The organism is Catenulispora rubra (genome assembly GCF_015356825.1).
Taxonomy (GTDB): Bacteria; Actinomycetota; Actinomycetes; order Streptomycetales; family Catenulisporaceae; genus Catenulispora; species Catenulispora rubra.
The window spans coordinates 1-56,654 of the sequence record NZ_JAACYW010000002.1 but is presented as its reverse complement, the minus strand read 5'-3'; the positions used below and the strand labels follow the sequence as shown (position 1 = coordinate 56,654).

At 68.3% G+C, this 56,654-nt stretch carries 55 protein-coding genes and 3 pseudogenes; 30 read left to right on the top strand and 28 right to left on the bottom strand.

The window, feature by feature from the left end; genetic code table 11:
- The first annotated feature begins 511 nt into the window (after positions 1-511).
- Positions 512-1,558: a DUF475 domain-containing protein gene (locus GWK61_RS01565; RefSeq protein ID WP_194904110.1), complete on the top strand. Its 1,047-nt coding sequence runs from the start codon at positions 512-514 to the stop codon at positions 1,556-1,558.
- 82 nt (positions 1,559-1,640) lie between these two features.
- Here GWK61_RS01565 and GWK61_RS01560 read toward each other — a convergent pair whose 3' ends face one another.
- Positions 1,641-2,663, bottom strand: coding sequence for a cytochrome c oxidase assembly protein (locus tag GWK61_RS01560; RefSeq protein WP_194904108.1), 1,023 nt, complete (start codon positions 2,661-2,663; stop codon positions 1,641-1,643).
- 160 nt (positions 2,664-2,823) lie between these two features.
- Between GWK61_RS01560 and GWK61_RS01555 the strand changes: the two genes are divergently transcribed.
- A complete protein-coding gene (locus GWK61_RS01555) occupies positions 2,824-3,066 on the top strand; it encodes a hypothetical protein (RefSeq protein ID WP_194904106.1) in 243 nt (80 codons plus the stop codon).
- Between the two features lie 19 nt (positions 3,067-3,085).
- Here the strand turns inward: GWK61_RS01555 and GWK61_RS01550 are convergent, their stop codons facing one another.
- The 3 genes from GWK61_RS01550 to GWK61_RS01540 all read right to left on the bottom strand — a co-directional run bounded on the left by GWK61_RS01550 (position 3,086) and on the right by GWK61_RS01540 (position 4,648).
- Positions 3,086-3,466, bottom strand: coding sequence for a GNAT family N-acetyltransferase (locus tag GWK61_RS01550; RefSeq protein ID WP_194904104.1), 381 nt, complete (start codon positions 3,464-3,466; stop codon positions 3,086-3,088).
- A 97-nt stretch (positions 3,467-3,563) separates the two neighbouring features.
- Positions 3,564-4,121, bottom strand: a complete 558-nt coding sequence (locus GWK61_RS01545; protein WP_194904103.1) for a hypothetical protein — start codon at positions 4,119-4,121, stop codon at positions 3,564-3,566.
- Entirely contained in the window at positions 4,118-4,648 is a 531-nt protein-coding gene (locus GWK61_RS01540; RefSeq protein ID WP_194904100.1) for a MarR family winged helix-turn-helix transcriptional regulator, read from the bottom strand. The genes GWK61_RS01545 and GWK61_RS01540 overlap by 4 nt, the downstream gene beginning before the upstream one ends.
- 136 nt (positions 4,649-4,784) lie before the next feature.
- On the opposite strand from GWK61_RS01540, the gene GWK61_RS01535 reads away from it, so the two are divergent.
- The 3 genes from GWK61_RS01535 to GWK61_RS01525 all read left to right on the top strand — a co-directional run bounded on the left by GWK61_RS01535 (position 4,785) and on the right by GWK61_RS01525 (position 8,294).
- Positions 4,785-5,012: a hypothetical protein gene (locus tag GWK61_RS01535; protein ID WP_194904098.1), complete on the top strand. Its 228-nt coding sequence runs from the start codon at positions 4,785-4,787 to the stop codon at positions 5,010-5,012.
- Between the two features lie 131 nt (positions 5,013-5,143).
- Positions 5,144-6,913 carry a chloride channel protein gene (locus GWK61_RS01530; RefSeq protein ID WP_369125540.1) on the top strand — a complete coding sequence of 590 codons (1,770 nt, stop codon included), beginning with the start codon at positions 5,144-5,146 and terminating at the stop codon, positions 6,911-6,913.
- Between the two features lie 508 nt (positions 6,914-7,421).
- Positions 7,422-8,294 (top strand): hypothetical protein, encoded by an 873-nt coding sequence (locus GWK61_RS01525; protein ID WP_194904094.1) that lies wholly within the window; start codon positions 7,422-7,424, stop codon positions 8,292-8,294.
- Here the strand turns inward: GWK61_RS01525 and GWK61_RS01520 are convergent.
- From GWK61_RS01520 to GWK61_RS01505, 4 genes are all read right to left on the bottom strand, one after another.
- Positions 8,227-10,464, bottom strand: a complete 2,238-nt coding sequence (locus GWK61_RS01520) for a hypothetical protein (RefSeq protein ID WP_194904092.1) — start codon at positions 10,462-10,464, stop codon at positions 8,227-8,229. The genes GWK61_RS01525 and GWK61_RS01520 overlap by 68 nt on opposite strands.
- A 95-nt stretch (positions 10,465-10,559) precedes the next feature.
- Positions 10,560-10,787 carry a hypothetical protein gene (locus GWK61_RS01515; protein ID WP_194904090.1) on the bottom strand — a complete coding sequence of 76 codons (228 nt, stop codon included), beginning with the start codon at positions 10,785-10,787 and terminating at the stop codon, positions 10,560-10,562.
- Between the two features lie 77 nt (positions 10,788-10,864).
- Entirely contained in the window at positions 10,865-11,923 is a 1,059-nt protein-coding gene (locus tag GWK61_RS01510) for a twin-arginine translocation signal domain-containing protein (RefSeq protein WP_194904088.1), read from the bottom strand.
- A gap of 84 nt (positions 11,924-12,007) precedes the next feature.
- Entirely contained in the window at positions 12,008-13,474 is a 1,467-nt protein-coding gene (locus GWK61_RS01505) for an MFS transporter (RefSeq protein ID WP_194904086.1), read from the bottom strand.
- Positions 13,475-13,562: 88 nt separating this feature from the next.
- On the opposite strand from GWK61_RS01505, the gene GWK61_RS01500 reads away from it, so the two are divergent.
- Positions 13,563-14,075: a MarR family winged helix-turn-helix transcriptional regulator gene (locus GWK61_RS01500; protein ID WP_194904084.1), complete on the top strand. Its 513-nt coding sequence runs from the start codon at positions 13,563-13,565 to the stop codon at positions 14,073-14,075.
- A 695-nt stretch (positions 14,076-14,770) separates the two neighbouring features.
- On the opposite strand, the gene GWK61_RS01495 is transcribed toward GWK61_RS01500, so the two are convergent.
- The 6 genes from GWK61_RS01495 to GWK61_RS01470 all read right to left on the bottom strand — a co-directional run bounded on the left by GWK61_RS01495 (position 14,771) and on the right by GWK61_RS01470 (position 25,261).
- Positions 14,771-15,538: a hypothetical protein gene (locus GWK61_RS01495; RefSeq protein ID WP_194904082.1), complete on the bottom strand. Its 768-nt coding sequence runs from the start codon at positions 15,536-15,538 to the stop codon at positions 14,771-14,773.
- Positions 15,539-16,162: 624 nt separating this feature from the next.
- Positions 16,163-16,756: a hypothetical protein gene (locus GWK61_RS01490; RefSeq protein ID WP_194904081.1), complete on the bottom strand. Its 594-nt coding sequence runs from the start codon at positions 16,754-16,756 to the stop codon at positions 16,163-16,165.
- 322 nt (positions 16,757-17,078) lie between these two features.
- Positions 17,079-18,368: a Wadjet anti-phage system protein JetD domain-containing protein gene (locus GWK61_RS01485; RefSeq protein ID WP_499699121.1), complete on the bottom strand. Its 1,290-nt coding sequence runs from the start codon at positions 18,366-18,368 to the stop codon at positions 17,079-17,081.
- On the bottom strand, positions 18,365-22,540 hold the full coding sequence (locus GWK61_RS01480; protein ID WP_194904077.1) for a TIGR02680 family protein: 4,176 nt from the start codon (positions 22,538-22,540) through the stop codon (positions 18,365-18,367). The genes GWK61_RS01485 and GWK61_RS01480 overlap by 4 nt, the downstream gene beginning before the upstream one ends.
- On the bottom strand, positions 22,537-23,739 hold the full coding sequence (locus GWK61_RS01475; protein WP_194904072.1) for a TIGR02678 family protein: 1,203 nt from the start codon (positions 23,737-23,739) through the stop codon (positions 22,537-22,539). Before GWK61_RS01475 ends, GWK61_RS01480 begins: the two co-directional genes overlap by 4 nt.
- Positions 23,726-25,261, bottom strand: a complete 1,536-nt coding sequence (locus GWK61_RS01470) for a DUF2397 domain-containing protein (RefSeq protein ID WP_194904070.1) — start codon at positions 25,259-25,261, stop codon at positions 23,726-23,728. The genes GWK61_RS01475 and GWK61_RS01470 overlap by 14 nt, the downstream gene beginning before the upstream one ends.
- A gap of 519 nt (positions 25,262-25,780) precedes the next feature.
- Here GWK61_RS01470 and GWK61_RS01465 point away from each other — a divergent pair.
- The 3 genes and pseudogenes from GWK61_RS01465 (at position 25,781) to GWK61_RS60500 (ending at position 27,385) form a co-directional block, all read left to right on the top strand.
- Positions 25,781-26,083 carry a transposase gene (locus GWK61_RS01465; protein ID WP_194904068.1) on the top strand — a complete coding sequence of 101 codons (303 nt, stop codon included), beginning with the start codon at positions 25,781-25,783 and terminating at the stop codon, positions 26,081-26,083.
- Entirely contained in the window at positions 26,083-26,358 is a 276-nt protein-coding gene (locus GWK61_RS01460) for a hypothetical protein (RefSeq protein WP_194904066.1), read from the top strand. The genes GWK61_RS01465 and GWK61_RS01460 overlap by 1 nt, the downstream gene beginning before the upstream one ends.
- Before the next feature lie 36 nt (positions 26,359-26,394).
- Positions 26,395-27,385: pseudogene (locus GWK61_RS60500) on the top strand (helix-turn-helix domain-containing protein).
- A 7-nt stretch (positions 27,386-27,392) separates the two neighbouring features.
- Here GWK61_RS60500 and GWK61_RS01450 read toward each other — a convergent pair.
- From GWK61_RS01450 to GWK61_RS01415, 8 genes are all read right to left on the bottom strand, one after another.
- The gene (locus tag GWK61_RS01450) at positions 27,393-30,338 is read right to left on the bottom strand and encodes a tetratricopeptide repeat protein (RefSeq protein WP_194904063.1); all 2,946 of its coding nucleotides are present in this window, start codon (positions 30,336-30,338) and stop codon (positions 27,393-27,395) included.
- Positions 30,335-30,634: a trypco2 family protein gene (locus GWK61_RS01445; RefSeq protein ID WP_194904062.1), complete on the bottom strand. Its 300-nt coding sequence runs from the start codon at positions 30,632-30,634 to the stop codon at positions 30,335-30,337. Before GWK61_RS01445 ends, GWK61_RS01450 begins: the two co-directional genes overlap by 4 nt.
- Before the next feature lie 302 nt (positions 30,635-30,936).
- Positions 30,937-31,197, bottom strand: coding sequence for a tyrosine-type recombinase/integrase (locus tag GWK61_RS60495; RefSeq protein ID WP_194904060.1), 261 nt, complete (start codon positions 31,195-31,197; stop codon positions 30,937-30,939).
- 162 nt (positions 31,198-31,359) lie between these two features.
- Positions 31,360-31,728 (bottom strand): ArsR/SmtB family transcription factor, encoded by a 369-nt coding sequence (locus tag GWK61_RS01435; RefSeq protein WP_194904058.1) that lies wholly within the window; start codon positions 31,726-31,728, stop codon positions 31,360-31,362.
- A gap of 211 nt (positions 31,729-31,939) precedes the next feature.
- Positions 31,940-32,149 carry a hypothetical protein gene (locus tag GWK61_RS01430; RefSeq protein ID WP_194904056.1) on the bottom strand — a complete coding sequence of 70 codons (210 nt, stop codon included), beginning with the start codon at positions 32,147-32,149 and terminating at the stop codon, positions 31,940-31,942.
- 175 nt (positions 32,150-32,324) lie between these two features.
- Complete coding sequence (locus GWK61_RS01425) at positions 32,325-32,744, bottom strand: cytochrome c oxidase subunit 4 (RefSeq protein ID WP_194904054.1); 420 nt, start codon at positions 32,742-32,744, stop codon at positions 32,325-32,327.
- A gap of 159 nt (positions 32,745-32,903) precedes the next feature.
- On the bottom strand, positions 32,904-33,248 hold the full coding sequence (locus GWK61_RS01420) for an RNA polymerase-binding protein RbpA (RefSeq protein WP_194904258.1): 345 nt from the start codon (positions 33,246-33,248) through the stop codon (positions 32,904-32,906).
- 261 nt (positions 33,249-33,509) lie between these two features.
- Positions 33,510-33,707: a DUF2795 domain-containing protein gene (locus GWK61_RS01415; RefSeq protein ID WP_194904052.1), complete on the bottom strand. Its 198-nt coding sequence runs from the start codon at positions 33,705-33,707 to the stop codon at positions 33,510-33,512.
- Positions 33,708-34,040: 333 nt separating this feature from the next.
- On the opposite strand from GWK61_RS01415, the gene GWK61_RS01410 reads away from it, so the two are divergent.
- The 9 genes from GWK61_RS01410 to GWK61_RS01370 all read left to right on the top strand — a co-directional run bounded on the left by GWK61_RS01410 (position 34,041) and on the right by GWK61_RS01370 (position 42,279).
- Positions 34,041-34,223, top strand: a complete 183-nt coding sequence (locus GWK61_RS01410; protein WP_194904050.1) for a DUF3073 domain-containing protein — start codon at positions 34,041-34,043, stop codon at positions 34,221-34,223.
- A 256-nt stretch (positions 34,224-34,479) separates the two neighbouring features.
- Complete coding sequence (locus tag GWK61_RS01405; RefSeq protein WP_194904048.1) at positions 34,480-34,689, top strand: hypothetical protein; 210 nt, start codon at positions 34,480-34,482, stop codon at positions 34,687-34,689.
- Between the two features lie 9 nt (positions 34,690-34,698).
- Complete coding sequence (locus tag GWK61_RS01400; protein ID WP_194904045.1) at positions 34,699-35,037, top strand: ArsR/SmtB family transcription factor; 339 nt, start codon at positions 34,699-34,701, stop codon at positions 35,035-35,037.
- Positions 35,038-35,192: 155 nt separating this feature from the next.
- A complete protein-coding gene (locus GWK61_RS01395; protein WP_228561575.1) occupies positions 35,193-35,633 on the top strand; it encodes an NADH-quinone oxidoreductase subunit B family protein in 441 nt (146 codons plus the stop codon).
- Entirely contained in the window at positions 35,630-37,645 is a 2,016-nt protein-coding gene (locus tag GWK61_RS01390) for a proton-conducting transporter transmembrane domain-containing protein (RefSeq protein ID WP_194904041.1), read from the top strand. The genes GWK61_RS01395 and GWK61_RS01390 overlap by 4 nt, the downstream gene beginning before the upstream one ends.
- The gene (locus GWK61_RS01385) at positions 37,642-38,613 is read left to right on the top strand and encodes a respiratory chain complex I subunit 1 family protein (protein ID WP_194904039.1); all 972 of its coding nucleotides are present in this window, start codon (positions 37,642-37,644) and stop codon (positions 38,611-38,613) included. The genes GWK61_RS01390 and GWK61_RS01385 overlap by 4 nt, the downstream gene beginning before the upstream one ends.
- A 20-nt stretch (positions 38,614-38,633) precedes the next feature.
- Positions 38,634-39,293 carry a hypothetical protein gene (locus GWK61_RS01380; protein ID WP_194904037.1) on the top strand — a complete coding sequence of 220 codons (660 nt, stop codon included), beginning with the start codon at positions 38,634-38,636 and terminating at the stop codon, positions 39,291-39,293.
- Complete coding sequence (locus tag GWK61_RS01375; RefSeq protein ID WP_194904035.1) at positions 39,293-40,780, top strand: proton-conducting transporter transmembrane domain-containing protein; 1,488 nt, start codon at positions 39,293-39,295, stop codon at positions 40,778-40,780. Before GWK61_RS01380 ends, GWK61_RS01375 begins: the two co-directional genes overlap by 1 nt.
- On the top strand, positions 40,777-42,279 hold the full coding sequence (locus tag GWK61_RS01370) for a hydrogenase large subunit (RefSeq protein ID WP_194904033.1): 1,503 nt from the start codon (positions 40,777-40,779) through the stop codon (positions 42,277-42,279). Before GWK61_RS01375 ends, GWK61_RS01370 begins: the two co-directional genes overlap by 4 nt.
- Before the next feature lie 34 nt (positions 42,280-42,313).
- Here the strand turns inward: GWK61_RS01370 and GWK61_RS01365 are convergent, their stop codons facing one another.
- The 3 genes from GWK61_RS01365 to GWK61_RS01355 all read right to left on the bottom strand — a co-directional run bounded on the left by GWK61_RS01365 (position 42,314) and on the right by GWK61_RS01355 (position 45,229).
- Positions 42,314-42,625 carry an NIPSNAP family protein gene (locus GWK61_RS01365; protein WP_194904030.1) on the bottom strand — a complete coding sequence of 104 codons (312 nt, stop codon included), beginning with the start codon at positions 42,623-42,625 and terminating at the stop codon, positions 42,314-42,316.
- A gap of 158 nt (positions 42,626-42,783) precedes the next feature.
- Positions 42,784-44,898 (bottom strand): acetate--CoA ligase, encoded by a 2,115-nt coding sequence (gene acs, locus GWK61_RS01360; protein ID WP_194904029.1) that lies wholly within the window; start codon positions 44,896-44,898, stop codon positions 42,784-42,786.
- Between the two features lie 34 nt (positions 44,899-44,932).
- Positions 44,933-45,229 carry a hypothetical protein gene (locus tag GWK61_RS01355; protein ID WP_194904027.1) on the bottom strand — a complete coding sequence of 99 codons (297 nt, stop codon included), beginning with the start codon at positions 45,227-45,229 and terminating at the stop codon, positions 44,933-44,935.
- 131 nt (positions 45,230-45,360) lie between these two features.
- Between GWK61_RS01355 and GWK61_RS01350 the strand changes: the two genes are divergently transcribed.
- Entirely contained in the window at positions 45,361-45,951 is a 591-nt protein-coding gene (locus GWK61_RS01350; RefSeq protein WP_194904025.1) for a GNAT family N-acetyltransferase, read from the top strand.
- A 68-nt stretch (positions 45,952-46,019) separates the two neighbouring features.
- Here the strand turns inward: GWK61_RS01350 and GWK61_RS60490 are convergent.
- Positions 46,020-46,296 (bottom strand): annotated as a pseudogene (locus GWK61_RS60490) (alkylphosphonate utilization protein).
- Between the two features lie 188 nt (positions 46,297-46,484).
- On the opposite strand from GWK61_RS60490, the gene GWK61_RS01340 reads away from it, so the two are divergent.
- From GWK61_RS01340 to GWK61_RS59215, 7 genes are all read left to right on the top strand, one after another.
- Positions 46,485-46,709, top strand: coding sequence for a hypothetical protein (locus GWK61_RS01340; RefSeq protein ID WP_194904023.1), 225 nt, complete (start codon positions 46,485-46,487; stop codon positions 46,707-46,709).
- A 5-nt stretch (positions 46,710-46,714) separates the two neighbouring features.
- On the top strand, positions 46,715-47,065 hold the full coding sequence (locus GWK61_RS01335) for an ArsR/SmtB family transcription factor (protein WP_194904021.1): 351 nt from the start codon (positions 46,715-46,717) through the stop codon (positions 47,063-47,065).
- Complete coding sequence (locus GWK61_RS01330) at positions 47,062-48,789, top strand: SulP family inorganic anion transporter (protein ID WP_194904019.1); 1,728 nt, start codon at positions 47,062-47,064, stop codon at positions 48,787-48,789. Before GWK61_RS01335 ends, GWK61_RS01330 begins: the two co-directional genes overlap by 4 nt.
- Positions 48,789-49,235 (top strand): hypothetical protein, encoded by a 447-nt coding sequence (locus tag GWK61_RS01325; protein WP_194904017.1) that lies wholly within the window; start codon positions 48,789-48,791, stop codon positions 49,233-49,235. Before GWK61_RS01330 ends, GWK61_RS01325 begins: the two co-directional genes overlap by 1 nt.
- Before the next feature lie 26 nt (positions 49,236-49,261).
- Positions 49,262-49,438, top strand: coding sequence for a DUF3073 family protein (locus tag GWK61_RS01320; protein ID WP_194904014.1), 177 nt, complete (start codon positions 49,262-49,264; stop codon positions 49,436-49,438).
- A 70-nt stretch (positions 49,439-49,508) separates the two neighbouring features.
- The gene (locus tag GWK61_RS01315; protein ID WP_194904012.1) at positions 49,509-49,916 is read left to right on the top strand and encodes an anti-sigma factor antagonist; all 408 of its coding nucleotides are present in this window, start codon (positions 49,509-49,511) and stop codon (positions 49,914-49,916) included.
- Positions 49,917-49,997: 81 nt separating this feature from the next.
- A complete protein-coding gene (locus GWK61_RS59215) occupies positions 49,998-50,822 on the top strand; it encodes a sigma 54 modulation/S30EA ribosomal C-terminal domain-containing protein (protein ID WP_194904010.1) in 825 nt (274 codons plus the stop codon).
- A gap of 194 nt (positions 50,823-51,016) precedes the next feature.
- Here the strand turns inward: GWK61_RS59215 and GWK61_RS01305 are convergent, their stop codons facing one another.
- The gene (locus GWK61_RS01305; RefSeq protein ID WP_194904008.1) at positions 51,017-51,295 is read right to left on the bottom strand and encodes a hypothetical protein; all 279 of its coding nucleotides are present in this window, start codon (positions 51,293-51,295) and stop codon (positions 51,017-51,019) included.
- A 257-nt stretch (positions 51,296-51,552) separates the two neighbouring features.
- On the opposite strand from GWK61_RS01305, the gene GWK61_RS01300 reads away from it, so the two are divergent.
- The 3 genes and pseudogenes from GWK61_RS01300 to GWK61_RS60485 form a co-directional block, all read left to right on the top strand.
- A complete protein-coding gene (locus GWK61_RS01300; protein WP_194904007.1) occupies positions 51,553-51,891 on the top strand; it encodes an RNA polymerase-binding protein RbpA in 339 nt (112 codons plus the stop codon).
- A 442-nt stretch (positions 51,892-52,333) separates the two neighbouring features.
- Positions 52,334-52,687 carry a YidB family protein gene (locus tag GWK61_RS01295; protein ID WP_194904005.1) on the top strand — a complete coding sequence of 118 codons (354 nt, stop codon included), beginning with the start codon at positions 52,334-52,336 and terminating at the stop codon, positions 52,685-52,687.
- Positions 52,688-52,780: 93 nt separating this feature from the next.
- Positions 52,781-53,332, top strand: a pseudogene (locus GWK61_RS60485) (PEP/pyruvate-binding domain-containing protein); the annotation flags it as partial.
- Positions 53,333-53,476: 144 nt separating this feature from the next.
- Here the strand turns inward: GWK61_RS60485 and GWK61_RS01285 are convergent.
- Positions 53,477-54,145, bottom strand: coding sequence for a response regulator transcription factor (locus GWK61_RS01285; RefSeq protein ID WP_194904003.1), 669 nt, complete (start codon positions 54,143-54,145; stop codon positions 53,477-53,479).
- Between the two features lie 135 nt (positions 54,146-54,280).
- Between GWK61_RS01285 and GWK61_RS59210 the strand changes: the two genes are divergently transcribed.
- A complete protein-coding gene (locus GWK61_RS59210; protein WP_194904001.1) occupies positions 54,281-56,593 on the top strand; it encodes a helix-turn-helix domain-containing protein in 2,313 nt (770 codons plus the stop codon).
- Positions 56,594-56,654 lie beyond the last annotated feature (61 nt).

Below are 56,654 nucleotides of genomic sequence, written 5' to 3'. Positions count from 1 at the left end.
CTCGGCGGCAAACCAGATCTCGCACAAGACCGCGAAGCCACCCGGCGCGCTGCCAAGGTGATGCCGATCCTGGCAGCCGCGATCCGGGCCGACCACGCGTTCCTGGCCGCGTCGTGCACCACCTCGTACTCACCTGGAGATCACACAGCCGCTGGATCCGGGCTGCGAGCCGGGACCAGGGGCGCAGACGTCGGCGGTGGACGGGGGTCGGCACGTCGGGAAGGCGTGATGCGGTGCTTGATGAAGCCGACGTTTCGGCGGCGACGATGTCAGGCTGGCGCATGTGCCTGTGCAACGGCCTCCGCTCTGGCAGCCGGGTGAAGACAGGATCGTGTGATGACTGTACTATTGCATAGTGCAAGGTTGCCGTCGGACCCGTTCCCCAGCCGGCCGACCGCAGGGTCCTGCGTAGCCGGTACGGGTCCGACGACAATGCACTGGCCCACGGACGGCGAGCACTGCCGGCCCGTCGGCACCAGGGTGCCGGCCGGCCGGCGAGGAAGGCTGCGGGATGAGCGGACGCGGGTTCGGCGTGGCCTACGCCGTCACGGTCGCGGGAGTGGCCGGGGCGTGGTGGCTCGGCGGCGTCGAATCGGCCGCGGTGGTGGCGATGCTGGCGGTGCTGGAGGTCGCCCTGTCGTTCGACAACGCGGTGGTCAACGCGACCGTCCTGCGGCGCTTCAACGACTACTGGCAGAAGGTGTTCCTCTCCGTCGGGATCCTGGTCGCGGTCCTGGGGATGCGCCTGCTCATCCCCACGCTCGTGCTGGTCGCCGCCACCCGGCGGGACCCGGTGGCCGTGGTGCGCAGCTCGTTCGACGACCCGGCCGGGTACCGACAGCAGATCCTGAAGGTCCAGCCGCTGATCGCCGCGTTCGGCGGCGTGTTCCTCCTGATGATCTTCTTGGGCTTCCTGTTGGACGGCGACCGCGAACGGACCTGGCTGACCTGGATCGAGAACCGCACCGCCCGCCTGGCCCGCTTCGGTAGCAGGACCCTGACCCTGGCGCAGGTCGCCGTCGTGGCCGGGTTCCTGGCGGTGGCGGCGTCGACGTTCGGCCGTGACCACCGCCTCGGCGTACCGTTCGCCGGCGTGATCGGCCTGGTCTCCTACCTGGCGGTCAGGTACTTGAGCGCCGCGGCCGAGGGCCGCAGCCAGGTGCTGGCCTCCGATCGCGGGCAGGCGGCGCCGACCGGGCGGCGAGCCCTGATGCTGTTCTGCTACCTGGAGTTGCTGGACGCCAGCTTCTCCTTCGACAGCGTCATGGGCGGATTCTCGGTCACCGTCAACATCGCGCTGTTCGCCATCGGCCTGGGCATCGGGACAGCCTACGTGCGCTGCCTGACGGTCTATCTGGTGCGCAGGAAGGCCCTGGACCGTTACGTCTACCTGGAGCACGGCGCCTACTACTCCATCGGCGTGCTGGCCGTGCTGCTGCTGGTCGAGATCGGCCGGGATATACCGGACTGGTTCGCCTCCCTGGCCGGCACCGCCATGATCGCCGCAGCGTTCCTGCACTCGGTGGCCGTGAGGCGCCGACGCGACCATCGGGTATAACCGGGCTCGACCGGTGGCCGATGGGTCCCGGATTCCCGCGGCGCATCGACTGCTGGACAGCATTCGGCTGCATAGTTATCGGTCAGACGTTCGAGCCGTCGACGTGTTCGGTGCCCGGGCGTCGGTAACGATGGGCGAGCCGCGGATCGGTCTCCCACCAGGGGCGGTCCGGGTCGGCGGTGCCGCCGGCGGCTGCCGGGGGAACCGTCAGGCCGTCCGGCGGGGTGGCGGCGGCCAGATCGTCCAGGTACCGGTCCGTCGCCGCGGCCTGCTCCCGGTCTTCGCGGATCATGCGGATCCATACCGCGCCGAGGAACGGGATGCCGGCCAGGTCGCCGATCAGCCACAGCGCGCCGCCGCCCAGGATCTGGTCTTGATGGGCGCTCAGCCCCCAGGTGCGGCCCAGCGCATGGTAGTAGCCGTAGCCGATCAGCGCGTGCCTCAGCATGATGAGCATGCCGAGGGTGCCGTCGGCGATGGCTTCGGCGAACGTGATCCACAGCGCGGCGATGTGCGGGAAGGGACGCGGGACCGGGTCGGCGCGAAGCCTCGTCCAAAAGTACAGGTACCCGACGGCGACCAACTGCAGGTGCAGCAGTTCGTTGAATGTCGCGCTGCGGAGGGTGAGTTCGTACCAACCGGTGAAGTACAGCAAGAACGGCGTGACCATGAGCATCAGCGACACCAGCGCGGGATGGGTGGCCACGCGCGCCGCCCGGCAGTCGACAGCCACATCCAGGCGTCGCCGGCCCGCAGGTCCCAGCGCCTCGCGCAGCACGGTGAGCGGCATGCCCAGCGCGAGCAGCTGCGGCGTGACCATCAGCAGAGTCGCGTTCTGAGCGGCCCGAGGCCAGAACAGCACCCGGTCGTAGACCCCGAGGAACGACATCGTGGCGACGGCCAGACTGGCCAGGCCGAGCAAGAACAACGCTGCCGGGCCGGAGCGCCACCGTCCTCCGGCTCGACGGGTCCGCACCAGCGCGACGGCATAGCAGCCCCCGGCCAGGACGATCAGGGCCAGCATCCACGGGTCGGCGGTCCAGGTGCTCAGGTAGCGGCCGTTGACCAGTTCCGGCGGTCCGGTATGGCCGACCACGGCGGGCATACCCGCAGCGGCTGGACCCTGGACACCGGGAAGGCCACTCACCGCCCGACCCGCGGGATCCGGCTGCGGCACTCCGGAAATCGTTGCATACTGCAATGATAGTCTCGGCGCGACCGCGCGGTTGAAGCGGGTCCCCGGGCCGATCAGGGGAGGAACAGCGGTGAGCCCCGAGCCGGTCACCTTGAGGTACGCGTTCGCGTGTGTGCAGTGTGAACACGCCTGGGAGGAGGAGTTCGAGATCCGGCAGACCCGCGGAGCAGACGGCCTGATCCAGGCCTTCTACTTCCAGCACGGCGTCCGCGCCCGCTCGCCGCTGGTCCAGGACGAGTGCCCGCGGTGCGACGCGCCCGGCATCGGCGTCCGCCGACGCCGACGGCCGGTTACCCGGCGACGGACCGGGTAACCCACGATCAGGCGAACGTTCAGCTGGTGGGCGGGCCGTGCGGGGCACGGGTCCGGGCGTGGGTCCACAGATCCGGGTCCGAATCGGCCAGTGCGGCGTGCAGGACACCGAGTTCGCCGGGCAGGACGACCGAACCCGCGCCCGAGCCGGCGTTGCGCCGGCTCCAGGTTCTGGAGAACGGACACAGCGGCAGGACGGCACGCCCGTCGTCGACCGCGTCGGCCGCGATACGCCGCATCAGCAGCGACCCGATCCCGGCGTCGTGGTAGGCGGCGTCGACCTGCATGTGCGGCAGGACCACCGTGTCACCGGCCAGGATCCACTCGGCGCAGCCGACCGGCCGGCCGCCGTGGTAGGCGGTGTAACGCCCCAGGTGCCGCTCGTCTCTGACATCGATCATCGCGTTTGAACCCATGGGCGCGGCCGGCCTGACCGACATCCCCGATCGCAGTCCGTGGTCATCATACGCACACGATATCATTGCACTATGCAACGTTCTAGGGTCGAGTCCGGCGCGGCGGGCGCGGTCCGGGTCGGCTGGGACTTCCGGGAGCGGCGGGCGCGGCGATGCCGGTCTGGCGGCTGCCGCGGACGAGGTCGCTGTCGAAGGAGGTTTCGATGGTGAAACGGACGGGGGCGGTCACGGCGGTCTCCAGCACCGTGGCGATCCGGTCGGCGAAAGCGGCCTCCAGTTTCTCCCCGAGGTCGACGGCTGCGGCGCCGGTGGCGCGAGCCTGCTCTTCCCGGCACAGCAGGGCCGCGGCATACAGCACCAGTTCGCCGGGTCCACCGTTGGTCCCCGGGTGCAGCAACCGGTCGGCGACCTGAGCTGCGAGCCGTGCGATCGGTTCCCCGCTGTGCCGTTCGGCCAGCCGCCGACAATGCTTGCCGGCCCGGACCATCGTGTCGGAATCGACGACCACCTGCGGCCGGATCCGGGTGGCGCCCGGCGGCGGCAACAGAGCGCAGACGACGCGGGCGAAGTCGTCACGGTGGACACGGCGGCGGCCGTAGCCGTAGCGGCCCGCGGTGAGGATGTCAGGATACGTGGTCATGTCGGCCTCCGGGTCTGAGCGGGGTGGTCCGGCCGTTGCGCGGTGAGCAGGAGGCCGGGGTGGTCCGGGGAGTCGGCGAACGGCCCGGCGGCCGCGGCGGTGAACGCACGCAACGCCTTGACCAGGGTGCTGCGTTCACCCGCGGGCAGACCGGCGACGAGTTTGGAGATCTCGGCGTGCCGGTGGTCCATGACCTGGTCCACCAGGCGCTGCCCGGCCGGGGTGAGGGTCAGGGTGACCTCGCGCCGGTTGTCGGGGTTGGGGTGGCGGTGGACCCGGCCGGCAGCCTCCAGGCGGCCGACCATGCGCATCGCGGTCGAGGGGTTCACCCCCAGCGTCGCAGCCAGCGCGGCCAGCTTCACCGGCCCGGCGGCGGCGAGCACCGCCAACGTCCGCAGCTGCGGCAGCGTCAGGGTGTCGTCCACGTCGGCCAGGGCACGCGCGGACAGCGCCACCAGCAGCCGGGAAGCGGACAGCACCGCCGCGGTCACCTCCTCGACGTCCCGGTCCAGACCCGATGTCTCCATGGCACTCCCTCCGTGCGGCTTCCGGGCCCGATCGGCCCCGACTCCATTGTCCCGCCCACCGGACGCCCCGCGAAGCGTTGCACAATGCAATGGTAAGGTTCCCGGCGTAAGGGACGCCAGAGCACGGGGGACACCAATGAGCAGTGGCCCGATCCAGGTGTCCTACCCCTTCGCCTGCCACAGCTGCCGCCGGCGCTGGTCGGGCGAGTACGAGATCCGGGAGATCCCCGACGGTCGCGGCCTGGTCCAGGCCGCGTTCTTCTCCTACGGCCGGCGAGCAGTGCCGCCGTTGACAGCCGGCCGCTGCCGGTTCTGCGACAGCCCGGCGATCACCGTCCGGCGCCGTGACCCGAACCAGGCCTAGGCGCCCGCATCCGCACCGTTCGACATCATCCCGTCCCTATCGGAAGGCGCCCAACCGCCGTGCCCGCACAGACCGCGCACCCCTTACCCGACGCCCCCGGCACGCCCGGAGGCCGGCACCACGGCCCGAAGGTGCCGCATCTGGGCGACTTCCACGTCAGCCCGCGGGTCACCGCGCTCGCGGCCCTGGCCGTACCGGTCGGCGCGGCCTGCGCCCTGGTGGCCGTGGTGCTGCTCAAGCTGATCGCCCTGGTCACCAACCTGTGCTTCCATGCGAGCCTGTCCTTCAGCGCGACCACACCGGGCAGCACCCCGCACCGGTGGCTGATCGCTGTCATGCCGGTGACCGGCGGGCTGGCGATCGGACTGATGGCCCGGTACGGCTCGGAGAAGATCCGCGGCCACGGCATGCCTGAGGCCATCGAGGCGATCCTGGTCGGCGGCAGCAAGGTCCAGCCGCGGGTCGCCGTTCTCAAGCCGCTGTCCGCGGCGATCTCCATCGGCTCCGGCGGCCCGTTCGGCGCCGAAGGCCCGATCATCATGACCGGCGGGGCCGTCGGCTCGATCCTGGCCCAGTTCCTCACCGTCACCGCCGACGAACGCAAAACCCTGCTGGTCGCCGGCTCAGCGGCAGGGATGGCCGCCACCTTCAACTCACCGCTCGCGGCGATCCTGCTGGCCGTGGAGCTGCTGCTGTTCGAATGGCGGCCCCGCTCCTACATACCGGTCGCCGCCGCCACCGTCACCGCCACGGTGGTGCGCGGCCCGCTGCTGGGCACCGGCCCGCTCTTCGGCGGCTCACACGTCCCGGCCCACCTGAGCCTGCCCGTCTACCCGCTGTGCGTGGTCGCCGGAATCGTCGCCGGCCTGCTCGCCCTCGCCGCCACCGCCCTGGTCTACCTGTCCGAAGACCTGTTCGCGAAACTGCCGATCCATTGGATGTGGTGGCCGGCGATCGGCGGCGCGATCATCGGCGCCGGCGGCCTGATCGAACCGCGGGCCCTGGGCGTGGGCTACGACGTCATCGGCCAGCTGCTCACCGGCCGCGCCGGAACCGGCCTGATCATCGGGATCCTCGTGATCAAGACCCTGATCTGGGGCCTGGCCCTCGGGTCCGGCACCTCCGGCGGCGTCCTGGCCCCGATGTTCATGATCGGTGGCGCCCTGGGCGCCACCGAGGCCCTCGTGTTCCCGACCGTGTCGCCCGGCTTCTGGGCCCTGATATCCCTGGCCGGAGTGCTGGGAGGGGTGATGCGCTCCCCACTGACCGGCATCGTGTTCTGCCTGGAACTCACCCACGAGACCAACGCGATCCTCCCGATGATCATCACAGCGAGCACCGCTTACCTGCTTTCGGTGACCTGGCTCAAACGATCCGTCCTCACCGAGAAGATCGCCCGCCGCGGCCTGCACCTGACCCGCGAATACTCCGTCGACCCGCTGGAAACCCACCTGGTCCGGGATACGGAGCCGCAACCGACGATCGCACTACCGGAGACCGTCGGCGTCGCCCAGGCCCTCGCCACCGTCGCATCCGCGCACGGGACGACGCCGGAACCGCCTGTCCGGCTGTTCCCGGTGGTCGACGATGCCGGCCGCGTGCGCGGCGCGGTCACCCGCGGCGACCTGGCCGCCGCCACCGGAAAAGAGCTACTGCGCGACCTGGCGCGACCCGCGATCACCGCAACGGGCGGCGAAACGCTGCGCACCGTCGCCAATCGCATGGCCGTCCACCACGTCACCAGTATCCTGATACTCGACGCCGCCGGAGCGGCCGACGGCGTGCTGACCCTGCGCCAATTGCTGGCGGCGCGCCGTATCGACGCCCACGAGGAACACCACGCCGAACGCGTCATGGCCATCCGTCTGCCTCGCCGCACCCGCACTGAACCAGCGGGGTGACAGAGCAGGCCCTGCGGAACGCTGAGGCTTAGCACCAGCTCCTGCAGTCGTTCGGCGCCAAGCCGGTGCTCGTGAACGGCGCCCGCCAATACGCGACGGCCCGCTCGGGTGGCTCTGGCACGTCGGCCGACCAGCCAGCCGGGATGAGAGGACCGGCTGCAGCATGGCAAGAAGATGCGCTCGCACACGATCGGTTCACGTCCAGCACCGCTCCGCTGCATGGCCACATCCTCCTGAGCCATTCCAGCCGTCATCACCGTCGCGAATGCGATGACACTTACAGGAATCGGGAGAGTCTTCACTTCTGTATATATACAATCCACAAACTAAAGTCCCTGTGATCGAACGGCTCACCGCCGACCTGCCGTGGGACGACTATCGCGTAGCTCTGGTGCTGCACCCGGCGGTTCGTGCTTGGCACTCCGAACAACAGGTCCGACGGTGGCTGCGGCCGGCCCTGGACCGCGGACTGATCCTGCTCTCCCCCGACGATGAGTGGCGCGCGGCCGTGATCGCCGCCGACGCGGTGATCGGCGACCACGGATCCGTGACCCTCTACGCGGCGGCCCTGGGCCGGCCCACCGCCCTGGCCTGCTTCAGCTGGGAGGAGATCGCCCCTGACACACCGACGGCCGCCCTGACCGGGGCGGCCGCCGGCTTTGCGGCCGAAAAGCCGGTCTGGCCGCAGGTCGAGGCACTCATCGAAGCCGCCGGCCACGGCCGCGTCCCCGAGCAAGCCGAGGCCTTGGCGGCGCGCGCCTTCCACCACCAGGGCCGGTCGCTCGATCGGATCAGCACGATCGCTTACCGCCTGATGGACCTGCCCGCGCCCGCCCGAGGCCAGGAGGCGACGGCGGTTCCGCTACCGTCCCGGCCCGAGTCGGCGCCGACCTCGTGGTATTTCCAAGGCGACATCAGCAATGACGAGGTGGCGATCCTCAGGTGGCCCGCCCCTTGGTCTCAGCCGGCCGTCGGCTGGGGCAGGGTTCGGCTGATGGCGGATGTCGGCGACCCGAACTCCCGGCTCGTCCGCGCGGCGGCTGTACTGATCTACCGTGCGGCCGGCGGCAGCGACGCACGCGCCGACGCCGCCGACAATAACCGGGAGGTTGACCTCGCCGGCTTCCCTGCCGCCTACCTGCGAGCCGTCGTCTCTCGCGGCCGGATGATTCTCACTCTGCGCGGCCGTGGCACGTTCGAAGCCATCACCGACCACCTTCCACCGGACTTCGACCCCTGCGTCATTGCCGCCGCAGCCTACGCAATGGTGTTCCAGGCGCGTCGGCTGCTCGAGCCGGAGCTGCGGGTCTCGATCAGTCGCCGGACAGTGACAGTCCCTGTGCGTGCAGTTCCTTCGCCGAGTTCATGTCCTGAGACATGAGCTGATCGCGCAGGAACGGCACGGCCTTCTCAGCGGAAGCCGCGGCCCCTTCGCCATCGCCGACGTCCAGCTGAGCCTTGGCCAGGTCGAGCCACAGCCTGCCCTGCAATCGGTCGTCCAGTTCGCCGACACGCTTCAACGCTTCCTTCAGGATCGGTACCGCCTGATCGGACTTCCCGGAGCTGGTGCGCGCCCTACCCATCAGCTGCGACATCAGCACGATGCCGCGGTCGTTGTCGATCTCCTCATGCCTGCGCCGAGCCTCTTGGAACAAGTCGTAGGCCGCGTCGGGCTCACCCTCGTCCAACGTGACGAGTCCGACGAACTCCATCACCGAGGCCTTCAGCTTCTCGTCACGGATCTGCTCATCGCGGTCGGCGCTGGCGGGCAGCTCCTCGACGAGCACGGAGGCTGCGTTGACCTGGCCCCGGGCCTCGGCGAGCCGGCCGGCTTCCCGCAAGGGACGAGAGAGCAGGCACCGCATCCTGACTTCATAGTGCCGGTTCTCAAGACGCTGCGCGGCGGTAACCGCGAGTTCGTACACCTCGACGAACGCCTTGCCGCGACGGTTGACGAAGTACGTCTGCATGGCCTCAGCCATCCGGATCACGAGGTCGTCGTCGCCTTCGAGGAACGCCTCGTTCATCAGCGAGACCAGCCGGTCTTCGTGCTCAGCCACCCACATCAGCGCAGCCGGTGAGTCGGCGAACGGATTCGCGGCGCGATCCAGAGGGACAGACGCCAATCGGAGGGGCTCGTTACGAGAGATGGCCTCGTCAGCGTACTGAAGGGTGATGGCGTACCAGCGACGCAGTGTCACGCGCGCCTCCTCCTGCCTGGCGATCGAGTACTCCCCGGCCCCTTGGAGCAGCTCCCGGGCATGCATCCGGATCACCTGGTTGGCCGACAGATCCGGTCCGGACAACGCCACCCTGATCAGGTACCGGGACTTCAGCTCCAGAAACGCACGCCGCGTTGAGGCTCCCAGTCCGGAGACTTCCCCAAGCCAGGCGACTCCGAACGCCGATCCTTGGTCTGGCAGCAACCCCAGGGTCCGGTAAGCCTGCTGGGCTTCCGGCGAAAGACGCGCGTAAGCCTCATCGTAAACCCGCATCGTGCCCGCGCCGACAGAGCGGAGCTCATCCATCTTCGCGGCGCCGTCGGTCAGTCGCCGAGCCAGGCTGCTCATCGTACTTCCGGGCTCGCTCACCAAGATCCCGGCGACGATCCTCAACACGGCGGGAATGCCGGCGCACGCGTTCACCACCTGTTCCAGGGCATGGTCGTCATCGAGCTGGCCGGTAGCCAGGACCTGATCGAAATACTCCGTCGCGGCCTCTAGTCCGAACCCGCCCACCTCGCGATGAACGGCGTGGGCGCCCAGCAACTCGGCGATCACTTCGTCCGCGACCACGAGGGCCATGCTCGCCGCCGCCACCGGCAGCAGGGGCTCGACCTCGCCGGAGTGCGTGACGTGGTCGAAGACCACACACAGACTCCGGCCGCGAGTGAGCCGCCGCCACCACTCGATGGCCCGCCCCGGCTCCACCGGGATCAGCGACGGCAGCAGCCCGATCTGGAAAAGCAACCGCGCAGCGACCACGTCGGGATCCGCCGGCCCGCCGACTCTCAGCGTCTCCAAATCCACATAATAGATGCCATCGGCGAAGTGCTCCGTCTCCGGATGATGTATCCAATGCCGAACCAGCTCGGTCTTGCCGATGTTCGGCTGGCCCGCGAGATAGAACAGCTTCGCGATATCGCCGCCGGCGTGAGCGGCGTTGACAATCGCAGCCCGCTCGACCTCACGATCAGCAAAGATCCTGGGGTCCGGCGGATACTCAGACTCGGCACGCCGCATCTGGAACTCCGGGCCGATGATCTCAGCGTCGATGAGGTGCGCCAGCCAGTCACGCACCAGACTTGCGAAGTGGGGCTCGGAGTCAACCTGCGGCAGCATCAGCAGCATGAGAAAGTGAGCGTCGGCGTCGCTGAGCGGCTTCCTCCGCTTGAGCATCCGCGCGGCTGTCGGGCTGTGCCCGCTGATCCATTCCACAACCGCGTCTCCGGCAGGCTTACCAAACCCTTCGCCAACCCGCTTGGCGACCGCACCGCCCGCCGCGCCCAACGTCTTGAGGCTGGCGGTCACCAGAAACGTCGTCAGACTCATCGCGGTCCGCCTCTCCCCGTAGCCGAGTGTTACGGCGCTGTGATCAGGATTCTGATCCTAGTCGGCCGATGTCGCCCAAACGCAAGACTCCGCGGCTAGAGGACTTGAGAGGTCAGAGTTGCGCCGGGTTTCGCCGTCATGACAGCCGAAGTGCGGCTGCCCGAGCCAGTCTGCGATATGCGCTTGGTGGCCGTCTGGCCGATGTTCCCCGGCGTCGGTGGAATCGGGATGCTGGACAATCGTTGATCGGGCCGGGTCCCTGCCATCGTCAATGGCGCGACGGTGGCCGACAGCATCGACGCGTCCGGCGCAAGCAGGCTCATCGCCGCCTCCTGCAACGAAGAGGGAACTTCGGGGAAGTCCCGGCGCGACGCGGGCCGCGCCGGGACGAGGGTATGCGTCAGTACTCGATGGCGTCCTGCGCGAAGCCGGCCAGCAGGGCGCCGGTGGCCAGGGCGCCGTTCCAGACCGCGGAGAAGCGCTCGATCCTGCCCCACGGGTCGAGTTCAAGGGCGGTGATGCCGCGCGGGATCGGGCCGCCGGTGTTGGTCCACTCGTAGCCGCCGCCGACTTCATCGCCCAGCACGTGGCGTACGCCGGTGGTGCTGCCGATATACGGCAGGAGCGAGGCGGCCTTGGTCAGGTAGGCCTTGATACTGGCCTGGCTGGTGATCTGGATGTGCGCCGCGACCTCTTCGTAGACGGCGTCCGTGGAGAACAGCTCCATCGCGGCATTGATGTCCCGGTTCCTGAAAGCACTGGCGAGGTTGTGGGCGACAGTCCGCATGAGCGGCGCCGCGTGCTCGCCGACTGTGGACTCACGGAAGTCGGTGGGCCAGTTGTCCGGCGGCTCGACCTCGCTGTGCCAGCCGGCGACGCCGAACTGGCGGGCGTCCCAGTAGTCGACCCAGCGTCCGATGGTGCCGTCGGGGTTGAAGTCGACGGCGCCGTAGTCGCGGACCTGGCCCAGGCCGAACATCCCGGGGGTGTCGGTGAAGATCAGGATCGCGCTGGTGGTGTCGCCGAGCAGCCGGGTCGGGTAGGACTTGCTGCCGGCAGGCCAGCTCGGGTACCAGATCTGGAGCGCAGCCTCCAGGTCGGCCTTGCTGTACCAGTGCCAGCCGAGGACCGCGTCGATGTACGTGAACTGCTTCGCGTCGAAATACGAGCTCTGCCAGTCGAGGTTCTTCGTACTCTTCGCCTCGAAATAGCCGCGGATGTGCCCGGCCAAGGCCTCAGTGCTGTGCGAGAGGTCAGGCAGGACGTCCACGCCGGGAACGTATCGGCGGGCGCCGAGAGCGCCCACGGCGCTGGCACTGCCGGCGGTGGAGGCGCTGCTGCCGGTAGCGGCCTGCGCGATACTCGGCAGCACGGAGGCTGCGGCGATCGCGCCTCCGCCGACGGCCGCGGTGCGCAGCAACTGGCGTCGTGTGGCGTCGTGGTTGATGTTGAGGTGCATGGTGTGGGACCTCGATCTCGTGGTGCGGGTCGGTGGCCCGGCGCCGGCCGCGATACGGAAGGACACGGCTGGCGCCGGGGGTCTTCAGGCGTCGATGACCGGGGTCTGGACGGCGGCCTTCGTGAACTTGGGCAGCGCGGCAGCGCCCACGGCCAGCAGGACGACGATGCCCATCTGGATGTATTCGACAGTGGAGAACGCATGCGGGTAGCCGTGCGGCGCCAGGCTCAGATAGAGAGTGCCGAGGGTGGCCACGCCGAGGGCCAGACCACTTTGTTGGAGGGTGATCAGCGCGCCGCTGCCAATGCCGCCGAGATGCATCGGCACGTCCGCCATAACGCTGCGGAAGAGCCCTGCGAACAACACCGACTGTCCGGCACCGACCAACGCGAGCGGCCCCGCCATGGACAGCAGGCTCACGCTCGGCCAGTCGGAGACGATGATCGCGACGAGCCAGGCCAGCCCGACCAGCTGCACGATCGCGCCACCGCTGAGGGCAGCGCGGCCGAAGCGGCCGATCAGCTTGGGGGCGAACAGCGATCCGGCCAGGAACAGCAGCGCCATCGGCACGATCGCCAAGCCCCCGTGTAGCGCGTCGTTGTGCAGCCCGTCCTGGACGGTCAGAGCGAAGACGAACATGAACGCGCCGAAGCCCATACTGAAGATCAGCACCATGGCCAGGCCGCGGGACATGGACGGCAGGCGCAGCAGCGACGGCGGGAGCAGCGGGACCTCGCCGCGCGCCTCGGCGCGCTTCTCCACCAGGAAGGTGATGCAGCCGAGGACGACCGCGAGGGCGATCAGGGCCCAGGTCCAGGCGGGCCAGCCCAGCGAATGGCCCTCGGTGAGCGGGACCAACAGCGCCGTGAGGGTCGCGGCGAACAGGATCGTGCCGGGCACGTCGACGCCGACCGGATGCGGCGAGCGGGTGGCCGGGACGATCCGGGCGGCCACCAGCAGCACCACGACACCGACCGGCACATTGACCAGGAAGATCGGCCGCCACGCGCTGCCTGCGATGTCCGCGCTCACCAGCAGCCCGCCGATGATCTGCCCGACCACCGCGGCTATGCCCGAGGTCGCGCCGTACAACGCGAGCGCGCGGGCCTTGCGCTCGCCCTCGAGGGTGTGGTGGAACGTGGCGAGCACCTGCGGGATGAGCAGGGCGGCGGTGGCGCCCTGCACAATGCGCGCACCGATCAGAAACCCGGCCGTGGGGGCCAGGCCACAGGCCAGCGAGGCCAGCACAAAGCCGACGAGCGCTGTGAGGAAGACGCCGCGTCGGCCATAGCGGTCGCCGAGCCGGCCACCGAGCACCAGCAGCGCCGCGTACGCGACGCCGTAACCGGCGATCACCAGCTCGAGCTGGGGTGCGGAGGCGTGCAGTGTCGCGTCGATGCTCGGTAGCGCGACGTTGGTGATGAAGAAATCCATGATCGGCATGAACGCGCCGGCCAGCAGGAGGAACACCCCGAACGGGTGCAGGCCCCCAGCCTGGGCAGCGGCCCGAGCCGATGTCTGCCCCGGGACAGCATGGGTGGTTGTGGTCATGGCGACTCCCAGGTAGTTATCTCACCATGACTATAGATAGATAACTAGTATCGGTCAATAACTATGCCTGCTGACGTATCATGGGCGGATGGCAGCAGCACGACGACACCCCGCACCCGCCGACGACCCGCGCTGGGCCGAGCTCGCCGACCTCGCCCTGGTCATCGCCCGCGAGATCCAGGTGCGCGGCTACCAGGACCCCCAAGCCGTCCCGCTCACCCAGACGGAAGGCTCAGTGATGCGCCACCTCAACGAAAACGGCGGCGAACACGACGGCACGGCACCAAGCATGATCGCGGCCGCGACCGGCCTACAGCGCACGAACCTGGCGACCGTACTCACCGGCCTGCAACGCAAAGGCCTGATCGAACGCCGCGCATCCCCCCAAGACGGCCGCGCCGCGAGCATCCACACCACCGAGCACGGCCGCACCAACTACGTCCTCGTACACGGCGAATGGGGCCAAGCCGTATCCACCGCCGCCGGCCACGAAGCCGACACCGGAAAGCTGAACACCGCCCTCGAAATCCTCCGCGCCGTCCGCGACGGCCTGATCGGCACCCGCCCCGCCGGCCCCGGCCGGCCGCCGACCCTCATGTGAACAGGCCCGGGCACGACAACCCAGGCTCGCAGGCGACGATGGGAGCAGTGGCACCGAACACCATGGCCGGTGGACACGGTCACTGTCGCTGTCGCTGACGGGTGTTCGCGATCGGCTTGACGGCCGATCGCGGTTTTGTGGTGGCACTGGTGTAGTGGGGGCGGGTTCGGAGCCTTTCGATCGACCTCGGTGTTGGCGCCCTGTCGGTCGGGCCATCAGACTCGGGCGGTGTCGCTGCTTTCTGAAAACTGACCCTCAAACGCTCCCGGACCGTTCTCCCCCGGCTTGTACACCTCGGACACATCCGTCGGTGAGCCGGGAGCCGAGGCCGCCCACATCGCCAGCTCTTCCTGTCACTGCACCTTTGACGTTGTACGCGACGTGACGGTCGTCGAGGAGTCTCTTGTGGGCGACCTCCAAGATCTGGAGGCATGGGGGGTCAACGCTCCGAGAGCGAAGTCCCCACAGGGCTCGAAGCCCGCGGCCCGCATCTCTGCCTCGGCTTGTTCGTTCGTCGGTCTCACTCCAGCGGCCATGGTCCGGAGGCTAAAGAAGCCCACTGACACGGCCGGGGAAGCCGATGAGGCTTCCGCCCGGTGGTCCATCCGGCCGCAAAGGCTTATCCGAGCTTTGATACTCGTGGGGCCCGCGGGTGTTGTAGCGCTCCACGAGCTCGCTGACCAGCATTTGGCCGATCAGGCCTGCAGAGCGAGCGCGAACGGCAGCACCGCTGTCGCCCCCGCCTGCCGCAGCAGCCGGGCGGCCACCGTCATGGTCCAGCCCGTGTCGACGCGGTCGTCGACCAACAACACCGGCCCCTCGGCCGCCGCGACCGCGGCGGCCAGCTCGGCGCCGATCGCGAAAGCGTCATGGACCTGAAGCAGCCGCTGCGCGCTGTTGCCGCGCGGCGCCTGATGCTCCCCCGCATCGACGGGATCGAGAGCGCCGAGGTAGGGCAGACGGCCGATGGCAGCGATTCGCTGCGCGGTGTCGGTGACGAGGTACGGTCGGCTGCGGGAACCGACGGCCACGACTGCGACCGGGCGCTCGCTCCAGCCCCACGCGGCCAGAACCTTCACGATGCCGTCCAGCATCGGGGCGGGCAACGGCTGGTCGGGAACCTCGTCGGCGAGCAGATCACGCAGGCGCGGGCCCCAACCGAGGTCCGTCAGGCGGCCGAGGGCGCGGCCCGGCTTGGCGGCCGCAGCGCCACCGATCTTTCCGGACAGCTCGATTCCGAGGGCGGCCATACCGGTCGGCCACAGTGTGCGGGTCTGGATCACGACGCCCGGCTTGGCCAGCGCGGCCCGCGCTGCTTCGGTGCCCTCGCCGGAGACGGTGGGGGTGAACCTCGCGCCGGCGCAGTTGTCGCAGCGTGCGCAGGGCCCCTCGATGGCCGGGTCGTCCAGCTGGCGGCGCAGGAACGTCATGCGGCATTCGGTGGTGGTCTCGTACTCGATCATCGAACGCTGCTCGGCCTCGCGCGCCGCCGCGACCCGCGCGTAGCGCTCGCCGTCGTACTGCCACGGCTGGCTCGTAGCCGTCAGAGTGGAGGTATTTCTCTTTGATCAGGCCATCGAAGGTACTGCTGCCGCGTCGGGCGAGATGAACCGCCAGTTTCACTGGCAACTCCGGAGCATGAAGACCTGGAATAGCGAGCACAACCACCGATCATTCACTTGGGATCGGCGCGATGTAGCCGTCCAGCACTGCCGCAGAGACAGTGTGACACCACGGGCATGCGTATGAAATTGGACTACCGAATGCGATAGCGTCCTACAGTAATTGATTCAGTTTCCATCTGAACCATCGATCAAGATACGCATTTAGGCCGGAGTCGGCAGAGTCGCGACATCCCGATGTTCTGATCCGCCCCAGGCTTCTTCGAGATGCTCGCCACCTGAACGCCCGTTCAGCTGAAAGCGTTGATACGCAATCACCTGAAAGGCCTGAAACACTCTTAAAACGGCGGGCGGCTTCCTCGCCGAGACCGTGCCAAGCTTCGCTCATCAGCGATCGCGACTTCTGAACGCCGAAGCCATCAGCCGCTGCGCCGATTTGACCGTGTATCGCGGGCGTGTGCTTGATTACCATGGAATACCGCTGAGCGCCAAGAGGAGGCCGACCGTGACCACTCCGCCGACACCGACCTCCAGGATCTCCCGCAGTGACTCCGCGGCCTTCTTGAGCTTGCCCTTCTTGCCGTCCGGCAGAACAATCTGGTTCTGCAACTCGTCGACCTTCTTGGCGATGATCTCGACCGCCTTCGGCGCCTGCTCCTGTTCCAGTTCCGGCAGCTTCGCGTGGTATTGGCACAGGAAGTCCTCGACTCCCGCGCGGGTGCGGGGGTCGATCTCGGCGACCTTGATCTTCGCCTTTTGCTTCACCTTGCGGCTGCCCGCCACGACGGCCGAGTTCTTGATCTCCTTGATCACCGTCTTGTGCTTGTGCACATGCGTGACGACGGTGCCGTACCGCGCGAAGCCGTCCGTACGCTCGTCAGGCGCGTGTTTGGCATGCTCGACGGCGCGGACGCCGGAGCCCGTAATGTGCGCTCTCTCTGGGGTAGTCGTGACGGCGGTCCCGAATGGGACATTCGTGCCGTCGATAGTAGCGGGCACGTTGGTGACAGCGGACCCCGTCGGTCGCGTCGCCGTCTCGGCCCTCTCCACCTGGCGCACGCCAGCCTGGGTTATCTGCGTGTGGATCGGCGTGCCGCTGCCCAGCCATGGTGCGCAGAGGTTTGATCAAGCCCCGCGACTCCAGGTAGTCCACCGCGTTCGTCATTTCGTCATCGGCAAGCCCGAGGGCCTCGCGGATTTCCCACAACGACCCCTTGAGCGTCGGCGATCGTATCGGTACGGACACGCCGATGCTGGAGATCTACATCATCTTTAGCCGACTAGATACGGTCCCTGCGTACGATGATCAGCGCAAGGGGGCGTCTCTGCCGGGCTCTCCGTACCCGCAGAGACTACTCCGCTGCGCGGACACAGCGACGTCTCAGATGTTCCCCCACCGCTCCCAGGGCCAAGACTGTTCCAGCGCCCGCAATGTCGCGTCGAGGGTGGGCAGTACTTCCGGGTAGAGCGTCTCGTGTTCGCAGCAGTCGCCGGTCTCGGCGATCGCGGCGGCCAGTGCCCTGACGGATGCCGGCCCCTGTGACTCGGCCTGGACCGCGACAGCGCGTGCTTTGGCCAGCTGCTCTTCGGTCTGCAGCCGCTTCGTTCCGGCCCGCCACAGCTCAACCGACATGCCGACAGGCGTTACCGGCCGGTCCAGGCTGTGTTCCAGGTTCGCGATCATCCGCACGCCGTACGCGTCAAGGTCGCACCACGCCGCCACCGGCAGGTCGAGGCCTTTGAGGAAGTCTAAGAGCCGGGTGCTCGGGTTGCCCTGCAACCAGACGCAGAGCCAGCGTTCGGGAATACCCGGCGTCATGCACACCTTTTCGAAAGCCTCGGTGTTCTCAACTACGAAGATCCCGATCGCTTTGCACTCGACCTCGCCGAGGGACCGGACGCCGCGGGCAGGGACGGCGATCCAGGGAGCCACACCGGCCGCATCGGCGATGGTCTCTTCGGTCTTCCAAACCAAGGGGCCGCTGAGTTTGATCGCTACATCGGCTTCGTCGACGGCTTGGTCGAAAGGGAGCTTTACCAGGTAGGAGAAGGCGTGGCGCTTAGCCTCTGTCCACGCTTTGGTATCACGAAACGCCTTGCCCGCCAGTTCCTTCTCAGCCATCCGCGCGCCGGCGCGGTGCGCAGGCCACCAGATCGCTGCGGCTCGCAGAGCCGCTTCGTAAACCTGCCACGATCTGGTCTGGGTCGCCGAGTCGGCAGGCACCCGCAGAGAAGCGTCCACCGGGGCGGCGGCCAGCGACAACCGTTCCCGGTCGAGTTCAGGGATGCCGATCAGGACCGCGATCAGCGCTAGGTGAAGCTGCTCGTTCTCGGCGGTGCGACGCTCTCGTTCGGTCTGTTTCGCCAACAGCGGTTCGCCGCTGAGCGCGGCGACCACGTCGGCCAGCCCTCGTCTGGCGGCGCCGGCCCGCAGCGCACGGTCCAGGACGGCGAGCTCGACCTCGACCTTCGCACCGACTCGTGGATTGCGTGGCCGGCCGAGCAGGGCTCCGAGGTCGGAGGCGGTGCGCTGGTCTGCGACCAGAACTCGGACACTGCCTTCGGGCTCGGCTCCGTTCCGCTCCAGTTGTCTGCGCACCTGCCGCCACAGGGCTTGGAGTTCTGGCTTGTCCAATGCGGCGCGCAGGTGGTCCGGTAACGGGTCGCTCATTCGTCCCGCCGCAGTGTTCCGCCGTCCCAGGTGGTGTGCATGAGGGCGATGGAGCGGCTGTTCTTGTGCCGCAGTACGTCGTACACGTGCATCCGCTCGATCTTCGGCGAGAATGCCGAGCCGCCCGGCCAGGTGATGATCCAGTCCATGTCCAGCTCGGCCAGCAGTTCGAGCAGCTTCGTGATCGTGGGATCGTCGATGCGCTCGAACGCCTCGTCGAGAAGAACAACACGTAGCGGGTCCGTGCCGGGTTCGGTCAGCGCGTCGTAGAAGGCTCCCGCCGCGGCAATCAGCACCATGTACGCGACGAATCGCGTCTCGCCGGATGAGAGTTTCTTGAAGGCCCGCAGCCGCTCCTTGCCGTTCGCGTCCTTGTCCTGGACCTTGACGGTGAAGGAGTACCACTTGCGGTAGTCGAGCGCCTCGGCCAGCGCCGGGGCGTAGAGTCCGTGATGCCGCTCCCGTTCGGCCTCGATGCGCTCTTGGAGAGCGCGGCGGAGCCGGTCGTCCTCCTCCGGAGTACGAACGGCCAGCGACTTTTTGACGAGTTGCAGGTCCTTGCGAGTGTCACCATCGATGACGTTGGCCGGTTCCCAGGCCAATTGCACGCCGATGCCCTGACTGGTCATGGTCTCTGCGAGGATCGCGTTCATGCTGTCGCAGAGCACGGACGCCGTATCGATCTGATAGCGCAGATGTTCTGACAGGTCTTGGAGGAGGTACTGTTCGAAGATCGCGCGGTAGCTGTCGTCGAGCTTCGCACGGTTCGTCTCCAGCTGCTCCTTCACCGACCTGGCCTCCGCGGCCGCCGGCTGCAGGCCGTCGTCTCCACGCACCATTACCGCGAACGCGTCTTCCCCGACCGAGGAGAACTCGGCGCTCAAATCGTTCGGCAGACGCTTGTTGAGATTTCCGACTTCATTCGTCAGGACATCCCGGTCCGCCGGCCGGTCCGGGAATCCAGCGATGCGAGCGAGTAGGTCGTCATGCAATGGATCCGCAGGCGGGAAAGTCTCAGTGCTACCGGCTGCTGCCATCCAGAAGCCTGGGGCTGTCACCGTCTGAACGAGCGCGCGCTCGGCGGCGCTCACGGCCTTCCTTTTGTCCGCTTCGACTGTCGCGTCGCTCTCCGTCAGGCCTTCACGTTTCGCGGCCTGTGTTCTGGCGTCCTCCTTGTCTTGTCTCACCATCGGGATATTCCGCTCTACCGATTCGAGGAGACGGCGAAGCTCTGTGAGCTGTTCCTCGAACTCTGCGGGGCCGAGTCCGAGACTGCTCACAAGAAGGTCGATCGCGACGCGCTCCTCGCAAAAGGCCGAGTATTCTCCCGCCGCGGTCTTCTCCGCCAACACCCGGCCCTGCATTGCGCTCGCGTAGGCCGCTTTCCCAGGGGCCAGTCCTTCGATCGCAGCCGACAGGTCCAGTCCGCGTTCGCGGAGGCCATTGCAAGCATCCGTTGCCTGCGTCGCCGCGGTATCGCATTGCGCGAGCTTGGCGGGGTCGTGTGGAAGGTTCGCTTCAGCGGCTTGGCGTGCGAAGGCATTGTGCCTGGCATCCCAGCGTTCTTGGGCATGGCCTAGGGAGATAATGGCCTGTTTCGCCACCTCGGCGGCTTTCCGGCGGGCTGCCTCGGCGAGCGCGGCAGCGGTATGGGCCAGCAATAGCGCACCCGACTCGGGAGTGTCTTCGCTGTGGCGGCGCCAGGCACGATGTGCTTCGGTGCGGTCCTGGAGGACGGTCCGGGCCTTGCCGATCTCGATGTCGGCAGTGGCCAGCACGGCGTCGAGCTCCACGATCCGCCGGGCCCGCGTGTCCTCGCGCGCGGCGTCGCCCACATACTCGGCCACTTCTTTCACCCCGAGCCCGGTGAGCACTCCGGCTCGCCACCGGCCGGTCGTCGACACGCTCAGCCCGTCGTCATCAGTCCCGTCCTGCTCATCTTCGAGACGCACGGCGGACAACAGGCGCCGGACCACATCCTCCGGGACCGAGTCCACGAGTTCGCCGGACGGGGTAAGGATCCGGGACAGCACGTCGGCATCGCGCTCCGCGTCCGAGGGCGAGGCGCCAGGCACGAGGATGACGAGATCGGCCAGCTTTGGATCGGCCAACGTGCCGTCCGGAAACACCCAGGCGTTGAGCAGACCGCAACCCTGGAGTGCCGCTTCCAGACCGGCGCGATCCTCAGCGCGCACACCCGTCACGAAGTCCACGAGCCGGAAGAACGGCGCTCCGACCCGTCCGTGACGCTCATCGCGCGCAAGCCCATGCTCCGGCGGGGTGATCTCAGCTCCGTCCAGCAATGCCTGGCGCTCCTCACCACGGCGGCGCCGGTCGGCGGAGAGTTCCCGCAGATCCGTTCTGGCTTGGTGAACGCCGTCCTGGGCTGCGTCGAGTGCGGCAGCAGCCCAGGCTCTTAGCCGCCGCCTGGCCGCCGCCACCGCTGCGGAGCAGTCATCGGACAGCTCGATCGTCTCCAGCCGTTCCGGCGGGGGCCCCAGCTCGACCGTGCTCGATGGGACCATGGCCAGCCATTCTTCTTGAGCTCGTCGCCACGCCACGACCTGGACGTCGAGCGCTGATCGGGCGACGGCCAGCGTCTCTTCCGCCGTGGTCTCCGCTGTGCCGGCCTGCTCCGCCGCGATCCTGAGTGGCGCGATGTGAGTGGTCTGAAGCACGGCGAGTTCCTTGCCTTCCTGCACCAGACTCCCGATCCGCACCCGCTGACTGCTCACCGCGTCCGCGGCGAGGCCCACCTGGACGAGCGCGGCATCGACCGACTCCGTCAACCGGTCCGCTGCGAGTTCCGGCGGCAGCAGTCGCTGCACAGATTGCAGGGCGGGGTCCGGATCGGTCGCCACCGAGACCAAGACGTTCTCATCCAGCCCGCCACACATCGGTGCCGCCATGTTCGGCGGGGTCGGCACGAGCGCCCGATCCAGACCCATCGCGACCAACTTCGCCGCCGCATCGTCGACACCGGTGCGGAACGCGAGGACCTGGGCATATACGCCAGCCATCTCGCGTAGAGCACCCTCACAGGCACGCCGTTCCGCATCACGCGCGCGCTTCGCGGATTCGAGGAGTTCGTGCACGGTGCCGCGACGGGCCTCGACGCTTCGCCGGCGCCGGTCGATGTCGCTTAGTTCACGGTACTGGTCAGAGCCCTCCATATCCCTGATCTGAGCTCTGAGAGCGTGTTGCTCCTGTTCAAGATCCGCGAGCCCTTTTTCGAGGTCCACTGCCTTCCGCTGGAACTCGGCCACTTCAGTTTTGCGTTGTCCAGCGGCGACCAGATGTGCCGTCAGCTGCTTCCGCGCGCTCTTCAATGCTGCTCCGCGCTGCCGGAGGACGGCCTGTGTATATGCCGCGTAGGTCATCATGAAGTGGCGGAGCGCAATGTCCGCTCGGTCTAGTCGCTTGATGTTCGTACCGATCGCCTCCAGATCCTGGAGCTGGCCGGCGAGCCGGGCGAGGAGATCGGGGTTGAGAGGCGGCAGCGCGAGGCTCAAGTACTCCTCGAGTTCGCCCGTCGCAGCTTTCAGACCGACGTCCGGGTTGCGCAGAGTGCGCTGGAGGTGGAGCAGGTCCTGGTAGCGGCGCGGGTCGGCGATTCCGTAGACGATGGGCGCCACACGCTCGCGGAAGTCCTCGAAGTTTTCAAAGACAGCGTCTCGGCCGAGCCGTTCCTCAAGCTCGGCCATGTCCAGTGCTACACGGTCGGCCGAGACCAGCTCGAATTCGTGACCGACCCGCAGCGGCGTGACGAACCGCCACACGCCCTTGACCTCGTTGCTCGTCTTCACCGCTCTGACGCCGACGCCGCAGGTAAGAAACTCCTCTTCGCCACCGCGGACCCGGCGCAGCTCCAGCCAACAGTAACCGATGCGGACCCCCGCGCCGTCATGGTCATCGAGCATGAGCCGACGCATACTCACTGAGTTCGCACCTTTGGTGCCCAGGTATTTGAGGTCCCCATCGAGGCAGAACGGCAATTGGAGCTCAAGAGATCTCGACTTCCCCGAGCCATTGGCGCCCTGCAAGATCTGCCGCCCGCCGGAAATGTCGAGGTTTTGGATCCCGTAGACCCAGACATCGACGAAGCCGGAGCGGTGCAGTCGCCACCGCTCCGGCCGCAGGCGAGTCTTCCCGGGCTCAGTCCGGTCGCTCAAAACAGCGTCTCCTCGATGTGCGGATCAGACTCATCGGATTCGTATCCGTACTCCTTCATCACGGGCGCTCGCGCCTCGTCAAGCTCCGCCACCGGATTCCAGCGGAACGCCGCAGGCACGAGCAACAAAGCGCCCGTCTCGGACAGCCGGGCCAGACCTGCCGCCCGCAGATGGTCCGCGACTTGGCCGACAAGCCTGTCGGGGTTCGCGGTGTCGCGCTTGGACCACGCGGCCGAATGCCGAGCCACCAGGTCCAGGCACACCGTACGCAGACTGTCGCCGGTGACTGACAGCATGCCGTGTCCATACGGCTCCGCCTCGGCGAGAAGCGCCGGCAGGGCGAGCAGGCTGAGCCGCGAGACCGTGGAGCCCCCGGGGAACGGCAGGTCCGACAGCAAACCCTCGGCATCGATTGCGGCCATCCCCTCGGCCCGGATCTCGACCTCCAGGCCGAAACAACGCTCGACCCAGTGCGCCTCCTGACGTGCGTTCGTCCTAAGGTACTGTTCCTCGTCCGCAGGCAGCTCCGCGAACAACACCACCGGGTCCTCCACGAGATGCCGCCGCGCCCGCACACCGACCGGCAGTTCCACGCCGGCACCGGCACCGGGTACGCGCGCCTCATCCTTGGGCATGAACAAACCCAGCACGTCGAGATCCACCGTGATCAGCGCTTCGGCGAAATCGTTGTGGAAAACGTGGTGTTGCGCGGACAGCACCGTACCCTCCGTTTCCACCAAGACTCCGGCCCGGACCAGGAAGCGGAGGGTCTCCGAGAGCACCCGCAACTCCGCCTTGGAATCACCGAGCCGCAGTCCGGCATCCACACCAGCGCCCCGGATCTCAGCGATAAGACCCGAGAGCAAGATCTGCCGGCCGACACTGATCAGGGCAGCGAGGGTCAGTGCCAGGTACATGTAGCCGCGTGCTGAGAACCCGCGCAGCCCGCGGCCCGGCAGACTTGAGAACTTGTATAGCCGCGCAAACCGCCGTTCCACATCCAGCCGGTAGCCCATACACCAGGAGAAGAGCGCCCGCAGATCGTCCCTGTGACGATAGACCAGCGGCAGCAGATCCGACTTGGGGCCGTCTTCCCGCAACATCTGGTAACGCAACAAGGCACGTGCGCACAGTCGGACATCAGCGGCGTCGACGTGCGAGAGCTCACCGAAGCCGCCGTACAGGTCAGGCCGGTCCATCAAGTCCCCGCCTCGGCGTCACCGCGTCCAGGACCCGGACCTCGAGCTCGATGTCGTCCATCGTCAGGGTGCCGTGGGCCGCACGCAAACGCAGTGTCGCTCCTTCGCGCGGCCCGACCCGGACTTCGAGACCGGAAGCGGCGTGCACGAAGCGGCCCGTGGAATCGGCATCGGCACGCTGGCATGTCGCCCCGCGGATCAGCTCATAGAGCGCCCGCAAAGCACCAGAGGACAGGACGACCGTGTCCAAGCGATCGGCCGCCGCACGCAGTTCGGCGTGGGTCGCCTCCAAGGCTCTGGCCGCCTCCTGTGCCTGGACCAAGATCAGCTGCTCCGCGATCGGATCCTCCACGACCGGGGCCGGCTTTCCCGACGCCGATCGCTCGGACCTGGCCGAGGTCGGGACTGCAACCGACAACGCCGTGCCGTCACGCCACGTGGTGGCCGACGGCGTCTGGTCCACCTCAGCGATGTCGAGCCAGTGCCGCGGCGCACGCGTCTGGAAGTACTGGTCGAAGCGTGTGTGCGCCTGTTCGTCAGTGTCCTGGGAGAACTCTGCGGCCAACCGGACCAACTCCGACCTGCGGCCCGGTGAGACGATGCTCCCGCCGGTGGAGCGCTTCACATTGAACAGCAGTGAGCTGATAGCTGTGGCCGTGGCCTCCCGCAGCGCACTCACCTGGCTGGGGCGGCCCGCCCGGTCCATGAACCAGCCCGCCAGGCCGTGCCAGTCCTCTGCTGTTCGTCCGCGCGAACGCTCGACGGCATCGCCCAGAGCAGCCGGAGGAGCCAGGAGACGAAGCAACTCATTGAGGACGCTGCCTTTGAGAAGCTTGCCGAGTTCCTGAGCGATGCCGGGTGTATGACGCAGGACGTCCTCGACGACGAGCTGGATGTACTCCACCAGCAGGCCGCGCAGCCCCGCGATCTCCTCGTGGTCGAGATCGTGACGAGCCACCACTTGGCCGACGTGCGCATAGAAGTCACGCACTGAGTCCGAGAGATACCCGTGCTGGAGGAACACCGTCGTCACGGACTCGGACAGCTGCTCCCGCAGCGCCGCGGTCGCCGGCACGGCGGCGCCCCTGATCGATTCCGCCGTGACGGTCTCGCCAATGCGCTGGTTGATCTCGCCGAGCGTGCGCCTAATCGCGGGCAGCAGCTCGCGCGTCACCTCGCGCACACCCTCGGAGACCCTCAGCAACTCCTCGGCATCTCGCTGGATTCGGATTGCGAACTTGTGGACCTGGTACCGCTGCTGCCCCTGCGAGAACTCAGCGATGGAGCGGGCGTTGGTCTCACGCCGCCCGGGAATGAGATTTCCCCAAGCCACGAGGAACCGTAAGCGCTCGTTGACGTTGTCGATGTGCGCAGCACCCGGCTCGATCCGTCCCGCGCGCTCGACCGCCGCCAACGCGGTCGCGACCTCGGCAGCGGACTGGTCGGCGAGCAGCGTGGAAGTGAACTCGTGCATGATGGCGAAGTACGTACGCCGCTCGCTGACGGTGAGGTACCTGTACATCAGAAGCCGCAGCTCCGCGTCCCCGTTTTCACCCCATGTTCCGCCCACAGCACGTAGGGTAGCCGATGATCAACACCCTCCACGTCGCTTCATGGGCATCGCGACTCCCGCGGCAGCGGTTCAATGTAGTCACTGCGCCGGCCAACAGCCGGCCGAAGTCAGCTTTCAGGTACTACTGAGGATGAGCAGCGCAAGCTTGCATTCGCGGTTTTCGACTGGTTTGCAGTGTGCGGAATGCCGTTCGGCGACGAGCCGAGATGGCAGGTTATGTCTTTCTTCGGAGACGAAGTCGGCAATCACGACGAGATGGGTTTCGGCGAAGCATCCGTCCACGAAATCTGCGCTGTCTACGCTGCCCGAGTATGCCCGTATCGGTCTTCACCGAACGCCAGGCTCGGTGATGAGTGCGGAGCGGGACAGCAACGCGAGCCAACCGTCAAGTTCAGCGGCTGATGTGCCCCGGGTTTAGGCCAGTCGGGATGCTGGACAGTTGTTGATCCAGCACCCTGGGAGGGATCCGTGCCGCGTTCCTACGCACCTGAGTTCCGCAAGAAAGTCCTGGACCTGATCGAGGCCGGCCGTCCGGTCAAGCAGGTCGCCGAGATGCTCGGCATCAGCGATCAGACGATCTACAACCGGCGGCGACAGCAACTGATCGATTCCGGGCAAGTACCGGGCATCACCAGCGCTGATGCCGCCGAGCTCGTGGCCGCGCGCAGGCGCATCGCTGAGCTGGAGACCGAACTGGCCATCCACCGGCGCGCTGCGGAGCTGCTCGACGCTGTGGTGCCCCCAAAAGACGGTACGAGGCCATCGCGGTGATGGCCGGCGAAGGCTTGCCCGTGCAGACGGCCAGCCGGGTGCTGCTCGTCTCCGAGTCCGGCTACTACCGCTGGCAGCGTCGGCCGCCGTCGGCGCGATCGGTGCGCCATGCCTGGCTGACTGAGGTCATCCAGGCCGTGCATGCCGAAGCACGATACGCCAGCCGCAGCCGACCTGGTCAATCGAGTACAGGTCGCCCCGAGCCTCCGATAGAGCTCCCGTGCCTGACGAAACTGGTGCCGTATCAGGCAACGTTCGCCTCGTCGGTGTGGTGAGTGCCGCTGAGGGGGCGGGTGTATCAGACTTGGCAGATGGCTGAGCGGGTCCAGGTTCGGGAGATCGATGACGACGAGGGTCGTCGGCTGCTGCGGATTGTGCGGCGTGGGTCGGGGTCGGTGGTGACCTGGCGTCGGGCGCAGATGGTGCTGCTGTCGGCGCAGAAGATGCCGGTGGCGAAGATTGCTGAGGTCACGTTCACCAGCGAAGACCGGGTCCGCGATGTGATCCACGACTTCAATGCCGACGGATTTGACTCGCTGTACCCGAGGTACGCCGGAGGTCGCCCGCGCACGTTCAATCTGCCCGAGCGCCGGGAGATCAAGAAGTACGCGAAGTCCAAGCCGGTCGAGCACGGCGTGCCGTTTTCCACCTGGAGCTTGTCCAAGCTGGCGGACTTCCTGGTCGCCGAGGGGGTGGTCGACGACATCTCGCACGAGGCCTTCGGGTCCTGCTCCGTGACGAAGGCGTCTCGTTTCAACGGATAAAGACCGGGAAGGCCTCGAAAGACCCGGATTACGCGGTCAAGAAGGCCAGGGTCGAGGACCCGGACCGGGAGCCGCGCCCCCGCCGTCGGGCCTCCTACAACCGCAATGACGGGGTCCGACACCTGTTCGCCGCCTACGACCTGGCCCGCGACCACCTGTTCGGGCACATCAAGCCCCGCAAGAAACGCACCCAATTTCTGGAGCTCTGCCGCTACCTGCGCACCCTCTACCCCGCCGACGTGCGGATCGCGATCATCTGCGACAACTACTCCCCACACCTGACCACCAAACGGTGCCACCGAGTGGCGGACTGGGCCGAGGCCGACAACGTCGAGATCACCTACACCCCGACGAACTCCTCGTCGTTGAACCGGATAGAAGCCCAGTTCACCGCGCTGCGCCACTTCACCCTGGATGGCACCGACCACCGTAGCCACAAGGAGCAGGGCAGCATGATCCGCCGCTACATCATCTGGCGAAACCGCCACGCCGACGACACCGGCTACGTCAGATAGCCACCAGGGCGAACATTGCCTGATGCGGCACTAGGACGGCGCTTCCGAGCCAACCCCCTCACTCCGCCGAGACTCAGCCAGCGCATCCGTAGCGTTGGCTTGCCCAAGTGGGTCGCCAATCTGCCGGAACAACTCCAGGGCCTGTTCCTGGGCCTGGGTCGCTGCGGCATGGTCGCCGGTCCTGCCCTTCACTCGCCCGAGCTCGTTGAGGGCGCCAGCTTGCCCGAGCCGATCGCCGAGCTGCTGGTATAGCTTCAGGGCTTGCTCATGGGCCCGGGCCGCCGCAACGTAGTCACCGATCATGCGCTGCACGCGTCCGAGGTCGTTGAGAGCGTTGGCCTGCCCGAGCAGGCTGCCGAGCTGCTGGTGCACCTCAAGGGCCTGCTCGTGGGCCCGGGCCGCCGCGGCATAGTCGCCGGTCATGAGCTGCACGCGTCCGAGGCGGTTGAGGGCTTCGGCTTGCCCGAGCCGGTCACCGAGCTGCCCGAACAACTCCAGGGCCTGCTCATGGGCCCGGGCCGCCGCGACGAAGTCTCGGATCACGTATTGCATGCTTCCGAGGTGGTTGAGGACGATGGCTTGCCCGCGCCGGTCCCCAAGCTGCCGGAACAGGTCCAGGGCCTGCTCCTGGGCCCGGGTCGCCGCGGCGTAGTCGCCGGTCACGTGCTGCACGCGTCCGAGCTCGTTGAGGGCGCCTGCTTGCCCGCGCCGGTCTCCAAGCTGCCGGAACAGGTCCAGGGCCTGCTCCTGGGCCTGGACCGCCTCGACATAGTCATCGGTCATGAAATGCACGAATCCGAGATTGTTGAGGGCTTTGGCTTGCCCGAGCCGGTCATCGAGCTGCCCGAACAGCTCCAGGGCCTGCTCATGGGCTCCGGCCGCCGCGACGAAGTCGCCAGTCAAGACCTGCACGAATCCGAGGTCGTTGAGGGCGCCTGCTAGCCAGGCCTGGTCGTCGAGCCGTTCGGCTGCTGCGACGGCTTGTGCGTGCAGAGTCACGGCCAGGGGCCAGGGGCCGTCGTTACGCAGCACGGGTGTCAGGGCTGCGGTAAGAGCTGCGGCGTCTTCGTCGCGGCCGTGGCCGACGGCGTGGTCCAGGCAGGCCAGCAGGTTGGCGCGTTCGCTGCGCAGCCAGGACAGCTCCGCTTCCCGGCCTTCCGCCCGGTGTCCGACGGCGGTGAGCCGGTAGTGGGTCAGCAATCGGTCCACGGCTTCCCGGCTCTGGTGCGGCTCAGCCTCGGCCAGGGCGCAGGCGTGTTCGCGCAGCAGGTCGTGCATGCGGTAGCGGGCGCGGGTCGGCTCGTCGAGCAGGTGGTGTACTTCCAGGCCTTGCAGCAGGCGCCGGGCCGCGGAAATGTCGGTCGCCAGAATCGCCGCAGCCGCGCCGGGGTCGACGTCGATGCCCGGGGATGCGCCCAGGGCCCGGAACAGCTGCTGCTGGCCGGAGTTCAGGTCGCGGTAGGACAGGTCGAACGCGGCGGCGACGCTCACGTCTTCCGCGGCCAGCACCGGCAGCCTGCCGGCTGCCGCGGCCAGCTCCTCGATCAGGTCCTCGGGGCTCCAGGACTGATGATGCAGCAGCTGTGAGGCGGCCATCCCGATCGCCAGCGGCAGATGCCCGCACAGCCCGGCCAGCCGCACCACCAGCGGATCCTCCGGGGAAAGGTCTGGGCGTCCGGCGATCCGAGTGAACAGCACACCGGCCTCGGGCGGGTCCAGGACGTCCAGACTGAGCGGTACGGCATCGGCCAGCCCGGTGAGCTTCCTGCGGCTTGTGACCAGGACCAGCGTGCCCGCCGCGGACGGTAGCAGGGGACGGATCTGGGCGCTGCCAGCAGCATCGTCCAGGACCAGCAGCATCCGCCGCCCGGCGGTGCGAGAGCGCCACAGGTCGCCACGGGACTGCCCGTCGGGCGGGATCTGGTCGGCGGGCACGTTGTCAGCAGCCAGCAAGGCAGCCAGCACCTGGTCGGGGTCAGCCGCAGCAGCGCCCGGAGTGTGGCCGTGCAGCCGGATGAACCACTGCCCGTCGGGGAACCGGCCGGCCAGCGTATGCGCGGCGTGCACGGCGAAGGCGGTCTTGCCGACCCCCGCCATCCCATCCACCGCGTGGATCCCCAACACCGCACCGCCGGCCGCCGCCTCGGCCTCGTCCAGCGCTGCTATCAGCCGGTCCAGGTCCCCGGTGCGCCCGGTGAACGTCGTGGCATCACGCGGCAGCGACATCTGTACTGCCGCCGGCGACGCGGTGGCGCCGACCGCGTCCAGATGCTCTGCGGTGTCCGGCAGGCCGAGCAACTCGCGCAGCCGCGCGATCCCGGCCTGGTCCATCAGTTTGTACCAGAGCTGGGCCCGGGACGCGGTCAGCCAGTTCGGGCCCTGACGAACGTGTTGCTCGGTGACCACCGCGATCAGCCGGCCGGCGGCGAACACCGCCGCCCCGGACATCCCCTCCCACTGCGAGTGGCCCGTGCCCGGATCCTTCCCGAGCGGGGACACCTCCAGTTTCAGTGTGCCGGCGTACTGGTTGGAATACGGATAGCAGCTGCCGACAGCGTGGTGGGAATCTCGGTACCGTCCCCGCCCGCCCGACTCGCCCGCGTCGGGGCCCGCGGCGCGGTGGTCGTCGTTCGAGTTGGCCCACGGGAACCCCACCGCCTCGCAGGCCACCTGGCTGGCCGGGTACCCGAACCGCACCGCGGCCACCGGCGGCTCGGCCTGGCGCAACCTCAGCACCGCCACATCGGCCCGGACGTCAGCGAACACCGCGTCGCATGGCACTTCGCGCACCCTGCCGGGCGCGAAGAACCGCACCACTGCCGTCGAGGCGCCGTGTAGTACGTGCGCCGCAGTCAGAACCAGGTCGGGTGCGACCAGGTAGCCCGAGCCGAACCAGCGCTTATCGGCGGCGTCGACTGCCAGGGTCTGCACCGCGCGGGCCGCATCCCACCCGCCCACGGCCGTCTGCGGGCTCACCGCTCATCGGGCTCGGCCAGCCCGGACACGTACGGCGTCCCCCCGCCGGGTTCCAGCGTCGGGGTCAGGGACAGCTTGATCCGCTGCGTGCCGGTCGAGCCCGCCTTGCCCTCGCCCGAGGCGTCCACCACCAAGAACCGGACCTTCGTCCCGGCCGTGGCCGACCGCTCGACTGCGACCGACACCTCCAACTCGACCTGCCCCAACTCGAACCTCAGCCCGGTACCGTCGGCCGCAGCCACAGCGGCCTCCAACTCAGTACGCAGATCCCTGATCACAGCAGCCAGCTCGATCACGCCAAGCCCCTCCCCACGATCGACTCCGATGCGGACCACTGTAGAACCCTGACATGATGCCGCGGCACCCGCACCCCGAGCGCCGGGTACACGCCTCCAGGGTCCCGTCGGTACGCAGACGCCGCCCCAGGTCGAGCCCCGCCATCTCAACCAGCTGCCGCCCCATAGCCACAGCGATGAGGCCGCACGGCGAGCCGCCGGCAACAACAAAACCGGCTTCGCGGACGCCGCCGCCATCGCGCACAAGCGGTAGTCCCGCCGCTGCCCGATTGGCACGCCGGGCTCGTCGCGGAGCGACACGCTCAAGGGTTCCGCAGTTCACAGTCCACACGTGGAAGAGGCGTAACGGCAGGACGCGTGGAAGCGCCGCCGCGGCGGCGTGCTTGAGCTCGGCAAAAAACAGCGGTGTAGGTGTTCGGGGTAATGGCGGTCGTGGAGTACCCAAGCATCTCGGAGACCACCTCCACATCCACGCCGGCGACCAGAGCCAGACTGGCCGCGCCGTGCCTCAGATCATGAAGCCGGATCGGCGGCAGGTCCGCCTCCTTGACGAGGAGTTTCAACTGATCCCTGGCCTACGCCGGATGTAGCGCACTCCCGTCGGGCTTGGTCGATACCATCCCGCAGTCGGTCCGCCCTGCCCGGCAGCGGCCTTGGCCTTCTGCTGCGTCTCCCGGTGCTGGGCCAGCTTGCTGACCGTGACCTCGGCCGGGGCCAAGTCCCGTTCACCGACTCCCCGACTTCGGCGTACCGGCCTGGTCGGCGAGCACCGCGTCCAGCAGCCCGGGCCATCGCACGTCCATCAACTCGCGACGCAACCGGATGCACTTCTTCGGTCCAACCCACCACATCACCACGATGCCCGCCTCACGGAGCACCTTGTAGTGGTGCGACATCGTGGACTTGGCAGCGGTCAAACCAGACCGGTCCCAGACCTCACGGCAGCTGGGGTCGAATTCGCCGGCGAGCGATGCCACCGTGCGCACCATCGTCAGCCGCGCCGGCTCGGCCAGCGCGGCAAGGACCGCGGTTAGCTGGACCGCCTCGGCAAGTGGATGAGTGAGCTCGTGCTGGTCGACGGCCTGGTCCTCCATTGATAGTTGAAGGCGCGGTGCCCTCACAGGACCGCTTCCTTCGCCCCCTTTCCGTTTTCCGTGCGTACGGTTCTCCCTCAACGGCTTACCGATGACGTTCCGGAGGATGCGGCATAGCCCCTACCCCGCATGAGGCCCTGACGTGGGGCTCCTCCTCACTCGAACCGAGAATCTTTCTGCAGGCACATCCGCCAAGGCGGCAGTGATCCAGTCATCCCTTCGACGGTTCGTTGCCGACCACGGCACGTGCGTCAGCAGCGATGTCCAGGACAACCCCGTTAGCGTCGGCTTCGTGAAGAATCTCCGCCAAAACCGCACGTGCGGCCTCCATGGCCCCGACATCCCCGGCGACTCGCGCGAAAGCCAGCACGGTCGACGCTTGCTTTGCGCGCTTTTGCAACGCCACGGCGAGATCGTCCATGGCACCTCCCTGGGACGCGGGGCGCCGCTCCGCCGCCCCTCGATCGATGTTCATGTGTAAGCATCAGGTTCTCGACTTGTGGCCCACTGACCGGGAATATCGCGTTGCGCACCGCGCCACGCGGCCTCCTCGACCAACCACCGATCACGTGCTGGCGAGCTACGTCGCAGGGGTTTCAGTGCCCGCCAGAGGCTTCCCCGTAGCGGTCGTTTTCCCGGCGGTAGTACTCGAACACCAGCCCGATCACGGAATAGGCCCCGAATGGTGCAGCGATGAGCAGAAGCCACCAGCCGAAGATGACTCCCATGAAGGCGAGTGCCGCAGAGCCTGCCGCATACAGAGGCCACCAGGAGTGCGGGGAGAAAAACCCGAGTTCGCCGGCCATCTCCTCGATCTCGGCGTCGTCACGGTCTTCGGGGCGTGGCCCGATCCGGATAGCCGTGAAGTACAGGTAGAACCACACCAGTGTGCATAGTCCGAAGGCCATGGACAGCGTGGTGACACCGACAGTGTCCTTCGCCAGCCACCAGTACAGCGGGATCACACAGAGCAGGAAGATCCCCACCCAGCCAAACAGCTTGGCTTCGGTTTTCATCGCGGGCCTTTCTTGGTGCTGCTGAGGTTGTCGACGATCGCTACTGGCGCCGTCTCGGACACTTCGTGTGCGGCGAGCAGGGGTTCAGCAAGCCCGCGAGTGTGCATCACTACCGCGATGCGTGAGCACAGCACGAGCAGGGCATGACGCGGTCCCGCCCTATGAGGTTCCGCGCAGCTTGGCCAAAGCCTCATCCAGGAGCGCTTGGCCGTCTTCGTCGCTGCGGCGCTCCCGGACGTATGCCATATGGGTTCTGTAGGGCACCGCCGCATAGGAGTTAGCCCCAGGCGCGCTGTGCTCATCAAGTCCGGCCGGTAATCCGCAGCGCGGGCAGTCCCAAAACTTGGGAACTTCCGCCTCCGCAGCGAAGATCAGCCGACTGCGATGGCCGCGGGAACAGAAATAGTCCACGCGGCGCCGCTCGGCGCCGTCGCCGCCCCGGTCGTCTTCCCCTGACGGCCCCGCCCCGACTCGCGTGCCGCGAATGGCATTGCCGTGTGCCAAATCCACCATCTCCTTGGTCATGCCCCGTGGTGCAGGACGCCGATGGGTGATCGATCGTCTGGACCCGAGCCGGGCCGGACGCGGGCCCGGGCTCGGGGGTTGGGCGATCCGCGCTCGGCGCTCGTGAATCACCGCGCGCGGATCATCGAGGATCATAGTTGAAGACATCTTCAATCAACGAAATGGTTAGGTGTTCACCCGCGTGTCACGCTTGAGCGAGGCACCTTCCAGGGGTCGAACGGTGCGAACATGCGCCCTGGGTCAGTCGATCGGGACGTGGCGCAGGTAGGGCCACAGGTCGCGCAGCGTCCCAAAGGTGCGGGGCGGCAGACTTTCCAGCAGCGTGATCAATTCCGGCGATGCTCCGCTGGTGACGGCGGCGGCCAGCAGGTCGGAACGGTCGGCGGGCAGCGGGACGTCCGCGATGTGGTCGGCGATTTCACTGCGGGTGACGGCCATCGGCGTCTTCCGTTTCTCCAGCGGATGGGTGGACCGGTATCGGTCGGGCACGAACTGGTCCGCGCCGGATCCGCACTCCGACGCAGACCGACCCGCCCGGTGGAGCGGCCTGGACGATCCACGCCCGGAAACGGCCCGGGCGCGGATCACGGCTATCATAGTTGAAAGATTCTTCAATCGGACACATGATGGGGCAGCCCATCTCGCCTGGGCGACAGACAGGGGCGCGTAGACGAGTTCGAGACGGTGCCGCGGGAGGGTAGCGTCGGGCTCTCGGTCTCGGATCGAATGCGCGGGGTGAAGCAAAGCCCGGGGCCACCATGGAGGTATGTGATGGGACGCGGTCGGGCCAAAGCGAAGCAGACGAAGATCGCCCGCCAGTTGAAGTACGCCGACCACGGCTCGGATCTGGCGCGCCTGCAGAGCGAGTTGGGGACCGCAGCCGCAGGCAAGCATGACGGCGCCGACAGGGAGGGCCTCGACGACCCGAGCTCCGAAGGCCAGCAGCGATCCTAGACAGCATTCGGGTCGTTCTCGTCGCCGTCATGGCTACATACGTCGCGATGTGCGCCGCTGCCACGGACGGCTGGAAACGGCGCAGCGATAGACCGCACTCCCCCCGTCTGGACCCGTTGAGTCGAATGTCGCAGAGCCCGGAAAGAGGGGCCGACGCAGTCGGCATGGCGCATTGAAGAGTTCTTCAACCTGAGACATGATGGGATCTTCCGCCCACTCTGGCGGTTGCAGGCCAGGTGCGTCGGAAGGAAGGTGCGTGCAACTCCTCACCGCGGATCTGCGCGCAGGTATCGTTTCGGCGCGCAGGGAGCTGGCCGCCGCCCGCGATACCGGCGATGTCGGCGGGATCCAGCTGAACGAACAACGTCTGCGGTGTCTGTCCGTGGCCGCGGCCGAGTACGGGATGAGGCTGGCGGACCCGGTGTTGCAGGCCGGTCTGGGCGGCCAAGGCGCCGCACGAGGATAGGAGGTTCCGATGTCACCGGTTCCGCTGTATCAGGCCAAGGCCGATCTTTTCCGGATGCTCGCACACCCGGTGCGGATCCGCGTGCTGGAGCTGTTGTGCGACGGGCCCAAGCCGGTCCGCGACCTCCTTGCGGACGTCGACATCGAGGCGTCCAACCTGTCCCAGCAGCTGGGTGTGCTGCGCCGCTACGGCATCGTGACCGCCGCGCGTGAGAGCTCGACCGTCGTGTATGCCCTGGCCGGCACGGATGTGTCCGACCTGCTGCGGGCCGCGCGGCGGATTCTCACCGAGTTGCTGGTGGGCCAGTCGGAGCTGTTGGCCGAGTTGCAGGAGGCTGACTCCTCCTGATCGTCTGCGGATCGTCTCGTGTCTGGCCATGCGTGACGCCTGGCGGCGGCTGCTGAAGCCCGCAGCGCGTTCACGCATCGGAACCCGTGGTTTCCGCCGGTGTGGTGAGGACGCTTGTGAAGAGTTTGCTGAGCATGATCCGCAAGGCGGGTCGGATGGCCGAGCCCGCTCCCGTCCGCGAGCCCGGTCCGCTGCCTGAGCGTACCTTGGCGGGGTCGGCGCAGGTGCGGTGTGTGGATGCCGGTTCGTGCAACGGCTGTGAGATCGAGATCGGGCAGGCGTTCGGGCCGGTGTACGACGCCGACCGATACGGGGTGCGGCTGGTGGCCTCGCCGCGGCACGCGGATGTGTTGGCGGTGACCGGTCCGGTTACTCGGAACATGGCGGTGGCGCTGAAGCGTACGCATGCCGCGGTTCCAGAGCCGCGGCTGGTGGTGGCGGTCGGGGACTGCGCGATCGGCTGTGGGGAGTTCGCCGGCGGATATGGCGTGGTCGGTGGCGTGGACGATGTGGTGCCTGTCGATATCAGAGTGCCGGGTTGTCCACCGGCGCCGGAGGCGATTGTGGCCGCGTTGCGGCAGGTGACCGGCCGGTGAGTTTGATCGGTGCGGGGTTGGCCGGTTCGGCCGGGTTCGCAGCTGCCGCCTCCGTGGCCGGGCTCGCCCTGCCGGAGCGGTTCCGTGCGGCAGTGATCGGGGTGCTGACGGCATCGCTGGGCGCGACCGCGGTGGCCGTCGGCGGGGCGGCGCTGTCCGGGCGGACCTTCAGCGCAACATTCCCGAATCTGCTTCCGCTGGGCGGGGTGTATCTGGGGGTTGATGCCCTGTCGGGATTGTTCATCGCGGTCGCCGGGGCGGTGGTCTTCGCGGTCGCGGTATACGGGATCGGCTACAGCAGCCGAGGGCATGATCCAGGCCGGGTGGCGTCGGCGTTGCTGCCGTTGTTCGCCGTGGCCATGGTGCTTGTTCCAGCGGCTGCGAGTGTGTCGACGTTCCTGGTGTTCTGGGAGCTGATGGCTGTCTGCTCGTTGTTGCTGGTGCTCACTGAGCACCGCAAGCGTGAGCAGGTCGCCGAGGCCGGGCTTTGGTATGCCGTGATGACGCAGCTCGGGTTCGTCCTCATTCTTGTGGCGCTGGCGTGGCTGGCCGCCGCGGCGCACGGAGAGACCTTCACGGCGATCCGGGCTGCCGCGCCGCACCTGTCTCCGGTGCTGCGGGGGACGGTGTTCGTGCTGGTCCTGGCCGGGTTCGGGTCGAAGGCGGGGATCGTGCCGCTGCACGCCTGGCTGCCGCGCGCGCACCCGGAGGCGCCGAGTCCGGTGTCGGCGCTGATGAGCGCGGTGATGGTGAACCTGGGCGGCTACGGCCTGATCAGGGTCGGGATGGATCTGCTGGGCGGCGGACCTCGGTGGTGGTGGCTGCTGGCCATGGCCGCCGGCGCGCTGTCGGCCGTCTACGGGATCTTGCAGGCGTCGGTGACGGCCGATCTGAAGCGGCTGCTGGCGTATTCGACCACGGAGAACATGGGGCTGATCGTGCTCGGGATCGGGGCGGCCGGGCTGTTCCGTTCAACGGGGCGGCCGGAGCTGGCGGGGATCGCGCTGGGTGCGGCGTTGCTGCACGTCGTGATGCACAGCGCGTTCAAGGCCCTGCTGTTCGCCGGCGCGGGCTCGGTGCTGCGGGCCACCGGCGCCCGGGATCTGGACGTGCTCGGCGGCCTGCGGACGGCGATGCCGGTGACCACAGCGGTGTTCACGGTCGGTGCGCTGGGTGCGGCGGCACTTCCGGGCGGGGCGGGGTTCGTCTCGGAGTGGCTGCTGCTGCAGTCGCTGATCCACGGGCTGGCGGTGCCGGGGATAGTCGTGTCGGTAGTGCTGCCGATCGCGGTGGCGGCGGTGGCGTTGTCGGCGGGCTTGGCGGTGGCCACATTCGTCAAAGCGTTGGGCACGGGATTCCTGGCCCGTCCGCGCAGCGACGGCGCGGCGTCGGCGAAGGAGTCGCCGGCGCCGATGCTGGCAGCCATGATCTTGCTGGCCGGTGCCGCGACGGTCCTCGCGGTCGCCCCGGGGATCACCGGTTCCGGGCTGTCTCGCGCGGTGGCCCAGGCCGGCCCCGGTGGTACGGCCGCGGGTGCGGCGGTGCGGGCGAAGCTGACGGTCCTGGGGTCGACGATGTCGCCGCTGCTGGTGGTGGCCGGGACGGTCGGCGTCACGATGGTGCTGGCAGGGGTTCTGCGGCTGGTTGCCGGGGCACGCCGCAAAGCGGTGCCGCTGTGGGATTGCGGCGCCGGTCCCCCCAGTGCCCGCATGCAGTACACGGCGACTTCGTTCGCTGAGCCGTTGCAGCGGGTCTTCGACGATGTGCTCGCGCCGGAGTCGGACGTCAATGTGACCCCGGTGGTGGAGTCGGCGTATCTGGTGGAGCGGGTCTCCTACCACCGTGCGGTGCCGGACCGGATCGAGCACCGCCTCTACGGCCCGGTGCTGGCGGCGGTGCGCTGGTGCGGGCAGCGGGCGCGGGTGTTGGCCAACGGCTCGGTGCACCGCTATCTCGGGTATGCCTTCTCCTCTCTGGTGGTGCTGTTGGTGGCGTTGGCGGCGGTCAAATGAGCGCGGCAGCGGCGTTCGGGACGGTGACCGGGGCCGGGATCGCGGTCTCGGCCGTTCAGGTGGTCCTCACGGTGGCCGGTGCGCCGTTGCTGGTCGGGATGATGCGGCAGGTGCGGGCCAGGATGGAGGGCCGTGCCGGGGCCGGGATCGGCCAGCCGTGGCGGGATCTTCGAAAGCTGATGCGCAAGGAACCGCTGGACCCGCACGGTACCGGTCCGGTGTTCCGGACCGCGCCGCTGTTGCAGGTCGCCGCCACCGCGGTGGTCGCCGCCGCCATTCCGTTCGTGTCGGTGGACACCGGTCTGGGCCAGGCGGCGGACCTGATCGCGGTGGTGGCGTTGCTGACGTTGGGGACGGCGGTGCTGGCGCTGGCCGGTCTGGACACCGGCACCGCGTTCGGCGGCATGGGCGCCAGCCGGGAGATGACGATCACCGCGCTGGCCGAGCCCACCGTGTTGGTGGCCACCTTCGCGCTGTCCACCCGGGTCGGATCGACCAATCTCCCGGCGATCGTCGATGCCGGATTGAAGGACGCCGGACGGGTGGTGTCACCGGTCAGCGTGCTGGCGGCGTTCGCGCTGGCGGCCGTGGTGCTGGCCGAGGCCGGCCGGCTGCCGGTGGACAACCCGTCCACGCACCTGGAACTGACCATGGTGCACGAGGCGATGGTGCTGGAGTATTCCGGCCCTGATCTGGCACTGGTCGAGCTGGCGGCGGCGATGCGGTTGTCGGTGCTGCTCGGGTTGTGGTCGGCGTTGTTCCTGCCCTGGGGCACCGCCACCTCCACCGGGGCCCTGGCCGTCCTCGGCGGGACCGCGTCGTTCGTGGTCAAGGTCGGCGTTCTCGGGGCGGTGCTGGCCGCCGGTGAGGTGTTCATGGCCAAGCTGCGGCTGTTCCGGGTGCCGGAGCTGTTGGCCGGGTCGTTCCTGTTGTCCGTGCTCGCGGTCGCGGCGTCGTTCTTCCTGTGAAGGTGAGGAGTCTGATCGGTGTGAACGGTGCGGCCAGTGTGCAGTTGCTCGACTTCGCCAGCGGCGTGTTCCTGCTCGCGGCGGTCGGCGCACTGTGGCGTCGGGATTTGTCGGCAGTGATCGGAATGCTCGCGGTGCAGGGCGCGGCCCTGGCAGTGATCGCCGCCGCGCTCGGAGCCGACCAGCACCATCCCGAGTTGTACGCGGTCGCCGCCGGGGTCGGGGTGTTGCGCGCCGGCGTGCTCCCGGGCCTGGCTCGGCGGGCCCTGGCTGCCTCTGCCGAGGACCGGGAAAGCGAGCCGTTGGTGAACGTCGCCGCCTCATTGCTGTCCGCCGCCGCGCTGGTGCTGCTGGCCTATGCGGTGGCCCAGCCGCTGGCGCGGCTTGAGGGATCGGTCGGGGCCCGGGCGCTGCCGGTCGGTTTGGCCTCGGTGCTGATCGGGCTGTTCATGCTGGTCGCCCGGCGCAAAGCCCTGTCGCAGGTGGCCGGGTTCCTGTTGCTGGACAACGGGATCACCGCGGTGGCGTTTCTGGCCGCGGCCGGGGTTCCGCTGCTGGTGGAGATCGGGATCTCCTTCGACCTGCTGCTGGTGGTGCTCGTCCTGCGGGTGCTGACGGTGCGCATGCAATCGGCGTTCGGCGCCACCGACCTCGATGACCTGCGGGAGCTGCACGACTGATGAACACTGTGCTGCTCCTGGCCCCGGTCGCCGTCCCTGCCCTGGCCGCCCTGGCATATCTGCTCACCGGCTGGCGGCCGGGCACCACGCATCTGGGTACCGTCTCGGCTCTGCTCGTCTTCACCACCGGGATCCTCTTGGCCGTGCGGACCGTTCGTGACGGCGCGTTCGACGCGGCGGCTGGCTGGCTGTCCGCCGATCCCCTGGCCGGATTCCTACTGATCGTCATCGGCGCCGTCGCGGCCGTAGCCTGCGCGGCCAGCCCCGGCTACCTGGCCGGCGAACGCGCCGACGGCCACGGCGACCCCGGCTCCGAGCGCCGCTACGCCGTGCTGGTCCAGGCGTTCCTGGCAGCCATGGCCCTGGCAGTCGTGGCGGGGAACCTCGGCCTGACCTGGGTGGCGATCGAGGCCACCACGACCGTGACCGCGTTCCTGGTCGGACACAAACGCTCCCGCGCCGCGGTGGAAGCGGCGTGGAAGTACGTGGTGATCTGCTCGGTCGGAATCGCCCTGGCCCTTTTGGGCATCGTCATCTTGTACGCGGCGGCACGCCACGCCGGCCTTTCGGAATCCTCGGCCTTGGACTTCGACGCCCTCACCTCGCATGCCAAGCAGCTGGATCCCGCGGCGACCCGGATGGCCGTGGCCCTGATCGTTCTGGGGTTCGGCGCCAAGGCCGGGCTCGCCCCGCTGCACTCCTGGCTGCCCGACGCCCACAGCCAGGCCCCCGCCCCCGTCAGCGCCCTGATGTCGGGGGTGCTGCTGTCGGTGTCCTTCTCGGTGATCCTACGCACCAGACAGGTCGCCGACGCCGCGCTGGGCACCGGGTTCATCCGGATCCTGCTCCTGATCGCCGCCCTGGCCACGCTCACCGTGGCCGCGCTGCTGCTGATCGGGCAGCGCGACTACAAGCGGATGCTGGCCTACTCCTCCATGGAACACATGGGGCTCATGGCCCTGGGCGCCGCCGCTGGCAGCCGCCTGGCGATGTCCGCAGTCCTGCTGCACATCGCCGGACACGGCCTGGGCAAATCGGTGGCCTTCTGCGCATCCGGGCAGATCCTGCACGCCGAGCACACCAGCCAGATCGACTCCGTCCGGGGACTCGCGGCCCGCACGCCGGTGCTGGCCGGGACCTTCGGCGCGGCGGTGCTGGTACTGCTCGGCTTCCCGCCGTTCTCCCTGTTCGCCTCCGAGTTGGGCATCGCCCGCGCCGGCTTCGCCGCCGGACTCGGCTGGCCGACCGCCGCCGCGTTCACGCTGATGCTGGTGGCCTTTGCGGCACTGGCCGCACACACGCTCCGCATGCTCACCGGCCCGGATCCACTGCAAGGCAGCCCCGCAGCGACGGCGGCCGCGCTGCGCACGCAGGCGCCGCTGATCAGCGCCCTGCTGGTCGTGGCGGTCATCGGCGTCGCCGCCTGGCCCCTGGCCCATCTGCTCTCCGCCGCAGCACCGATCTCGTTCCCCGGGGGCACCCGATGAAGATCATCGACGTCGGACCCGGCGACCTGCTACCTGTAGCCCGCGGCCTGTTGAACGCCGACCACCGCCTGGCCCTGGTCGCCGCGCACCACGACCTCGGCGGGACCGCCGGCCGGGACGCGATGCGCGTGGTCTACCTGTTCCTCGGCCCCGGCGACTCACGCTTCGAACTGCGTCTGCGGCTGGAGGGACCACGACCCCAGGTACCGAGCCTGGCCTCGGTGTCCTTCCCGGCCGGACGGTTCGAACGCGAGATGCACGACCTGTTCGGCATCCGCAGCCTCGGTCACCCACTGCCGCGCCGCCTGGTCCGGCACTTCGGCTGGCCCACAGGCTGGCACCCGATGCGCCGCGACGCCGGTCCCGCCCCCGAGTTCGGCGAGACCCTGGGGCTCTACCCGTTCCTGGAAGTGCAGGGACCCGGGGTTTACGAGATCCCCGTCGGACCCGTGCACGCCGGGCTCATCGAACCCGGCCACTTCCGCTTCTCCGTGGTCGGGGAGACGATCCTGAAACTGAAGGCCAGGCTGTGGTTCGTCCACAAAGGCATCGAGAAACTCTTCGAAGGAAACCAACCGGAGAACAAGCTGACGCTCGCGGAGAAGATCAGCGGCGACACCGCAGTCGGACACGGCCTTGCCTACGCCCGCGCCGTCGAGGACGCCCTGGGCATCGACATCCCGCCCGAAGCACACACCGTCCGCGCGATCCTGCTGGAACTCGAGCGCCTGTACAACCACATCGGCGACATCGGGGCGCTGTGCAACGACGTCGGCCACGGCATCCTGAACCAACACGCGGGCCGGGTCCGCGAACAACTGCTGCGGATCAACGCCGAAGTCACCGGGCACCGGCTGCTCCGTGGAGGCGTGGTCATCGGCGGCGCCCAGGTCCGTTCGCTACCGGACCCGGACCGGCTTGCCACGCTGGCCGCGGACGTCGCCGAAACGGTCGAACTGGCCCTGGGACACACCGTCGTGCGCGACCGGTTCACCGGTACTGCTGTACTCACCCGGGAACAAGCCCGGGACCTGGGAACCCTGGGCTACGTCGCGCGCGCCTCCGGTCTGGACACCGACGCCCGCCGCGACCACCCGGGCGGCGACCCGACACCGCCACCGCCCGCGGTATCGGCCGAGACCGGAGATGTGATGGCACGCTTCGCGGTCCGCGCCGAGGAGTACCAGCGCTCCACCGACCACATCAAGACCCTGACCGGGCAACTCGGCAAGGCTGGCCGACACGTCGCGGCCGGGCCCGCTGACCTTGGGTCCGGCCACGGCGTCCGATCAGGGGTCGGCATCGCAGAGGGCTGGCGCGGCACCATCGTCCACCGCGCCGAACTCACGCCGGCTGGAACCCTGGACCGCGTGAAGATCGTCGATCCGTCGTTTTTCAACTGGCCCGCGCTGCCGGTGGCTCTGCGTGGCGCGATCGTCCCGGACTTCCCCCTGGTCAACAAGAGCTTCAACCAGTCCTACGCGGGCAACGACTTGTGAGGACCAGCCGTGGATGTGCGACGGACCCGGCCGGCTACCACTTGATCTCGCTCTGCTCGAGGATGTCGCAGTCGGTGAACACCGGCGGACGGCTCACCAACCCGGCCATCTTCTGCGAGAACGCGGTGGTGTCCGGGTGACTGCTGTTGGCCATGGCCTCCTCATACGAATCGAACTCGACGACCACCACGTAGCGGTCCGGATTGGCGCGGTCGCGGAGCACAGTGCGATAGGTCGGATGCTCCGCGCGGCCGGAGGCGCGGGAGGCCGCCTCGAACTGGCGCATGAGCTCTGTCATCTCGTCCATGCGCTCGGTCTCGAAATCGATGATCTGCATGAATTTCATGGGTCCTCCTCGGCACGGCATGCCTGCACGGTCTGGACGTCCCCCGATCCCAGCAAACACCGCCGCGGAGCGCGCGCAACTCGACGGTCACCCGGCCAGCCCCAGGTCGTGCTGCACACCGGCGTCACGCGAGCACGGTCCGCGCGGCCCGCCGCCGGCTACTCGACGCTGCCGAAGGCCTGGATCTCGGCGATCTGTTCTGGTGTGAGCTCGGCCGGCACTGTGCCGCGGGCATACTTGGCGGCCTGCACCTGCTTGCGGATGTCCTCGACGATCTCCGGGTTGGCCAGCGTGGTGGTGTCCCCCACCGCGGTGAAGTTGGAGATCCCGGCGATGACCCGGCGCATGATCTTGCCGGACCGGGTCTTGGGCATGTCCGGGACGATCCACACCGCCTTGGGCCGGGCGATCTTCCCGATCTCGCGCTCGATCGCCGCCGAGACCTTGGCCTCGATCTCCGGGCTCGCTGTGATCCCGGGCTTGAGCGCGACGTACATCTCCACCGCACGGCCGCGCAGGTCGTCGACCACCGGTACCGCTGCGGCCTCGGCGATCTCGTCGACCGTGATGCTGGCCGACTCCAGTTCCTTGGTGCCCAGCCGGTGGCCGGCGACGTTGATGACGTCGTCGACCCGGCCGAGGATGCGGAAGTAGCCGTCGGCGGCCTGGACCGCGCCGTCCCCGGCCAGATACGGCCAGTCGCGCCAATCGGTGCTCTTCGGGTCGCGGTTGTACTTGGCGTAGTAGGTCTGCACGAACCGCTCCGGCTGGCCCCAGATGGTCTGGAAGATGCCGGGCCAAGGGTTGCGGATGCAGATGTTGCCGGCCTTGCCGGAACCGGCCGGAACCTCCTCGGCGTTCTCGTCGTAGATCACCGGGTGGATGCCCAGCACGCCGGGGCCGCAACTGCCCGGCTTCATCGGCTGCAAGGCCGGCATCGTCGAGCCGAGGAAACCGCCGTTCTCGGTCTGCCACCAGGTGTCGACGATCACCGCCTCACCCTTGCCGACCACATCGTGGTACCAGCGCCAGACGTCCGGCTCGATCGGCTCGCCGACGGTGGTCATGTGCTTGAACCGGTAGGCGTACTTGGCCGGCTCCTCCGGGCCGAGCTTACGCAACATCCTGATGGTGGTCGGCGCGGTGTGGAAGGTGGTGACGCCCAGACGCTCGGCGATGCGCCACGGCCGCCCCGGGTCCGGGAACGTCGGCGCGCCCTCGTACATCACCGACGTCGTCCCCAGCGCCAGGGGGCCGTAGACGATGTAAGAGTGCCCGGTGATCCAGCCGATGTCGGCGAAGCACCAGTACGTGTCGCCGGGGTGGATGTCCTGGTAGTACTTCGACGTTCCGGCCACGTAGGCCAGGTAGCCGCCGGTGGAGTGTTGGCAGCCCTTCGGCTTGCCGGTGGTGCCGGAGGTGTACATCAGGAACAGTGGCGCCTCGGCCGGCATCGACACCGGCTCCACGACAGCGTCCTTGTAGTCCAGCAGGACCTCGTCCACGAAGGCATCCCGGCCGAGCCGCATCGGGGTCAGCGAGCAGTACTGGCCGGGGTTGCGCCGGAAGACCAGGACCTTCTCGACCTCTACGCCTTCCTTCCGGGCCTCCTCGATCGCCTCGTCGGCCTTCGCCTTGTGGTCGATCAGCTCGCCGTTGCGGTAGTAGCTGTCGATCGTGATCAGGACCTTGCTGCCCGAGTCGGCGATCCGGCCGCCGCAGGCGGTGCCGGAGAACCCGCCGAACACCTCGGAGTGGATGATGCCGAGCCGCGCGCAGGCCAGCATCGCCACCGGCAGCTCCGGAACCATCGGCAGGTGAAAGGTGACCCGGTCGCCCGCGCGCAGACCGCAGTAGTCGCGCAGCAGCGCGGCGAACTCGTTAACCCGCCGCCACAGCTCCCGATACGTGATCGCGACGGTCGCCTCGGACTCCGGCTCCGGCACCCAGATCAGCGCCGCCTGGTTCGCCCGGTCCCGCAGGTGCCGGTCGACGCAGTTGTAGCAGGCGTTCAGCCTCCCGCCCACGAACCACCTCCAGAACGGCGGGTTGGAGGTGTCGAGAGTCGTGTGCCAGTAGGTGTCCCAGTCCAGCAGGTCTGCGTACTCCTTGAAGCACTCGGGGAAATTCTCCAGGCTGAACCGTTCAAACAGCCCGGCGTCGGTGCCGTTGGCCTGGGCGATGAACGACGCGGGCGGGTAGACGTAGCCCTCTTCCCGCCAGTGCACCGCGATCTGCGCCTCGGACGGTTGTTCTTCGAACTGCGCGGTCATCGCTTGGCTCCTTTTCCGGTGTCATGGCGGGAAATCAGTCGGTGTCCTTGTCTGCGAGCAGGCCGGAGCAGACGCCGAAGTCGTACAGGCCCGCCGCCACCTGGCACCTGCACCGAAAACCCGCGGCGTCGTCGGCGGCCAGCGCCTCCCAGCACCACGACTCCGTGGCTTCAAGGGCACGTCGGAGAACCGGCGCCAGCGAACCGACGGGGACGGTCTCGGCGTCCCGACGCAGCGCCGCGACCGTACGGGCACCCCCGAAACCGGGCGCTGCGTCCTGCATCCGATCCAGCAGGAGCAGTACCTCGCCGCGCAGGTACTCCCTGGTCATCACGCGCCGACCTCTCCAGTTCTGAGCGTATCCCCGTAACCACACGCTGTCACCGAAGCCGAACGCGCGACCTCCAAACGGCACGGGACATCCGCTTCGGATCGGCGCGACGGCCATGGCACGATGTCGCGATGACGATCAGCTCAACCGTCCCCGCCGTCGTTCCCGCCGGCCGCATGTCCCACAGCACGCAGCCGGTCCTGCCCTTGGCCGGCGGGCTGGAGTTGCGGCCGTGGCGCACATCGGATGCAGACACTCTCGTCGAGGCCGGCCAGGACCCCGGCATCCGCCGGTGGAACCTGCTGTCGGTCCCGACCCGGGAGGCTGCGCTCGCCCGCATCGAGCGCATGGGCCGGCGGTGGCGAGCCGAGACGGCCGCGATCTGGGCGATCGCAGCCCGGAACGGCGGCGCCGCCACCGGCCTGATCGGCTGGTCCGACATCGACCTGGAAGCCGGCGACGCCGAGATCCTCTACTGGCTGCTGCCCGCCGCACGCGGCCGCGGCGTCGCGGTCGAGGCCGCCAAGCGCATCAGCCGGTGGGCCCTGGATGATCTGGGCCTGCACCGGCTGCGGCTGTGCCACTCCGTGGCCAACCCGGCATCGTGCCAAGTGGCGGCCAAGGTCGGATTCGCGCTCGAAGGCACCATGCGCAGCGCGCTGCAGCACGAAGACGGATGGCACGACCAGCACCTGCATGCCATGATCGCCGGCGACGTCTGACCCACGTCCGGCCGAACGGAGCCGCGGCACTCCGCAGCCCCGATCGGCCGCCGAGACAGCGACTGCGGTCAGGCTTTACGGACCACGCTGGACTTCAGCTGCATCGCACCGAACCCATCGATCCTGCAGTCGATGTCATGGCCGTCCACCCCGGCCACCAGACGGATGTTGCTGACCTTCGTCCCCGCCTTGATCCCGCGGGGTGTCCCTTGACCTTGAGCGCCTTCGCCTGATCGGAACCCGACGCTTCCCATTCGTGGCCGCACTCTGGGCAGACCAGCAGGACGCCCATCTCATAGGCGTGGGACCGGAGCATTCGGGGCACGGCGGCAAAGGCTCGTTCACCTGCGCGATCTTCCCCGGGAGCACATCGCCAATTGATGATTCCTTCAATTAGCGCAATGATGTCGGGTGCGGACACCGGGTTCACCTCCCGACGGCTGTTTGAGGGTGTCTGGTGCCGGTGTCCTGCGGTCGGCCGCACCTGTCGGGGGTACGGCCGGCGCTCACTGTAGACGACTGGAAGAACACGTGTGGCAAACAATGACGACGGCGTGAACGTGGCGCGGACCGACGAGATCGCCGAAGCGGTGCTGGCCCGAGTGGCAAAGGCCCGGACGCAGCTGGCCGAGGCCGCCGTCACCGCCGATATGCCGGGCATCGCCGCGGCGTTGGACGAGTTGGAAGAGGCATACGGCCAGGCGCGGTCCGCCAAAATCGCGGTCCCGCGTGTCGAGCGCGATGGGACAGGACGGTGAGAAGCGTGCCAGTTCCGCTCTACCAGGCCAAGGCGGAGTTCTTCCGGATGCTCGGACACCCGGTCCGGATCCGAGTCCTGGAGCTGCTGCAGGACGGCCCGATGCCGGTCCGCGACCTGCTGGCCGAGATCGAGGTCGAGCGCTCCAACCTGTCCCAGCAGCTTTCGGTGCTGCGCCGCTCCGGCATCGTCACCGCGGTACGCGAAAGCGACACCGTCGTCTACTCCCTGGCCGGCCCCGATGTGGCCGAGCTGATGCGGGCCGCCCGCCGGATCCTCACCGAGCTGATCACCGGACAGCAGGACTTGCTGGCCGAACTGCGCGAAGCCGACGCGACGGCGAGCCCCGCCACATGAGCACGAACACCCTGGTCCACGCTGCCGCTGACCGCGTCAAGGCCGTCCTGCCCAACGCCGAGACCCTCGGCACGATGCGCCGCTCGCCGCGCCGCGACCTGGTCTCCGGCCTGACCGTCGCGATCGTGGCGCTGCCGCTGGCGCTCGGATTCGGTATCACCTCCGGCGCCGGAGCCCAGGCCGGGCTGGTCACCGCCGTGATCGCCGGCGCCCTGGCCGCCGTCTTCGGCGGCTCCAACCTCCAGGTCACCGGCCCCACCGGCGCGATGACGGTGGTGCTGGTCCCGATCGTCCACAGCTACGGCATCGACGGCGTCATGACCGTGGGCCTGATGGCAGGGGTGATCCTGGTGGCGCTCGCGTTGCTGCGCGCCGGCCGCGCAATGTCCTACGTTCCAGTACCCGTCATCGAAGGCTTCACCCTCGGCATCGCCGCCGTGATCGGGCTGCAGCAGATCCCCGGTGCATTCGGGGTGAAGACGCCCACCGGCAACAACCCGGCGGTGGTCGCAGCCGAGGCGGTCGGCGACTTCGCCAAGCACCCGCACTGGACGTCGATCGGGGTCGCGCTGGCGGTCGCCGCCGTGTTGCTTCTCGGCGCGCGGTGGCGGCCGGCGATACCGTTCTCGCTGCTGGCAGTGGTCGCAGCAACCACGGCTGTGTGGGGGCTCGGCTTGCCGACAGCCTCCATCGGGCACCTGCCCTCGGGGTTGTCGGCCCCGTCCACCTCGTTCTTCGAGGCCTCACACGTCGGTTCGCTGCTGCCCTCGGCGCTGGCGGTCGCCGCACTGGCGGCGCTGGAGTCGCTGATGTCGGCCTCGGCCGCCGACGCGATGAGCGTCTCGGAACACCACGACTCCAACCGGGAGCTGTTCGGGCAGGGCTTGGCCAACATCGCCGCCCCGTTGTTCGGCGGGGTCGCGGCCACCGGCGCGATCGCCCGTACCGCGGTCAACGTCCGCAGCGGCGCGGCCTCCCGGCTGGCCTCCCTCGTACACGCCGCGATCCTGGCGGTCATCGTGTTCGCCGCCGCGCCGCTGGTCTCCCACATCCCGCGCGCCGCCCTGGCCGGCGTGCTGATCGCCACCGCGATCCGCATGGTCGAGGTCGGCTCCATCAAGGCCCTGGCCAAAGCCAGCCGCGGCGAGACCGCGATACTCGCCCTCACCGCCACCGTCACCCTGGTATCCACGCTGGTCAACGCGGTCATCGTCGGCATGGTGGTGGCCGCGGTCGTGGCGCTGACCAAGGTGTCCAAGGCCGCCCGGTTGGAACAGGTGCCATTGCACGCCGACCTGCCTCCGGCCGACCACCACGAGCAGGAGCAGGCACTGCTCGGCGAGCACATCGTCGCCTACCGCCTGGACGGGCCCCTGCTGTTCGCCGCAGCCCACCGCTTCCTGCTGGAACTCACCGAGACCGCCGATGTCAAGGTGGTGATCCTGCGGATGTCCCGGATCAGCGTCATCGATTCCTCCGGCGCCCGCGTCCTGGCCGACGCCATCGACAAGCTCACCAAGCGCGGCGTGCTCGTCCTCGTCTCCGGTGTACGCCCCGAGCACCACCGCCCGCTGGACGCCCTTGGAACGCTGGACGGGCTCCGCACGGCCGGGCACGTGTTCACCACCACGCCGGAAGCCATCGCCTTCGCACACACGCACCTGTCCGGAACCGGGATCATCCCGGCACCCCGCACTGGCGAGCGAGCCGGAGCGCCCTGCTGATGGCCGCTGTGCCGAATAATGATGAAAGCTTCGCGCAGATCCGTCTCGCGCCGCTGCTCCGCGTCGAAGCGTTGTACCTGCTCGGCGACACCAGCATCGGCTTCGTGATCTGCGCGAAGGAAGGGATGACGGTTCGCCAGCCCGGCTTCCACGCGGTCGAGCGTGGCGAACTCGTCATCCTGACCCTCATGACCGCAGTGCTCGAATCCCAGTTGGAGAACGGCCTGCCGATCACGTACCACGCCGAATCCGTCAACGAGACCACGTTGAAAGGCTGGTACGCCACCATCACCGGCCCGGCCGAGATCATCATCGACTCGCCGCTGCGTGCCCACTACCAGCGCGCGTTCCTCGGGTTCGAACCCGACCGCGGCACGAAGATCCTGCGCGTTCGGCCCGACGCGATAGTCGGCCACCGTATCCAACGAATACCCGCAGCTCAGTAAGACAGTCGATCCGCAAGGAGGCACCCGTGGGACGTGGCCGGAAGAAGGCCAAGGCGACGAAGATCGCCCGCGAGTTGAAATACGCCGATCTGGGCACGGACCTCGCTCGGCTGCAGACCGAACTGAACACGAACCAGTCCGCCGGAGACACTCACCGGCTCACGGCCACTCACGAAACCGACTCCGACATCGACGACGTCTGACGCCTACCCCGGCTTCGTCTCCCCTGACAATGGCTCACCAGCCGTCCACCGCGAAAGGAACCCGTCCGTCGTGAAGTTGCAATGGCGTTATGACTCCCGCCCAGACCTGGGCATCCTGACGCTGACCGGCCGGCTCGGCGCACGCGACCTTCCCCGCCTGCACGGCGCGATCGGCTGGACACTGTTCCACGGCGGCGGCCCGCTGATCCTCGACCTGAGCCTGCTGTCCGAATGGACCGGACCGGGACAAGACGCCGTCATCAAGTCCGGATTGCGGCTGGAGGCGGGTGGACGGACGTTGGAGATCGTCGCCACCCCCGACTCCGACGCAGCCGTCATCGGCTGCTCCAGCCGGCCCGCGATCCGGGTCCACTCGGATCTGGCCAGCGCGCTGACCGCGCACGGCGCCAGCTCGGATCCGACCGCGGGCCGGCGGGAATGGCACAGTGACGGATGGCCGCAGGAACATGCCCAGTAGACCTCGGACCTGCCGGAAACCTGAAGCAACGATGCCGAGCAAGCCGTGCCGCCAGCGGCATCCGTGGAGCGATCGCAGCATGTGATCGCGAAGATCTGTGCAGGTAGAACGAGCCGACCCTGGAGGCTCGATCCGCTCCTCGGGGCGGATGTTGCCGACACCGGCCAGAAAGGCGAGCGTAACGTGGTGGAGCACGACACCGGCGACGTGGAGCTGACAGGGCGCGACAGAGCCACCCTGCGCATCACCCGAGCCATCGCAGAACTCGACATCGCCGTCGACGGACTGCGGATTCGTCTGACCGAAACCGGCGGGCGCGTCGTGGCCCAAGTCAACGCCCGTGCCGCCCGTCGGCCGATCCGGGTCCAGGTGGCCGCGGCCACCTTCGACCAAGCGACCGACGACCTCGCCGGCCGGCTGACCGGGCGGATCCTGGAGGCTGCCGCGTGCTGGTCGCCGAGGCCTTGGCCGAACGGCGACATGTCCGTCCCATCCCGCGTGCCGCCTGGCGAGCGGGCGCTCGGCCCCGGACTGCTGACGCGGATCAAGCCGGTGCCGCTTGCGGCGTGCCCGCCGGAAGTCGCCGTGTCGGTCATGGATCTGATGGACTACCCCGTCCACGCGTTCATCGACGCTGACACCGGCCTCGACGCCATCGTCTACCGAGCCGGACCGGCCGGCTACCGGCTCGCCCGGCTACGCCCCGCTCCCCCACCGGCCCCGAACGTCATCCCGCTGACCGCCGATCCGCTCCCACCGCCGACCGTGACGCCAGAGCAAGCAATCACCCGCCTGGAAGACACCGGCCTGGGATATCTATTCTTCATCGGCCCCGACACCGGGCGCGGACAGTTGCTTTACCGCCGATTCGACTCCCGCTACGGACTCCTCCATGGCGCCCGATGAATGCACCGCCCCACGACCATGGGAGCAGCAGCCGAGCGCGCCTGGCGCGTCGGAAAGTCTGTCACGCCCCCACCCGGACATTGCCGGGTTCGTCGTGTCGGGCGGTCTGCTACGAAGAGGCTGATTTGATCGGCGGGTGAAAGAAGCATCGGAGGTGGTATTCCGCCTCCTGGAAGGGCCCGGAACCGGCAGCTCTACCACGGATCCGTAGCGGATGACCGAGTGCTCGGAACAGTTCCGCTTTCGCCTGATGCATCGGCACGCCCGTGCTCGTACCCGTTCACCTCGTCTCGCGTCGCGGGGCCCAGCACATCGCCGACATCCACACCGCGGCCCAAGGCTATTCTCACCAGGTCCGCGAGCGCGTTTGCGGCCTGCTGCCACACCTCGACGTCGCCGCCGACGCGCGCAATCCGGTAAGTCTCAGCGGCCTTGGCCACCTGCGCCCGCAGCACCGTCTCGGACTCCCCCACGTCACCGCACCTCGTCCCGCCCCTGGCACCGGGACCAGGCGTCCGGGCTCAGCGAGAATCAGTGTCCCATCATGTAGTCGATTGAAGAAGCCTTCAACTAAGACTCGCCATGATTCGGGCCAAACCTGCCTCCCCTTGGCGCGAATCGAACAATTCCCGGGCCGCGGACCACCACCGTCGGTCGGCCGCGGCTCGGGAACCATCGCCGACGGCCGGCAGGCCTCAGAACCCACGACGACAAGCAGGGACACGGTGCCATGGCACAGGCGAATGGCGGGATCCGCGGCAGGCGGGTCGACTCCGGACCCGCGGGCGAGCCGGATCGGGGCGGCGGGCCTGCCCGATACCTCCGAGCCACATACTTCTGCGTCCGCGGACATCGCAGTGTGTACAGCTTCGCCGCAGACGTCGAGGCCCCGGACCAGTGGGACTGCCCGCGTTGCAGCCTTCCCGCAGGCCCCGACCAGGACAACCCGCCGACCGCCGTTCGGAATACGCCCTATCGCACGCACCTGGCATACCTCTCGGAACGGCGAACTTCCGCCGACGCCGCCGAGATCCCGGGCGAGGCTCTGGCTCGGGTACGCGCCACCTGACTCCGGCCGAGGCCCGCCTGTCCTAGCTCGCTGATAACCGGTTCCGCAGTGGTCAGGTCAATGGCCCGGTCTTCGTTACCAACGCCGCCGCGGTCTACCGAACTGCTCGCAGCAGCCTGAGGTCGATCTGGCTCACATTTCGAATGCTGTTGATGGGCCGAGGGGGCCGCCGCCCAGGTCCGATGGACGGAACTGGAGCTGGTGACGCCGCACGACGGCTGGCGGGCCCCGCCATGGATGGGCAACCGAACCGCTCGTGCCACACATCAAACCCCGCTAAGACAGGAAGCTCTCGCACGTGCGTCGATAAAGTCCACAGCGTCCGCCAAGTCCAGGTGAACGGACCACGAGTCGCCCGAATGGCGCCGCCACGGGGCGCCGGCACCTCGACCGGACCAGGCTCAGCAGTCGGGGGGACTCTGCATGGAAAGGTGAGAGCGCCATGGCTGGCGAAGGCACGGGCAACATGCTCAAACAACTGACCGACAGCAGGAACGGCGGCATCAGCGGCGTGTTCAACAAGCTGAAGACCAGCAACATCAGCGAACAGTTCCAGTCCTGGGTCGGCAAGGGCGAGAACAAACCCGTCTCCGCCGACCAGCTGACCCAGGCGCTCGGCAACGAGCACATCGCGAAGATCGCGGAGCAGACCGGGTCTACCCCGCAACAGACCGCACAGCAGCTCGCGCAGCAGCTTCCGCAGATGGTCGACAAGGCGACCCCGGACGGAAGCATGCCCGACCCGGCAACGCTGAAGCAGCAAATGTCGTCGATGACCGGCGGCACGAAGAGCTAGTGCCGATGGCCGGCGGCAACACGTCACACCGGTGATCGGCAACGTCTAAACGATCGATTCCGGAGACACTCACGGCCATAAGACGAGGGACGCATGTCAACCTATGAAGGGCGAAATGCGCTCTCTCGTCGCCACCGCACGATATGTGATGGTCAGTCACCTAATTCCTGTTCGGCAGCGACTTTGCGCATGGTGCCCCACCGATACACTGCCCCGTTCGTCCCCGCCAATCCTTTGGGAAGTTCGAAGGCGTACTCCGACTGGGGCAACTCACCGCCGGCCATGCGAACTCCCGACTCTCATAGGAGTCATGATCTTGATGAGTATGTGCATCCCGGCCAGGCTCGACCGCGTCGCGGCAAGGGTGCCGGACTGGTCCGACTGTTCGCAGCCGGGTGGGACGTGCCGCCCGATGCATGGGTGATCCCAGCGGCCGTCTCACTGGACGACAACGCCCGCGACCTGTGGCGCGCGCAGGAACTCCCCCGCTGGTGGGCGGAGGTTTCCAAGCAGTTCCCGGAAGCGGTGTGGATAGTCCGGTCGTCGGCGGCCGCGGAGGACGTGGAGGGAGCCTCGTTCGCCGGGATCGACGCGACGGTGCTCGGCATCGACTCCGGGACGCAGCTCGGCGCCGCAGCGAAGCACTCGAGATCTTCGTGTCCCGAGGGATCAACCAGGCGTCGTGAGTTGCAGATGAGGCGGGAAACGTCCCGAGGAGTGCGGACTGCACAGTCGGCGGAATCCCCCACTCGACCGCTCGCGCCGGCAACCGCCACGTCGGCGCGACCGTCACACCGGCGGGATCCGCAACGCGGCCAGTGTCAGCTCAGCCTTGTTCCCCAGCTGGAGCTTCGTCCGGATGCGCGCGACATAGGTGTCGACCGTGCCCTTGGAGATCCCCATCCGGGTCGCGGTCTGCTGGTGGGTGAATCCGCAGGCGATGAAGCCCAGCGCTTCTTGTTCGCGGGGCGACAGCGCGTCCTGGGGGCCGGTGGCCCCGCGCAGAGTCGCCGCCTGGATCAGGTCGGCGAGTTGGGCCGACAGGTAGAACGTGCCCGCGGCGACCGCGCGGATCGCGGCCGCGTAGGCCGACTCCTGGGCCGCCTTCGTCAGGAAGCCGGCCGCACCGGCTCGGACCGCGGCCAGGGCCACCGCTGGGGAGCGGGAGGCGGACAGGACGAGGACGGGACGCTGCGCGGACAGCTCCGCTATGGCCGGCAACGCCGGGTGTCCGTCGGCCTGGTACAGGTCGAGCACGACGACGTCGGCGTCGACCTGGCCGTCCTCCGGGCGGCGGGGAAGCTCGCAGGCTTCGGCGACGGTCGCGCAGACCCGCAGGTCGGGGAAGCCGGCGATGATCGCCGCGATGCCGCGGCGCGCGACCGGGTGGTCGTCGACGACAGCGACCCGCAGCACGGCCCGGCCGGGCTCGGCGGTGTCCGTTCCCACGCTGTCCACGTCAGCTCCCGAGACAGTACCCTGTTATCGCTCACATCATGGTCCCGCCGTGCTCGTCGGCATTTCAACGGCCGCCCGGTTGACCGTTGAAGAGTCAACCCCGCCGCGGCGGCGCGGCGGGCGGGAGAGGAACGGGTGACGGCACGCGACGGCGGCGCCTTCGGGCGGGAACTGCGCAGGCTGCGGGCAGCCGCTGGGTTGTCGCAGACCGAGCTCGCGAACATGCTGCACTTCTCGAAGAGCTACCTGAACAAAGTCGAGAGCGGCGCGAAGCCGGCGACCATGGATCTGGCCCGGCGCTGCGAAGGGGCGCTGGGAGGCGAAGGAACGCTTGTCGCCTTGTACGCGGCGACGGCGGCGGAAGCGGAAGCTCGGCAAAGCGCCGGCACCGCTGTACGGATCCTGGCCCAAAGCGCTTTGCCGATCCCCAGGCAACTCCCGGCGAGACCGCGATATCTGGTCGGCCGGGACCTGGAGCTCACGACGCTGACCGCGCTCGCCGACGCCGCGCAGGGCGTCCGCACACAGTTCACGGTCATCACCGGCCCCGCTGGAATCGGCAAGACCGCGCTGGCCGTCAGTTGGGCCCGCGGCGCGGCCGGGCGTTTTCCCGACGGGATGCTCTATGTGAACCTGCGCGGCTTCGCACCCACGACGGCGCCTGTCACCCCGGACGAGGCGTTGATCGGTTTCCTGGACGCGCTCGGCATACCGCCCGAGCAGATCCCGGCCGGCCTCGACGCCCGGTCGGCGTTGTTCCGCAGCCTGACGGCGACCCGGCGTCTGCTCGCGGTATTGGACAACGCGCGGGACTCCGACCACGTCAGGCCCCTGTTCCCGGCCGGCGACGGCTGCGTGGCCCTGGTGACCAGTCGCAACGGCCTGGCCGGGCTGGTGGCCGACGGGGCCGACTCGGTGACCCCACAGCTCCTTTCGGCCGCGCAGACTGAAGAACTGCTCGCCGCGCGCCTGGGCGCGACGGCGCTGGCCGATGAGCCCGACGCCACCGGGGAACTCATCGCGTTCTGCGGTGGGCTGCCACTGGCCGCGAACATCGTGGCGGCGCGCGCGGCGATGCGTCCCAGCGCCGGAAGCAGGCCCGGGACCAGCCTCGGCGAGCACGCGAAGGCCGTACGCCAGGCCCGCAGCCGGCTCGACGAGTTGTCGACCGGCGAAGAGTCGACAGACCTGCGGGCCGTCTTCTCCTGGTCGTACCAGCTGTTGACGCCCGCGGCCGCGCAGCTGTTCCGGCTGCTGGCCTTGCATCCAGGTCCCGACTGGAGTCGGGAAGCCGCAGCCAGCCTGGTCAACCGTTCCGCCGACCAGACCGGCGCCGCGCTGGCGGATCTCAGCGCAGCACATCTGATCGCCGAACCCACCGCGGGCCGGTACGCCTTCCACGACCTGCTGCGGGTATACGCAAGTGAGCAGGTCGCGGACGTCGACGAACGGCGTGTCCGAGACGCGGCGACTCTGCGGCTGCTCGACCACTACCTGCACACCGCGCAAGCCGCCACCGCACGTCTGGCACCAGCCTGGGTCCCGGTCGCGGCCGAACCGCAGGCACCAGGCGTGCGCGTCGAACCGATCCGCGACGCCGACGGCGCCAAGGCCTGGTTCGAGACGGAGTTCCCGGTCCTGCTCGGGATGGTCGTGGTGGCGGTGAAGACCGGAAACGACCGGCACGCCTGGCAAATCCCGTGGACTTCGCGCACGTTCTTCGACCGTTGCGGGCACTGGCACGAGATGGAGCACACGCATCACACCGCGCTGGCCGCAGCGTGGCGGCTGGGCGACAGCACCGCCGAAGCCGCGGCACGGCGCGGGCTCGGCCGCGCCCGCCTCAGGCTTCGGGACTACGACAGCGCCCTGGTCCACACCACCGGGGCACTGCGCATCCACGAGCACGAAGGCGACCGCCTCGGCCAGGCGAACGCCCATCACGACCTGGCACTCGTCGCGGAGCAGAAGGGCGAATACGCCGCCGCACTCCATCACGCACAGCAGGCTCTGGCCCACTTCGAAGCGTCAGGGACCCCTGCCGCACGGGCCAATTCGCTGAACACCGTGGGCTGGTTCCATGCGCTGCTCGGCGACCACGCACAGGCGCTGGAGTACTGCATGCGTGCTCTGCGATCGTCCCAAGGCCTCGGCGACACCGCGGGCGAAGCAGGAACCTGGGACAGCGTCGGATACGCGCATCACCGCCTGGGAAACCACCAGGATGCGATGGCGGCCTACCAGGAGTCGATCGACCGATACCGGCGGATCGGCGACCGGTTCTACGAAGCCGGAACGCTGGTCCGGCTCGGCGACGTCCAGCTCGCGGCCGGGGACCTCGGCGCTGCCGGACGCGCGTGGCGCGAAGCGCTGACCATCCTGGAGGAGTTGCAGCACCCTGACGCCGCGCAGGTGGCCGTGAAGCTGGGCGGCCTGCCGAAGGACTGAGGCCCGTAGGCCAGGCTCTCAGAACCCCCGCAACAAGGCCGCCATCGACGTCCGCCAGAAC

Coding starts and splice junctions, on each gene's coding strand:
- GWK61_RS01475 (WP_194904072.1), bottom strand. CDS start 23,739: ATGGACCGGCCTGACCTGTACGGCGGCTTCGGTGAGCTCTCGCACGTC.
- GWK61_RS01415 (WP_194904052.1), bottom strand. CDS start 33,707: ATGGCCGTCACCCGCAGTGAAATCGCCGACCACATCGCGGACGTCCCG.
- GWK61_RS01565 (WP_194904110.1), top strand. CDS start 512: ATGAGCGGACGCGGGTTCGGCGTGGCCTACGCCGTCACGGTCGCGGGA.
- GWK61_RS01410 (WP_194904050.1), top strand. CDS start 34,041: ATGGGACGCGGTCGGGCCAAAGCGAAGCAGACGAAGATCGCCCGCCAG.
- GWK61_RS01365 (WP_194904030.1), bottom strand. CDS start 42,625: ATGAAATTCATGCAGATCATCGATTTCGAGACCGAGCGCATGGACGAG.
- GWK61_RS01535 (WP_194904098.1), top strand. CDS start 4,785: ATGAGCAGTGGCCCGATCCAGGTGTCCTACCCCTTCGCCTGCCACAGC.
- GWK61_RS01540 (WP_194904100.1), bottom strand. CDS start 4,648: ATGGAGACATCGGGTCTGGACCGGGACGTCGAGGAGGTGACCGCGGCG.
- GWK61_RS01370 (WP_194904033.1), top strand. CDS start 40,777: ATGAAGATCATCGACGTCGGACCCGGCGACCTGCTACCTGTAGCCCGC.
- GWK61_RS01510 (WP_194904088.1), bottom strand. CDS start 11,923: ATGCACCTCAACATCAACCACGACGCCACACGACGCCAGTTGCTGCGC.
- GWK61_RS01560 (WP_194904108.1), bottom strand. CDS start 2,663: ATGCCCGCCGTGGTCGGCCATACCGGACCGCCGGAACTGGTCAACGGC.
- GWK61_RS01355 (WP_194904027.1), bottom strand. CDS start 45,229: ATGACCAGGGAGTACCTGCGCGGCGAGGTACTGCTCCTGCTGGATCGG.
- GWK61_RS01325 (WP_194904017.1), top strand. CDS start 48,789: ATGGCCGCTGTGCCGAATAATGATGAAAGCTTCGCGCAGATCCGTCTC.
- GWK61_RS01375 (WP_194904035.1), top strand. CDS start 39,293: ATGAACACTGTGCTGCTCCTGGCCCCGGTCGCCGTCCCTGCCCTGGCC.
- GWK61_RS01435 (WP_194904058.1), bottom strand. CDS start 31,728: ATGGAGGACCAGGCCGTCGACCAGCACGAGCTCACTCATCCACTTGCC.
- GWK61_RS01545 (WP_194904103.1), bottom strand. CDS start 4,121: ATGACCACGTATCCTGACATCCTCACCGCGGGCCGCTACGGCTACGGC.
- GWK61_RS01515 (WP_194904090.1), bottom strand. CDS start 10,787: ATGAGCCTGCTTGCGCCGGACGCGTCGATGCTGTCGGCCACCGTCGCG.
- GWK61_RS01400 (WP_194904045.1), top strand. CDS start 34,699: ATGTCACCGGTTCCGCTGTATCAGGCCAAGGCCGATCTTTTCCGGATG.
- GWK61_RS01425 (WP_194904054.1), bottom strand. CDS start 32,744: ATGAAAACCGAAGCCAAGCTGTTTGGCTGGGTGGGGATCTTCCTGCTC.
- GWK61_RS01385 (WP_194904039.1), top strand. CDS start 37,642: ATGAGCGCGGCAGCGGCGTTCGGGACGGTGACCGGGGCCGGGATCGCG.
- GWK61_RS01350 (WP_194904025.1), top strand. CDS start 45,361: ATGACGATCAGCTCAACCGTCCCCGCCGTCGTTCCCGCCGGCCGCATG.
- GWK61_RS01300 (WP_194904007.1), top strand. CDS start 51,553: ATGGCACAGGCGAATGGCGGGATCCGCGGCAGGCGGGTCGACTCCGGA.
- GWK61_RS01550 (WP_194904104.1), bottom strand. CDS start 3,466: ATGATCGATGTCAGAGACGAGCGGCACCTGGGGCGTTACACCGCCTAC.
- GWK61_RS01470 (WP_194904070.1), bottom strand. CDS start 25,261: ATGTACAGGTACCTCACCGTCAGCGAGCGGCGTACGTACTTCGCCATC.
- GWK61_RS01430 (WP_194904056.1), bottom strand. CDS start 32,149: ATGGACGATCTCGCCGTGGCGTTGCAAAAGCGCGCAAAGCAAGCGTCG.
- GWK61_RS01295 (WP_194904005.1), top strand. CDS start 52,334: ATGGCTGGCGAAGGCACGGGCAACATGCTCAAACAACTGACCGACAGC.
- GWK61_RS01495 (WP_194904082.1), bottom strand. CDS start 15,538: ATGATCGAGTACGAGACCACCACCGAATGCCGCATGACGTTCCTGCGC.
- acs (WP_194904029.1), bottom strand. CDS start 44,898: ATGACCGCGCAGTTCGAAGAACAACCGTCCGAGGCGCAGATCGCGGTG.
- GWK61_RS01395 (WP_228561575.1), top strand. CDS start 35,193: ATGGCCGAGCCCGCTCCCGTCCGCGAGCCCGGTCCGCTGCCTGAGCGT.
- GWK61_RS01505 (WP_194904086.1), bottom strand. CDS start 13,474: ATGACCACAACCACCCATGCTGTCCCGGGGCAGACATCGGCTCGGGCC.
- GWK61_RS01520 (WP_194904092.1), bottom strand. CDS start 10,464: ATGAGTCTGACGACGTTTCTGGTGACCGCCAGCCTCAAGACGTTGGGC.
- GWK61_RS01330 (WP_194904019.1), top strand. CDS start 47,062: ATGAGCACGAACACCCTGGTCCACGCTGCCGCTGACCGCGTCAAGGCC.
- GWK61_RS01500 (WP_194904084.1), top strand. CDS start 13,563: ATGGCAGCAGCACGACGACACCCCGCACCCGCCGACGACCCGCGCTGG.
- GWK61_RS01485 (WP_499699121.1), bottom strand. CDS start 18,368: ATGAGCGACCCGTTACCGGACCACCTGCGCGCCGCATTGGACAAGCCA.
- GWK61_RS01460 (WP_194904066.1), top strand. CDS start 26,083: ATGGCCGGCGAAGGCTTGCCCGTGCAGACGGCCAGCCGGGTGCTGCTC.